Origin of the sequence: Fibrobacter sp. HC4 (assembly GCF_023373925.1) — a bacterium.
Lineage (GTDB): Bacteria > Fibrobacterota > Fibrobacteria > Fibrobacterales > Fibrobacteraceae > Fibrobacter.
The window spans coordinates 1-57,671 of record NZ_JALCZV010000021.1; the positions used below are offsets into that span (position 1 = coordinate 1).

Sequence of the window (57,671 nt, forward strand, 5' to 3'; positions counted from 1 at the left end):
GTCTTACCGTGGTCAACGTGGCCGATGGTGCCGATGTTGCAGTGCGGCTTACTTCTGTCAAAATGTTCTTTTGCCATGATTCTATCTCCATTTAGTGAGAGCCCAGATCGGGAGTCGGACCCGAGACCTCTTCCTTACCAAGGAAGTGCTCTACCACTGAGCTACCTGGGCATACAAGCCGCATGGAACAATCCATGCTCCATGCGGCTATCTTTTTCATAGTGGGCCGTCGTGGTTTCGAACCACGGTAGGCGTAAGCCAACGGATTTACAGTCCGTCCCCTTTAACCACTCGGGCAACGACCCATATGTCGAGCCAAAGATAGGAATCGAACCTACGACCGGCTGATTACAAATCAGCTGCTCTACCAGCTGAGCTACTTTGGCGTTCTTTCATCCGTACTAGGGATGTTAGAGTGAGCCAAATTTAACAAGAATATTGACACTTGTCAACGAAAAACGCGCATTTTTCTAAAAAAAATTAATTTTTTCATGAAAATTTCAAAAAAAGTAGCGAAAAGATTGTTAATAAACTGTGAATACGCTATTTCCCTGTCAATAAAGGAGTTAGACGACACCTTCACTCCGGCATAAAAAAAGAAGTGGCCCTATTTTTCAATAGGACCACCCCCTCCTAACCATTTCGATTTTAATTGAGTACCACCGCAAAAGCGAAATCGATCTTTACTGAAGGACCTCCTTCACCCAATTAATCTTGCTAATGTTGAAGGAGCCCTCCGAATCCTTATCGCTTTCAAACACAAAGTAGATCGACTCTGCCACGCTACCATTCATACGGCTATAAACAGAACACCTTTCCCGCATTTCTTCAGACGCGCGAAGCTTGAGAGCGAACTCATCGTCATCACCGAAATCAATAACAATCTTCAACGCCGCCGAGGATGAATACTCTACACAGAGCTTCGTTTGCACTTCATCTTGCGAAGAAAAATTCAGGCCTTCTATACTAAACCCAATCCCAACGCGCGGTTCTTCCCCTGAGGAGTCCGTTTTCAAGCGGAATTCGCCACAGATTCCCTGGCAATGATCGATAACCGGATTTAGCAGCGTTTCTTCCGTGGAACCAAGAGATACGGGCCACGAAATTTCAGCGATACCGCCCTCGCCAGCTTCTTCAAAATAACGCCAGACCCCCGCGGAACCCGACTGCTCCGCGCCAGAAACCGCCACTCGGTATTGTTTTGCAGAAGCGCTCCACGCCAAAAGAGTGTTTGCATTCAAGGAATCAAATCTACCATCAGCTTCCTCCGTTACACCAGCGGATTTATCAGAAGAGCATGCGGTAAACACGTTCATGGCAGCAAAAGCGACCAACGACAACTTGGTTATTTTTTTCATAGGATCCTCCTAACCTTTTTCAGTGAAATCTTCATTATTCTTTTTCAACTTTTGCGACATGGGAAACAGCTGCATATTCAAGCGGTAAACCCGATCCACGTTCTTACCTGAAGAAACGATAGACATGATGCGACGCCTGCATTCCGCAAGTTCAGCAACAATTCGCCCGTAATCTTCTTCCGAAACTCCCATGGTAAGTCCCGTAAACTTGCGTTCGTCCTGAGGGACATTCTCAATGGATTCCAAGGCAAAGGTGCCCATCTGTTTGTGCATGTTCCGAACGGCCAGAGGAACAAAGTCGGCAGAACCCGAAGAAAGGATCTTTTCAGCAAGCCTGTATCTTCCATTTTTGTCTTTTTTCAAAAGTCTAGCATTCGTCAAAAATTCCAACGCGTCCGATACTTCCGTCAAAGAAATCGGCCTGCAGCAGGCATCCGCAATATCCTGCAAACTGGCGCCAGGCATAGCGACAGCCAATTCACGAATGACGGGGTATTTCCAGGAATTGAAATACGTGAATTCATCAATGCCCATGATTCGCGTCTTGTTCGCATCAGCCACGGCCTCCATGTCAGCAAAGGCGGACTGTTTTTCAGAATCATTCTTAGCCTGATCATAGCGGACCATGGCCCTGAAGTAAACCAGTTCAAACCCAGTCAACGACATGGCGTTAGCCACGCGTTCCACCGCAACGGGGCTTAAGTTCTTTTTCCCTTCGCTCACATACTTTAAAAAAACAGGCGAACTGAACCCCGACTGGGCTGCGAAATCACGCCAAGTAAAACCCAGCGCCTTACGTTTTTCATAATACGCCTGGATATATATGCGATAGTTTTTGTATTCTATAATTGAATTCATGGAATACAATATAACATCTTGTATTCCAAAAGTCAATATGTTAGAATACAAAAAATTTTTTTTCGTCTACAAGGACTTTTATTGGCTCAAATGAACCAAAAAAAGGTGATTTTGCATACATTAACGTTCAGTATATTAAAATTGTCAAATTAATAGATAAGGCGAGCTAAACTGTAAATACGAGTTTGTGAAATGAAAGACCAAGACAATGAAGATTTGAATGAAGCATCCAATTCATCAGAATTAGAATCTGTAGAAGAAAAAAATCAACCTCCATGGGACTGACTTTATTTGAAAAGTCATTTGAATTAGCACTAAAAATTCCTGGCCCATTTGTGAACTGAAACCGTATGATCTGGTTAATGAAAAAATTCTGGATACAATTGCTGATGCGGCCATAAAAAATCATACTCTCGCAGTGACTGCATTGTCCGCCGCGTCTGGAGCACCGTCAAATCCTTATTTAGCATTGGGCTTGGCTGCGACAGATATGAGTCAGTATTTTGCACAAGTTTTGATGCTTTCACAAAAGATCGCCTACATTTACGGTTTCCCTGACTTGATGGACGAATCAGAAAATTCGAGTTACCTTACAGGCTTTGGCTAAGGGTAAACTTGCATCTATTGCGTGCCATGCGATTCCCTTTTTAGGAATTCCCATCAGCGGCGGTTTTACCTTTTTGTCTTTTAGGAAAGCGGCAAAACATTTAAAGACCGAATGCAAGGCTCAAATGCGCCTGTTTAAGGAGTCTCAAAATGACCTTTTAGAATCATGCTAGATGGTCAAAAACAATTTTAGCGAACATACTTACTATGCAATCGTCATTTTTAGTCTGTATTCGGCTTTAGCACCGCAGCCTTCTAGTTGCAGCTAAACAGTCAACATTCAGAAATACAACCTGGCTTGACTTCGCTCGGGCAAAAATCGCAGCGGAAATAGCGACTTTAAACAGCGACTACGCAATTTTGGCCTGGCCGTGTGTTCCGGCTTGACAGAGCCCGGCAATGTAGTTACATTTTGTGCAGTAAATTAGAGGTTTTTATGGAAAGCAGCCAGGAACGCACACGGATCGAAGTCCGTTACGCCGAAACCGACCAGATGGGTATCGTACACCATTCCGTTTATGCGGTATGGTTCGAGCAGGCCCGCACCCAGTTCTTTAGGGACCGCGGCGCCGACTATGCCGAAATGGAAAAGCAGGGTTTCGCCTGCCCCGTGCTGGAACTGGGCGTGCAGTACAAGAGTGCCACCCACTACGGTGAATTCGTAGAGATCGAGACCTCTGCGGTCCAGGTGGACAAGCTGCGTTTTAGACTGGACTACAAGCTGTTCGTGAACAATAAGCTGTGTACCACCGGCTTTACGGTCCACTGCCTTCTGAAAGACGGGCGCCCTACTAGGGATATGCCGGAATCCTTCGTCAAACTTTTTGAATAAACATCCTGGATTATTCCGCAGGAAACATTTTAGATGGACCAGCCCTTAGCCGAACGTTTACGCCCGCAGAACCTGGATGAATTCCTGGGCCAGAACAAGATTCTTGGCGAGCAGAGTTTGCTGCGCAAGAGTCTCGAAAATGACAAGGTTCCCAGTATGATTTTCTGGGGGCCGCCGGGTTGCGGCAAGACTAGCCTCGCCCACGTGATCCAGCAACAGACCCGCAAGCGCTTTATCGCCCTTTCCGCAGTTTCTAGCGGCGTGAAGGAAGTAAAGGATGTGCTGACAGAAGCCAAGAAGTTGAAGGCCATGTTCAGCGACACGATCCTGTTCATCGACGAAATTCACCGCTTTAACAAGGGCCAGCAGGACGCATTGCTGGGCGCCGTGGAAGACGGCACCGTGACGCTCATAGGCGCCACCACGGAAAATCCGGGATTTGAAGTGAACGGAGCCTTGCTTAGCCGCTGCCAGCTGATTCTTTTTGCGCCCCTGAGCAAGGAAGACTTGCGCACCCTGATTTTTAGCGCCCTTCGCGACCATCCTCGAGGACTCCAGCTGAAAAATGTGGAAGTGGACGAGGCGGTGGTCGACAAGTTGATCGCCCAGTCCGAAGGGGACGCCCGATTCCTGCTGAATCAGCTGGAATGGATTGGCGGAAACCTGGGCGACCGCAAGGTGATCGACGAAAAGTTGCTGGAGGAATTCCAGTACAAGAAGCCCTTGCGTTACGACAAGAGCGGCGAGGAACATTACAACCTGATTTCTGCACTGCACAAGTCCATTCGCGGAAGCGACCCGGATGCGGCCATCTACTGGCTGCACCGAATGCTGCAGGGTGGCGAGGATCCGCGGTACCTGTTGCGCAGAATGATCCGCATGAGCATGGAAGACGTGGGCCTTGCAGATCCTAACGCCTTGCTGTTGGCAACCAGTGCGCGGGAAGCGTTTGACTTTCTGGGAAATCCCGAAGGCCTTATCGCATTGGACGAACTGGCAGTCTACCTGGCGCTGGCACCCAAGAGCAACAGTCTCGAAGTGGCGGGCTTTGCGGCGGATGACGTAATTCGCCAGACGGGAACGTTACCTGTTCCGCGGGCATTCCGAAACTCCGTGACCCGCGTGGGAAAACAGCTGGGATATGGCAACGGTTATGAATACGACCACGACTCCCCCGGCGGCTACTCGGCCCAGGAACATCTGCCAAAGCAGCTGGAAGGTCTGGAACTTTACAAGCCCAAGCAGATCGGAAAGGAAAAACTTTTTGCGGAACGCCTGGAACAGCTGAAGGCCATCAAGAAGCAGAAGAACGGAAAGCCCGACGAACCTGCCAGCGGCGAAAAAGACGTTCCTGCCGGCGAAAAATAACGAACCCTTTATATTCAAAATGCCGCGGTTTTAACCGTGGCATTTTTTATAGTTAGCGGGACCTGCCCTATGTCCACCCATAATCAGAACTGTTCCAGGATCTGGATTCGTTCGGGGGTGTCGGGATGGGTCCAGAAAATGGAATCCACCTTCTTGGCGATGCTTCGGAAAACGCCGTTGTCTTCCTCTTCTTCGGGATGGATGATGTAGAGCTGGGCCACGTCGTTTCGCTGGACGTTCACAAGGCCCGGGGTCTCGGAGATTTTGCGGAGGGCGCTTGCCAAGGCCAGTGGGTCGCCGCAGAGTTCCGCCGCACCGGCGTCGGCCACGTATTCGCGCTTGCGGGAAATGGCCAGGCGGTTGATGAAGCTGAAGAAATAGGCGATCGAGGTAATGACCACGCCTACCAGCGCAAAGAAGATGATGATTATGGCTCCGCCATCGCCCTTCCTTCGGCCACGGGAACGCCTGGAGCCGCGGACCATGCCCTTGAGGATTTCGATAAAGACGGTCTGCATCAGCGAAACCATGCCCACAAAGACAATGCACACCACCATCAGTCGGGTGTCACGGTTTTTGATGTGGGTCAGTTCGTGGGCCACTACGGCGGATAGTTCCTCGTCGTTCAGCTTTTCAACGGTGCCGGTGGTCAGGGTGATGGTGAATGTCTTTACGTCGATGCCGCTGGCGAACGCGTTCAGGCCGGGGTCTTCCACAATGTTGATTTGCGGCATTTCGATACCGCCCGCAATGCAGAGGTTTTCGACAATGTTGTAGACGCGGACGTTTTCCTTGCGTTCCAGGGGGCGGGCGCGGGTAATGCGGCGGATGATGGAAACGTTACTGCTGTAGGCCAGGGCAAACCAGGTGGTGACAACGATCGCCACCGCAGGCAGAGCCTTTAAGAAGCAGAACCACACCACAGGCCAGCGGGTGCCATAGGTCATGGGATTTTCGCGGCAGACATCGCCAATGGTGGTTATGGGCGATCCGCTGATGAGGGCGTCAGGCGTAAAACTGCAGAACACCCCGAAATAGTCCATCACAAAGACAAAGGCCCAGAACATGGCAAAAATGATAATAGGGTACATAAACAACAGGATGACGGTGTTCCTGTTGTTCCGCCAGATCTGGGTTTGCATTCCAACGTATTTCATAGAGCCATGAGCCGTGAGTAGCGAGCTGTGAGCAATGAGTAGTAAAACTTTCTCGTAGCTCAAAACTCAAAGCGTGTCGCTAGAATTTGACTTCGGGAGCCTTGTTCAGGGTATCGCGACTTTCGGTAGCTTCGTACATGGCGGCGCGGCGGAAGCCGAACATGCCAGCGAAAATATTGTTGGGGAAAACTTCGCAGGCGTTGTTGAATTCCTTGGTAGCGGAATTGAAGAAGCGACGGGCTGCGGCCAGCTTGTTCTCGATGTCGGAAAGTTCGTTCTGGAGCTGCAGGAAGTTAGTGTTGGCCTTCAGTTCCGGGTAAGCTTCCAATGTGACCTTGAGGCCGGCGAGGGCACCGGACATGGCCTTGTCGGCGGCAACCTTTTCGTCGACGGTGGAGGCGCTCATGGCGGAATTACGGGCGGCAATGACCTTTTCCAGAGTTTCCTTTTCGTGGGAGGCATAACCCTTGACGGAAGATACCAGCTGGGGCACCAGATCGTAGCGCTGCTTCAGCTGGACGTCGATATTTGCAAATGCGTTTTCGCGGTTGTTGCGAAGTTTGACCAGGCCGTTGTAAATGCCAGCCACGATGATGACCAGAACAACGATAACGCCAACGGCGGCGAGTGCGATTGCCATAAAATTCTCCTTGATAGCTTTTTTACAAATGTATATAAAAAAGTTTGAATATGAAAAAAAGCGGGAATAAAATCCGCTAACTTTTTATAGTTCATTAATTGTGATGATGCAGCCTTTGAATAGACTCTGCATGCGATTTTTTTACAGATTCATCAACATTTATACAAGATTGCAGTTCTTTCCACCAAGTTTCAAGTTGCTTTGAATGATAAATAGAAGGCCGTTTCATCATAGACTCCTTAAGAACACCTTTCAACTCACTCAAATGCAGCAAACGCCAGCAATCATCACCCCGTCCAAAAGTTCCACTTACAGGGGCAAGACGTAATGTACAGCGATCACTAAAGACAATAAAAGAATAAATCGGTGTTTTCTCAAGCCTTACATGCAATTTATGCAAAAGAGCTCGCATATGTCCCATATTCTGCAACACAGGATTATAGAAGGAATGGGAAGCACGACTATTGACAATCTGACTCCACTGCTTCTGTTCTATGCTACCAGAAATGGCTCCAGAAATATTTTTCGTTTCAAAAACATAGATTCCAGTCTCATGCAGAAGAACAGTATCAATTTCAGTGAATCCCGAATGAGTCGAAACATAAACATTTTTCCATGTTTGTCATCTGCAAGACTGGCATCAATTTTTTCGGCATTCTTTGGATCGATAAAAGCCTCTTTCTCATTTCGATATTTGACATTTTGGGATTTCCAAAACGCCTTCTCATCAAAAGGTTTTGTCTGCGAAAAATCTTTATGTGGTGGATTGTATCGTATTTTCGTTTTTTGGAATTTTTGTCGTTGAACGAAATCACGTCGTTTAACCCGCTCTCGTTTTTCTTGTTTTGGAGAGACAAGCAACAACAGGACGCCAAAAACAACTATCGCAATTAACACAAAATACATTTCTAATTACACAGGATCGTTAACGGGCTTGCTGTAGTCGCGTTCGCCGAAGAGGGCTGTGCCTACGCGGATCATGGTGGAGCCTTCTTCAATGGCGACTTCCAGGTCGCCGGTCATGCCCATAGACAGCTGATCGAATGCAGCGAATACGCCGCCGCGAGCCAGGTACTTCTGCTGGAGATTGCGGAGGAAGGCGAAGCATTCGCGGGAATCTTCTGCAACACCGGTGTTCTTGCCGATGGTCATGAGACCGCGGAATCTCAGGTGAGGGAATTTTTCGCTCTTGCCGTCAGGGCCACAGGCGCCCGCGACTTTTTCAAGTTCGGCAAGGAAGGCGTCGGCATTGGCAACGTCCAGACCACTCTTTGTTTCTTCTTCGCCGGCATTCACCTGGAAGAGAATTTCCAGAGTTTTGCCTTCGGGGTGGGCGGCATCGGCGAGACCAGCACAAACCTTTTCCAACTTTTCAACGGCTTCCATGTTTGCGATGGAATGGATGCAGTCTGCGACGATGGCCGCCTTCTTCAACTTGTTGCTCTGCACAGGTCCTATGACATGGCACTGCACCGGGGAGCCATCGAGAGCCGCGCGACGTTCGCTGAACTTGGTTTCGGCTTCCTGCACGCGGTTTTCGCCAAAGACCTTTGCGCCCAGGGCAATTGCGTTTTCTACAGCTTCGGCCGGATGGAACTTGCTCACCCAAACCAGAAGCACGGATTCACGGGAACGTCCAGCCTTTTCGCAAGCGGCAGAAATTCTCGTTTCTAATTTGGCCAGCTGGCCACGCATTTCTTCAAGAGTGAATTCCATTTTCCAAATTCCTGTTAAACAGTTTGCGGGACCTTTATGACATCAAGCCCCTTTTTATCAAAAATAAAAAAACGACAACGAAATGACGTGCCCACCGAAATAATCCGCCAGGAGAATCAGTTTTTGACGCAGCGGACGGAGCGGGCCGAATTCTTGTCGAAGGATTTCATTTCGGCGGCAGGGCTGCTGAAATCCAAAAAGAGATAATGGGCGAAGGCGGGTTCAACCGCATCCAGGGTGGAGCTCCAGAAATAGGCGTAGCCACCGATGCCGTCAAACTTGCCCACAGCGGGTTGATTGCTATCGGATTGATTATCGGAGGATTCTGCCGCTGCCATGTAGCCTGCGGGAAGAGCGGCGAAACCTACAGCGTCTGTACCATTGCCATTCTTGAACCAGCCGCTGGTGGATTTCAGCAGTTTACCGACAGTTGTAATGTTGGTTGCCTGAGCCATGGCGGCGCCACGAGTATCCGTTGCGGCAACAGCCAGGAACATGGCATTAAATTCATCGGCGGTGGGCAGGCGCCAACCTGCAGGGCATGCGTTCTGCGCCGCATTCCATGTGTAGAGGCGACCGTACTTTTTGCAGTTGCGATTGTCGCCCTCGGGGCAGAAACTTTCTGCTGCAATAGTTTTGTCGAAGGCATCGCCAGCCGCGTCGCCAGCGAAGTTCAAGTTCTCAGCCATCCAGAGTTGAGAACCGATTTGCACCACGCCGTAGCTCTGCCCGTCACGATCATCGGTAATGGACTGGCCGCAAGAAGTAATGGCGCAAAAAAGCACTCCGTAAAAACAGCACGCCACAAGGACCCCAAGAAATTTCATCCGTTTCATTTTTTCCAGTTTGCGTTAATAAATCTGACAACCAAATAAATAGAAAAACCCGCCAACCCTGCGGGTCAAAATCAAGGGTTTTAGAACACCTCCACCCTCTTGCCATTATTTTTCGCCCGGTTGTAAATGGACTGCACAAGGCCACCCTCTTTCATAGACCAGATGGCAAGACTGCTTGAATACCTGTCGGCAAGCTGGGCACAATAGCGGGCCGTGGCATAGGAATGATGTTCGCGATTAAAACAGGAGACCATCAGCAGGCGGCCTTTTCGAATGGCACCCTTGCAAAAGTTGGGCAGTTCCGCAGGGAGCGCACACCCCATAAGCCACACCGCCGACCCGCCAAATTTCAGCACATGGTAAAGAATCTCACATTCCCCCGGAGAATGAAATGTACCGATGATGCAACAGCGCTTGCGCCCCTTGGACATGGCCCACTGTTCCCGAAGTATCCCCATGGCCGGATCCGTAGAACGCGAGGCGAATACCCCGACGCGTTTCCAGGGCAAAGTCAAGAGCGTGGGGTCTCCAATGTAATTGCCGCCGACCATTTCCAATTTTTCAAAGCGCACCGGATGAGGGAGCAAAGCTTCTTTCATTTTCTTGCGATTCATTTTACCACCTTTTCTGTTTCAGCCACTGCAACCATTTTAGCCGCGAACGATTCAGCAATCCGCGAACGTTTTAAAAACAAAAAAGACCGCCTCTGCGGTCCGCCGGCAAAATCCGGTTTCTGGCAGGATAGCGATCTATTAATTATTTTTTTTGTTACGTCAATATAGTAAAAGCTACCTGTTTTGAGAAAGAAAAGATGGCAGAAATTTTCACCAAGTACATCGCCAACGAAGAACATTACAGCGAGGTCATTGAACGCATCGCAAAAGTTCGCGACACCCTATGGATCGGAACTGCAGACATTAAGGACTTGTATGTAAAGCAGAACGGCGAGGCCATTCCTTTGCTGGGGCAGATTGGAGGCTTGTTGAAACGCGGTGTGGGCGTGCGCCTGGTACACGCAAAAGAACCCGGGCCAAATTTCCGCGAGGACTTCGACCGGTTCCCAATTTTGGCGACGGACCTGGAACGCGTGCTTTGCCCCCGCGTCCATTTCAAGATGGTGATTTTTGATCTGGAAGTGGCCTACATCGGAAGTGCCAACTTGACAGGCGCCGGCATCGGCATGAAAAGCGCATTAAAGCGTAACTTCGAGGCAGGCATTCTCACCAACGACCCGCAAATCGTCGAAGCCGCCATCAACCAATTTGACACCCTGTGGATGGGCGCCCACTGCAAGAACTGCGGCAGAAAAGAATATTGCGGGGACAGGATTAAGTAGGGCTAGAGATTTTTGACACAACGAACCGAGAAGCCGTAATTCTTAAGGTCGTTGCTCACGTAGGCGCCCTCGCCGTTGGAGACCAAACCCAGGCAGTACGCATCGTTACTATCGCCCTCCGTAGAAGACCAGAAGAGCGCGCTGTAGCCCTCGCGGTAGAAGTTGTCGTTGTTGCTGACGTAGCGGCCAGCGGGCAACGCCCCAAAGCCGAGGCCGTCTGTACCGTTTCCACTCTCGCCGCCATATTCATTCCTATTCCAGCCAGTACTAGACTTCAACACGGTTCCTGCCATGTCAATATCACCAGCCTTTTGACCGGCCGTTATTTCCAAATCTTCAAGTTCCTGCTTATTAGGCAGGTGCCAGCCATCCGGGCAAGCGGTAACGGCTTCACTCCAAACATAAAGGCGGCCATACTTGTCGCAGTTTTCGGGTTTGTTGTCGTAACACTTGCTTTCGCCGGTCTGATAGTTCAGGTTTTCCGCCATCCAGACCTTGCCACCGATTTTCACGGTCTTGTAGGTCTTGCCATCGCGAGAGTCAACCATTTTTGCATCGGCATAAGGATTCGTTCCAGAATCTTCGCTGCAGCCACTCAAGGCCATAACCGTTCCAAGAGCCAGCAGAATAGCACCAATCTTTGCAATAAAGTTCTTCATAGGATTTCCTTTCACTTGTACAAGGTAATTATAGAAAATTTATCTAAAATTCCATCGTCGCTTCATAATTTCTACAAAAAACATGCTGACTACTTTCAACATGGTTTGATCCAAAATATTACAGCAAATATTTCCTCGCCAGCGCCTCCACGGTGGCGGGGTTCAGCGGGCGTTCCTGATTTTCCATGGTGAAGATGAGGGTTTCGCCGGGGAAGATTCCGTTGGCGATGTAGGTCTCGAATTTTCCCAGAGTTTCTGCGATGTATTCGGAATCGTCCATTCGCCCGAAATGCTCCCAGATGAATTCGCGACGGGTGCGGAGATTGAGGCAGGTGAAATCCGGATGGAACGCTACAGTGCGGCGAGAGCTATCGTGTTTACGCGAGTTGTCTTGCCTGCAGAAGTTTTCGGATGGACTGCCTTGCAGATTGCGAGATCCGTCACCTTGCCTGCAGAAGTTTTCGGGTTGACGGCTCTGCATGCGGATGTCGTCGGGCGGATTGACCTGCGGGTTGCGTAATGCGGCGCCAGCAGGGTCTATTGCCGCAGCGACACCTCGCCCGCGGCTGTTTCTGCGGACTTTCAGCTGGTGCGGAAATTCATAGCGGTAAGGAATTTTCAGGCGGTCGAGGGTATCCGCGATGATGACCTCCGACTTGGAGCGGACCCGCTCCCCGCGGGAGGTTTCCAGCAGGGGCGCGTCAGCAGCCATCCCCTTCCCGCTGTACTTTACCGCAAGCCACTGCTCCGCATATTCCTCGTCGGGGAGATGCACTGGCTGTACAAAATGCTGACGTTCTGGAGCAAGATTGCTGTAAACCGCATTGAGACGCTCCGGCTGATATTCCTTAAGAAACTTGTCCACTATGAAAAGTTCCCGCTGCAGTTCCTTGAGAGCGCATTTATCATAATCCTTCTGCGCCAAAGCTTTGATGGTCGCCACATCTGATTGAGGAATATAATCGCCAACAATATCGGCAGAACTTTTTACATGAAAGTAATGTACTAATTTTTTGCGACGGGCCATACGGAGACGCCCCTCTATTGATTTCCTCAAACGCTTATCAATTGTGGTAATTGCAGCAAGTAGCTCTTCTGCTTTTGCCTGAACAACAGACACCAGCTTATCCGGCGAAATCAATTCTTTAAATTGCATCTGCACTCCTTTTTTAGGGCATAAAAAAAGACCGCCTCTGCGGTCCGCCGGCAAATTCCGGTTTTATGCAGGATGGCGATCTATGAACTATGCCTCAAATATACAAATAATTGATGGTTCGGCCAATTTTGTTGCCATGCAAAAGGACTTTTTTGTCAAAATGGGTTACTAAATGGGTAATATAAAGGCATCTAGTAACCCGATTATTACTTTGTACGCAAACAAAAGTCTCAAAAAAGGAACGTCTTCTTAATTACCCATATCCCAAAGGTTACTAAAACATGATTTTTCGGTTAGTTAGTAACCTGATTTCTAACTAAAACATAGTTTTATAATTAATTTATTTGTAAAACAGGTTACTAAAAAGCTGTTTTTTACCCGTTTAGTAACCTAATTTCGTGTTTCAGCCCCATCCAGCGACCAAATTTTCCCATCCAGCCCCTCCCCATGCGCCGCAGCGACCACACCTAGGTACAAAAAAGCCCGCAGCGTTGAACTGCGGGCTGTTTTTCACGCTACTAAGAGTTACTTTGTGAAGGCGTCGTAGATGGCCTTGATGGCCTTGTTCATGTCGTCTTCATCCACACCGGTGATGATGTTGATCTGGGAAGAACCCTGGTCGATGATTCGGACGTTCACCTGGTTTTCTGCAAGGGCGGTAAAGAGCTTTGCAGCGACACCGATCTTGTTGGTCATGCCATGACCCACGGTAGCGATGAGGCTGATGCCCTTGAAGATCTTGATGCGGTCCGGATGCATCTGCTGAGTGATGTCTTCCATGACGACATGTTCAACAGCTTCCAGCTTCTTGGTATCCACAACGATGCTCATGGAGTCGATGGCGCTGGGGCACAGTTCGTAGGAAAGGCCTTCGCTTTCCAGAACGGCAAGCACGCGGCGACCGAAACCAACTTCCTTGTTCATCATGGACTTTTCGATGTAGATCATAGAGAAGCCCTTACGGCCTGCAACGCCGGTAATGGGAAGCTTGGTGGATTCCGGAGTGGGGCCGATGATGGTGCCGGCGTCTTCCGGGCGGTTGGTGTTGCGGATATTGATAGGAATCTTCTTGGCGCGGCAAGGAGCGATGGATTCATCGTGAAGGACGCTTGCGCCGGAGTAGGCCAGTTCGCGGATTTCGCGGTAGGACACGTATTCGATGGGCAGCGGGTTTTCAACGATGCGGGGGTCAGCCATCAGCATGCCGGAAACGTCGGTCCAGTTTTCGTAGGTTTCTGCGTCGATGGCGTTGGCGAGAATTGCGCCGGTAATGTCGGAGCCGCCGCGGCTGAAGGTCTTCAATTCGCCACGAGTGTTGGAACCGTAGAAGCCCGGAAGAACGTAAAGCTTGTTCTCGTCGGAAAGGGCCTTGGCGATGGTTTCGTAGCTGGAGGGAAGAATGCGGTACTTTTCATCGAAAGTGATGATGGGGAAAGTATCCACGAATTCAGCGCCCAGATAGACGGACATGACGCGGGCGCTCAGGTATTCACCGCGGCTCACCAGGTAATCGGTGGTGATGGATTCAACGTCGTCGCGGAGCTGCTTTTCCAGGATGTCCAGGTCTTCGGCAACCTTGGGTTCGATACCCAGGTCGGAACAAATTTCGAGATAGCGGTTGCGGATCAAGTTCCAGGGCTGAGAGAAATCCAGGTGCTTGGAAGCCAGATCATAGGTGCTGTAGAGAAGGTCGGTCAGCTTGGTTTCCTTGGGATTGCGCTTGCCCGGAGCAGAAACCACAACCACTTTGCGCTTTGCGTCGGAGGAAACGATGTTCTTGATTTTCTTGAACTGACCAGCGTCGGCAACGGAGCTGCCGCCGAACTTACATACGATTCTAGACATTTTTATCCTTTGGACCACCAGACCTCTCGCCTTCGAACAGAACCGCTCAATCACGATTCACACCCCACCCGGGATGCCGCTCAAGACTACCCACCTGGCCAGCCCTATTTGTTTGTCTTTATGTGATGCGCCTCTACAAAATCAGCCGTATTTTCTGCGACTTTTGTAAAAAAATCAGCGCGGGCGTAAAAATAGTAATAAAGAGGGGTGCGTAAAAGGGAAAAACACGTGTATATCAATTATGAAGTACAAAAATTTGATGCTCATCGCCGCAAAATCCAACATGTCCGTACTCCTGCAAGGTGAATCCGGAGCCGGAAAGGAAGTTGCCGCCCGTTACATACACGACAACAGCCACCGAAAATCAGGCCCCTTTGTGGCCCTGAACTGTGGCGCCATCGCCAGGAATCTGGCCGAAAGCATTCTTGAAGGAGCTCGAAAGGGAGCCTTCACCGGAGCCACCGACCAACAGGGCGTCGTCCGCGCCGCCGAAGGGGGAACCCTGTTCCTAGATGAAATTGGGGAGATGCCGCTGGACACACAATGCAAACTGTTAAGAGTCCTGCAAGAAAGATCCGTTCTGCCCCTGGGGCAAACCCAGAGCATACCGGTAAACTTCAGGCTAATCTGCGCCACCAACCGCGACCTGAAAACTGAAGTGGCCGCCGGGCGTTTCCGTGAAGACCTTTATTTTAGGCTGAACGTTTTCCCGGTAAAAATTCCAGCCCTTAGAGAAAGGGATGACATCAGGGAGTTATCGCAAACCTTATGGGCTGACGCCCTAAAAGAAATATACCCCATCGAGAACGCCTATCACACCCATAATTCAAACGCCGAAGATGAACTGCTCTGCTCCCTGAACGAACAGGAACTACGGATTATTTCTCAAAAGCGTTGGCCCGGGAACGTCCGTCAGCTGAAAAACGTACTGCAACGCTACGCCCTGCTGAAGCCCCACGGAATAACCTTATACGAAATCATCACCGATGAATACGACAACCAGGGATCCCTGCAAGATTCCGGGAAGAGTTTCACAACTCCAGTTCCCATTGCAAGCACAAGGCCATACGCCACAGCCCCCAATTGGGGCACCATCTTCACGGAACTGCAAAACACCGGATGGAACAAATCCGTTGCCGCCAAGAACCTAGGAATCAGCCGCGGCTGCCTGGCCTATCAAATCAAGAAAAACGGAGGCCTAGAACTTTAGACCCACGGTAATGTAATGCTGGCCGCCTTCAAATGCCGGGCGGGGGCTGTAGCCGTAATCAAACACGATCATCCCGAAATTCAGGCCCAGACCGCAACTGATACCATCTTCGGTATCGGGACGGATGGCATAACCCATACGAAAACCCAGAATGTCGGCGTAATTAATTTCGCCGCCAAAAAGCCAATAAGGGTCCGTATCCGCACGACGGTATGCATCGGCAGAAGCATGGATATTCCAGTTTTCGGTAATGGGCAAAATACCGGTAATGCCAGCCTGCAACGCCATAGGAGCAGCCTCATCTTCGCCGTCATAATCGCCCATGTAGCCAAAGTTGGTCAAGGTCGCTGCAAAAGCCAGATACTTATTCACGCGGTAGGATCCGCCAATATCTCCAAGGAAGGCCACAGCGGATTCATCGTCAATGGTCTGGGTCGCAAAGCGGGCGGACGCAGCCCAGTTGAAAACCTTACCGCGGCTACCGAGACCTGCCTGAATGCTCCAGGCGTAGGCTCCATAGCTAGATGTTTCGTTGCCAAACTCATCACGCCCTTCGATATCCTCGTAACCCAGAAAATCCACCGTCATGGAGTAGGTCAAGGGCATCGTACCAAAACTAAAAGGCAGACCATAATAAGCCGATACAAAGTTGTCGGCGGAATTATCGTCAAACACCAGCTGGTTCACGCCGAACTCCGCATTTTCTACAGAGCTCATAGCCAGGGGATTGCGGCTCACTTCGGCCGCACGGGAAGCGTCGGCAACACCGGCACCAGACATAGCCGCACTGCGGGCAGACACCTGCATCGAAAGATACTTCATAGAAACACCGCCCAAATCCACATTCCAATGTTCGCCGGCAAAGGCGGTGACAACTGTAGATAGGGTAAGCGTAGCAAGAAGTTTCTTCATCATGAGATTTAAGATACAAAAAAATGAGGAGGGCCGCAGGACAGAACCGCCAAACGATCAAAAGAATAAAGGTCAACTTAAACCTTTATCCTTTTATCTTTACCCTTTAACCTTTATGTTATTTACGCCAGCCTTCCATGACCTTGAGGCAGTCAGCCAGAAGTTCAGCGGAACGTTCCTTGCCTTCGGTTTCAACGTAGCAGCGGAATTCCGGGGCGTTGCCACTGGGACGCAGGTGAATGATGTCACCGGAATCAAATTCCATACGGTAGCCGTCCACTTCGTTAAGGGAGACCATCTTTCCGTGGAAAGGTGCGCCCTTGTTGAACTTGCTGGGCTTGGCGGCGAACTTGCCGAACAACTTTTCACCCAGCTTCTGTTCGCGGATTTCTGCAAGCTTGGTCTTGGAAATTTCGGTGGGGAATTCCTTGAGGCGGTCGCTGACAGTAAAGCGCTTGGGAAGCTTGCGGAGAAGATCTACCACGCACATCTTCTGTTCGCGAACCATGACCATGACAGCAATCATGGGGAGCAATGCATCGCGAGTGGGCAGAGCCTTCAGAGTGCGGGTAACGCCATCATAGGCGGTGCGCTTCAGATCGGTCTGCAGCAGGAAACCGCCGTTGGCTTCGTAACCGGCGACGGACACGCCGGCGGCAGCACTTGCGGCGAGGCGGTCTTCTACGGAACTGGAAGCGTCGCCTTCCATAAGGCTTTCCATGCCGGCAATGACATAGGGGGAACCGATGCGGGTACGGCAAATCTTTTCGAAGCTTTCGGACTTTTCGAGGGAGGTGTTGCAGCTGACGGGAGTAGCGATGCGCTTGATGCCCAGAGCCTGGGATGCCAAAATACCCAGCACGTCACCGCGGAGCCACATGCCCACATCATCAGCCAGAAGCGGGCGGTCGCTATCGCCATCGGTACTGAACACGGCGTCCACATAATCCTTGTGGGTAAATTCGCGGGCCAGTTCTTCATCTTCGGGGCGGATCGCTTCGGTATCCACCGGAACAAAAACGTCACTGCGGCCGAAGGGCTTTACGCAGGCGCCCAGGCTTTCGAGAACGCGGACCACAATGTCGCGGCCAACAGCGGAATGCTGGTAGACGCCGATGGTCAAGCCCTGCAAAGCCTTTTCACCAAAGAATTCGGGATAACGCTTGCAGTAATTTTCTTCGGCTTCGGTTTCAACAGCGGGAAGTTCCGGAGCATTCTTCAACATGCCGGCAGCATCGAACAAAGCTTCGTCAAAATCAACAGACTGAGAAACAATGCCCTGTTCGTCGGCCTTTGTAATTTCGCCGTTGGGGTGGTTAAACTTGATACCGTTACGGTCGGCAGGAATGTGGGATCCTGTCACCATGATGGTGGGCAAGCTCTTATCAAGACCATAAAGTGCAATGGCAGGAGAAGGAATGCGACCGCAATAAGTCACCTTCCAGCCAGCATCCTGGCCGGCCTTCACCAGAGCCTGCAAAATGCGACCAGTACTTGGGCGAAGGTCTCCAGCAATAGCGATATTCTTTTCGCACTTGTAGCTAGCTTCGCAGTACTTGATAAAGGAGCGTGCATAAACATAGCACACACGGTCGGTCATTGCAGAAACCAGGCCGCGAGCACCACTGGTACCAAAGGCCACACCGGACTGTTTCATTACATCTTGCATTGCAACGGACATAAAAACCTCAATGGAAATTACACTTCCTAAAAATACCTTTTAACCAAAAATAGAAAAAATGATTAAGTTTATCTCCATGAACATCAGTAAGAAAATTTTTCTAGCCGCAATCAGCTTGTCATCAGCAACAATCTGGGCTCAAAATGCACCCGTTTTAACGCAGCAACCCTCTCAGGATAATTCAGCAGAAACCATCTTGCAATCGATGGACGGAGAATCTATCCAGCCCGCGGCACCGCAGGACTCCGAAATTCCTGCCCCCATCGTCTCCAGCGATACGTCAAATACATTTGCACCCATTGAAAGTTCCGAAATGGAGAATAATGCCGTTGCGGAACCTGCCCCTGAATATGTGGATCCCAACGCCCCCGTTCCTGTTAGCGAAAGTGCGGAACTTCTCCAGCCTATGCCCAAACCCGAGCCTATGCCCATGGAAGAGCCCAGCTATGTGGAGCCGGCAGGCATTTCCTTTATACCTACCGATTCGGCAGCAACCCAGACAGCACTTCAGCCCGTCGAAGAAATCCCTGCAGCCGAAAATCCAGAGTTAGACCAAACTGCAGAAAGTATCTGGGATACGACACCAGCCATGCCCCTGACACAACAGGAAGCAGAAAGTATCGCCGAGCAACCAGTCCAGGCAACTGCCGAAAAACACGTTCTGGATATTTTCCACGGCAGGGCCTACAACGCCGTCGGCAATGAAGCCGCAGCCGCCAACGTCGCCGGTGAAATTTCGATGCCCCACAAAATGCACAACCGCAAGTTCGTCTACATCGAACCTGTAGACGGATACGGTGTTGTAAGTTTCGGAGAAGGCAGCACATTCTTCCTGGCCTTTGACAACAACAAGACCAATGCCGCCAACTACAGCGAACTGGGCCTTGTTACCTTGGGCTACGCCGGGCAAAACTTCGGTTTCAGCCTAGAGGCCGCAACAGGGAAATCCTGGAGCTACATCGATAACGACATCGATTCCTCCAGCACGACATACAAGATTACCAATCCCGGCACTCAGTTCGGTGGAACAGCATCTGCAAATCTGGCCAACATCGACCTTGCATTAGGAGTGACCTACGCCAACCCCAACGGTTCCTATTTCATCAGCGAATTTGGCGAAGAACACGAAAAGGACGAATGGGCCCTGGGAGGAAAGCTAACCGTAGCTCATACCACAAGCAATGCCTTGTCCTGGTCCGTTAACCTGAACTTCCTTAGGTACAAAGCCAGCACTAGCAGCAAAACCGAATCCATATTCACAGAAAACGGCGAAACCTATAAGGCGACCTACAAGTCGACCGTTACCGACACCACGACCCGTGTAGAAGTCATTCCCGAATTTAATGTGGGCGCCCCCATTCTGCAGAACCAGAAAGCCCGCGTATTCCTTGGTCTGAATACAGCCGTTCCCCTGATTGCGTACGACCGAATCGATGGCGTTGTCAGCAGACATAACGAATATGGTTTGACCTTGACACCCAACGTCCTGGCAGAAGTGGCCCTGGGCCAGTACGTCATGGCATTCGGCAGCGTCAGCTATTGCTGGGACGTAGCAGACTATCGTGATTCCTACATCAACAACGTTTCTGTAAAGGCACTGGAAATGGAATCCGGAGAAACCACAGCCATTCTCGGCATGCGTCTCCAGTATGAATTTGCCGCCCTCGAAATGGCATTTACCAAACAGTTCCTGCAGAACCCCTTCGGCAGCTTCTCGGATCATGATGAAATTGCCATGTCCATTGGCGCATTCGTGAACTTCTAATCTTTTATGGAACCGATCCAGGATTCAGAAAACGGAATGTTTAAAGTATTCTTGAAAGACACCGCCTTGGTACTGGAAGGTGGCGGTATGCGTGGAGCTTACTCCGCCGGCGTTCTTGACGCGTTGCTAGATGAAGGTTTAAAGTTTGGCGGCTACGCCGGAACCTCGGCAGGGGCAACCCACCTTTGCAATTACCTTTCGGAACAGCGGGATAGAAACTTCCGACTGGATACAGTCCATTCCAAGGACAAGCGCTACATGAGCTTCGGAAACTGGATTCGTACCGGCAACTACTTTGACCTGGAATTCTGCTACCATACAGTACCCGAAGTCATCGATCCTTTCGACTTTGACACCTTCAAGAAGAATGCCGCCGAATCAAAATTCTATGTGGCCGCAAGCAACGTGGAAACTGGTGGCGCCGAATACTTCCAGGTTCACGACTTGCGCCAGGATATGGATGCCATCCGTTCTTCCTCTTCGCTGCCGCTCATGAGCAGCCTGGTTCATTACCAGGGCAAGAAAATGTTTGACGGAAATATCGCCGACAGCATCCCCTTTGAATTCATGGACCGCACCGGCTATAAAAAGCAGGTTGTCATCACCACACGACACAAGGGTTACCAAAAAGAGGCGAACAGTTTTCTTCCCGTATACAAGATCGTCTACCGCAAGTATCCTAACTTCGTAAAGGCCGTTGGCGATCGACATATCCGTTACAACAAGAGCCTCGAAACTCTGGCCCAATGGGAAGCCAATGGAAAGGCTTTCGTTTTCCGCCCCGAAACAGACTTGAAAATCAGCCGCGTCGAAAAGGACACTTCAAAACTTGTAGCCCTTTATGAATTGGGTCTGAAAGACGGCCGCGAAAGAATGGCCGACCTGAAGGAATTTCTATCTTTATAGACATGGATAGAGCTCGTCGTCGTAAATTTGGCCAGAACTTTCTGGATGTTCCCACCGCCATCGCCATCGCAGGTGACCTGCCTGCCGAAAAGGGTGAAGCCGTTCTCGAGATCGGCCCCGGCCATGGCGCCCTGACAGAACACCTGCTGAACCGCGGCGTGGAACTGACAGCCGTCGAAATCGACGAACAGTGCGTGGCTGTGTTGAACGAAAAGTTCGGCGACCGCGAAAACTTCCATATCACCAACATCGACTTCTTGAAATTCGACTTGCAGGCCTTTCTGGATGCACACGAAAAGCCCTGGGTCACCGGCAACCTGCCCTACAATGTTTCTACGGCAATTATCGCAGGGCTCATGCCCCGACTGCATCTGACCAAGGGCTTTATGGGAATGGTGCAGCTGGAAGTTGCCGAACGCATTTGCGCTTCGCCCTGCAGCAGCAATTACGGCAGCCTTTCTGTTCTGGTATCCGCTTTCGCCAACACCCAGATTTTACGCAAGATCGGTCCCGAGCATTTTACACCGAAGCCCAACGTAGACAGCGCCACCATGCTGCTCACCCCCCGCGCAGACGCATTGCAGGCTCCCGAGGGATTCTTCGATTTCGTTCGTGCCGCCTTTACCCAGAAGCGTAAGACCTTGGCCAATTCCTTCGGTCGCGCCTACGACAAGAAGAAAATCCAGGAAGCCATCGAACTCCTGGATTATCCTACCACTGTCCGTGCCGAGGAACTTTCCCCCGAACAGTTCATGGAATTTTATAAAGTGATTGTCGGATAGCTTTTCCTAAAGCTTACTTTGCCTTGCAGGCCTTGTAAGAATCGGGATTTGCAGATAGATATCCCTTCACCAATTCACCGGATACCGTATACACAAGAGAGTCTACTCGGCTCTCCTGCGCAAATGCTGCAGTACCTTCGTTAATCATGGAAGCGGACCAGTTGGCGGATGAAAGCTTGCGTTCATCCATCCATTCCTGCCATTGATCATTGCGGTCTACATCAGGCACGCCCTTTCCACTTGCATTTGCAGTACCCCATTCGCTAACAAACAGGGACAATCCCGCATTCATCGCTTCTTCGGCATTCCGTCCTTCGAGCTTGATGCTGTGGCTATTAGCGTAGTAATGGAATGTGTAGGCAATATTATGAAGTGAATCGGCGATCTCTTTTCCTATAGCCCAATTGGGCGACTGGTCCCACATGGGGTTACCCACAAGAATCAAATTGTCAGAATGCTTTCGAATGGTCGCGACGACGGTATCGCCATAAGCCTTCACCTGCTCCCAGACAATTCTGGTAGGCTCATTAAAAATTTCAAAAATCACATTGTTATACTGGCCGTATTTTTGAGCCATTTCGTCGAAGAAGGCGATAGCATCACTCAACTGCTTATGCGCACTATGGGAATGCCAGTCGATAATTACATAGATGTCATTCTTTATGGCCGCCTTAACAGCCTGATCGATCAATTCGCGCTGAGCATCCGGATCCAGCAAAAATCCCAATGTCCCGCCCCAATTTTCTTCGGTACCAATGGCGGCACGAATCACTTCGATTTTCATGTCGTTCACCATGGTCGTAATGCCGGTATCGGAATAAAACTTTGTAGCGGGTTTCAAAAGGCTCCAGTAAAGGCTCATGCCTCGTACCTGAACTTCGTTACCATCAGATACGCCCTTGCAACTGCCGTATATTCGGCCCTTGCCCTCGGAATTCACTCCGGCAATCAGCCTTCCATACTGACTGACAGGGCCGATTCTTTCGCCAATAGGTTCATCCAGCTTTTCATAGGAGACTTCAGTAACGTTCTCTCCGTTACAGCCCCATAAAGTCAGAATTCCAGCTAAAAACAGCCCTGATAAGCGCAGTAGTGACATTAATTTACTCCGTCGTTTTTTCCAAAGTTAAACTTCTCCTCTCGATTATGCACCAAAATTCTTGAAGTTTTTGTATACGCCTGTTCCCAAAAAAATGATTTATTCTTAATAAGGTTCGTCATGATTTGTTTATGTTGAAGACATGAATATGAAAATGTCTCTTCTTATCGCCACTTTAGGCACCGTTGTAAATCTTTACGCCCAGGAAGCCACTCCTAGCGCAACCGTATCTGACACAACAGCAGCACCTGCCGCTGAACAAAATGCAGCCGCCATCGCGGAAGCTCCCGCCTCTAGCGAAGCCCCCGCTGCAGCAGAAGCAGCCCCCGCAGAAGAGGTCAAGGCAGAAGAAACCGCTGCCGTAAACCCTGAAAAGAGTGCCGAAGAAACGGCCACGGCAGAAGCCTCCACTCCCGCAACAAACGAGACTGCCCCTGCCGCAAATGAGACAACCCCCGCAGAAGCCGCTGACGAAACTGCTCGCGAAACTGCTCGCGAAACTGCAGAAAATGTACCCGCAGCCGAAACCACCCCAGAGCAGGTCGCTGTAGCCGACACCGCAACCACCAGCGATTCCGTGGCAGTCCCCCAGGATTCCACCGCTCCCATTCAGGAACCTGCACAAACCGCAGAAAAGCCCACCAAGGGCCCCCTGGATGTCTTGCATGCCAACATTTATAATGCTGTAGGTAACGAAGCCGCAGCCGCAACCATCGGCGGAAATATAGCCGCACCCCGCAAGATGTACGGAATCAAGGGACTGTACCTTGAACCCACCAACGAAAGGGCTGCACTGGCCTTCGGAAATACCACCACATACTTCCTCGCCTTCGACAATTCCCAGAGCATGGGATTACTCACCGCCGGTGTGGCATTCCAGAAGTTCGGCGTTTCCGTTGACGGATCCTTCGGCAAACAGTGGAACGATGCAGAATATCCCATTACCGAACAAAATGAAAAAATCACCTATGGCGGCTCCAGCATCGGCGCAACAGCCTCATTGCAGGTCGGTTCCTTCGACATCGTCGCAAGCGGCCACTACGTAAAACCCGAATCCGAAGGATACAGCGCAGACCCCTTCAATAAATGGGAACAGAACATCTGGGACGCTACCGGAAAGCTAGCCCTTTCTTACTCCGGTGAAGAAGTCTTCTGGACTTTCGGAGTGGAAGGTTTGCGCCATAGCTTTACCACCGACACCAAGGTCACCGTGGAAGAAGTCATCAAGGGCGAAAAGAATCACGTCATTACCAAGAGCTCCGTCTCCGATACCTCTTCACGAATCGAGTTCAAGCCTACATTCAACATTGGCGCAGCTGTCCTCAAGGCTGAAGATGCCCGCATCTATCTTGGCGTCAACACCCGATTCCCCTTCGCCATCTACGATGAAATCGAAAACATCATGGATAGCCATACAAGATTCAGCGCATTCGTCACACCTAACATTTTTGGCGAAGTCGCATTGAATCAGCATATGATGATTTTCGGCGGCGCAAATCTTGACTGGAACGTATTCTCCTACGAAAAGTACGAACTGGCTGATTTTGTCGCAACCAGCAGAACCACATTCGCCAACACGACCACAGTCAACCTGGGCTCCCGTTTTGAATATGGCCGTGTTGCCGCAGAACTTGCATTCACAAAGCAGTTCCTGCAGAACCCCTTCGGCAGCTTCTCTACCACCGACGGGTTCGCTGTTGACCTAGGCCTATTCGTTAACTTCTAGTGAAATTTTCTCCCATCATGAAAGTCTGCAGAAATGCAGGCTTTTTTTGTTGTAATTGAAAATCTTTTTATTATTTTCAATGGAAAGAGGAAATTTCTATGCGTAAAAATCTTGGTGCCAAACCCTATCTTTATCCCCAGCCCGTATTGGTTATCGGAACCTACAACGAAGACGGTACGCCCAACGCCATGGTGGCCGCATGGGGTTCCGTCAGCGACATGAACCAGGTCGCCATCTACGTAGCCAACAGCCATAAGACCATGGACAACATCAAGGCACGCAAGTGCTTTACCGTTAGCATGGCCACCGCCGAAAACATCAAGGAAATTGATTTCCTTGGACTTAACTCCGGCCACAAAGTGGCAGACAAGTTTGAAAAATCCGGACTTACCGCCGTCAAGAGCAAGAACGTCGACGCGCCCCTCATTGCAGAACTGCCCCTCACCCTGGAATGCAAGATGGTAAGCTACGCCGAAGAACCGGAACTGCTTTTAGGCGAAGTGGTGAACGTTACCGCCGACGAATCCATCCTCGACGCCGAAGAAAAAATTGACATCAAAAAACTGAACCCAATCTGCTACGATACGGCAGGACATGGTTACTATGCCATCGGCGAAAAGGTTGGCAACGCCTTCTCCGACGGAAAAAACATCAAATAATCATTTCGCAGGCGAATAAAATTCCGGCCAGCGGCACGATAAAAATCCACACGCCCCGGAAATAATTTTTTAGGTCCGCGTCACTCATGGTAGAATGATCTACCAGCGAAACAAACAGATACCAAAGCCCTATATAGCCCCACCAAGTGTGGGGCGTTTTTATGATATACTGCAAAAGGAAATAGCCAACGGTAAATCCTACCACAGTAGGAGCCACCGCAATCAAGGCATGCTGAACCATCTGCATGGGGAACGGCCCCCGGGCACAATAACTCACATGCCCTAGGCAACCATCCTTGTTTTCGAACATGCATACATCCGTCACCTTGGCCCCGGTAACGACCGCCAAAATCAAGTGCGACGTCTCATGAATAAAAGTCCCCGGGAAGGTCACGAAATTCACAAAGGCATACGCAAAATTCACGCTGATCATTCCGAGCAATTTTATCTGGAGACGCTCCAAGGCATATAGGGCAAAACCCGCAACAACCGGCACAAAGATAATGGCAACCGCCACCATAAAGCTGACTGCGGCGACGGCACCCGCCTCGTGGCCCCAGCCAAACCAGGAAATAATTTGATGCATCGAGGGTACGTTAAACATAAAAAACCGGATGCCTAAATATCCAACAGGAAATCTTCCCTATGCAAATTGTTTTCGCGATACGGTTCTTCATCAGGGTAGCCAACAGGATTGCAAAGCAGCAAATGATTTTTTCCGAGGCTGTCCCGAACTACCTTCTTGATGGCGGAATGGGTGTGTCCCGCCTGCCAGATGGAACCATCATCCAGATTACTCAAGAATTTTTCACCTTGAAAATAGAAGTAGGTCGACAGCGGATCCTTCAGATACATTTCGGCCATGCCGAATTCCATGGGCAAAAAATGACTCATCATCACCTTCGGGCGGGCAGCCGTCAAACTGTCCATAATTCCCGCATAATGATTCCAGAGGGCCTCCGTATCATTGCCTTTGTAATTCCAATGGCGACCGTCAAACCAGCGGGTAGACCAGATCATCTTATACTCTTCTACAGAAGCGTCGGGAACATGCTTGTAGGTAAAATCGCACATGCCCATGCACCCGGCAAAAACATCTACCGTCAAATTTTCCAGCAGGTGAAGGTTTGGAATTTTCGCAGCCTCTTCCAGGTAAAAGGTAATCTTACTTTCGGACGTAGGGAAATCTCGATCCGAACCGAAAACGCCCTCACGTTCACAAATGACATCGTGATTTCCCAGGCATACAAAAACCCGGCTGTACTTCGTCGCGATAAACTTCAGAAATTCGACGTAGGTAAAATAATTGTTGGCAATGTCCCCTGCGATACAGCAAACATCCGCCGGCAAAAAATTCCTGTCGAAAAATTCCTGAAAATAGCGATGCAGTAAAGATACGGTCCGTGTCAGGGGCGCGTAAAAATCAATATGCAAATCGCTAACGAAGAAACATTTCATAGGTGCAAATTTACATTTAAAAATTTTTCCTGTTAAGTTGCTTTTTGTTAGATTTCCTGGTCACCATGATCAAGATCCGTTCCGCAAGAATCGAAGACGCCGCCGCGCTACAGGCCATCTACAAACCCTACGTAGAAGACACCGCCATTACCTTTGAGTATGACGCCCCCACCGTAGAAGAATTTGCAGCAAGGATTGGGGGAACGCTGGAAAAGTACCCCTACCTGGTAATAGAACGAGCAGGAGCCGCCACGGGTTCCGACGAGAACAGCACAGAAATTCTAGGCTATTGCTACGCGGGAGTTTTCAAGGGACGAGCCGCCTACAATCGCAGCGTAGAAACATCCATCTACGTCAAAATGGGCGAACATGGCAAAGGCTACGGCCGCGCGCTATACAGCGAACTGGAACGAGAATTGAAATCCCGTGGATTCCTGAACACATGCGCCTGCATCGCAAGCCCCAAACCAGGCAGCACCCACCTGGACAACAGCAGCCAGAAATTTCACGAAAAGCTAGGCTACACCCTAGTAGGAACCTTCCACGATTGCGCCTACAAATTCGGGCAATGGTACAACATGATCTGGATGGAAAAGATGCTGGGGGAACATTTGTAGATTATGTTCAAGTTGGGAGGACCGATGAGGATTTTATATGCAATATTGTTATTGTGCGTCAGCGGGATTGCACGCAACCTACTTGAAAATGACTTATCAACCATCGGTTTCTGCTGTTTTGGAGATTGCAAACCTGAACCAAATCAAGAAGACGTCATTGATTCCCTGGTTCCAAGCATATTCAAAAGCTTGCCCACCGTTCAAGAAAAACTGGATCACCCCAAAAACAAATTCACTCCGGTCATCGGGGTTGTCAATCACATAGAAGTGGTAGCACACTCCAGCAAGTGGAACGCCTATTCTTCCCGTTGGGACGACAACCCAGTCCTATGCATTTTTGACGACCCAGATTGGCGATCAAACCGGTCGATTGTCGTAAGCAATGTGGACAACGAAATAGCGGAGCAATTCACCGCATGGGACAACTGGCTAGATTCCACTCAAAGTGTTCTAGAACGGAGGGCTACCTTAGACCAACTGCATTCATTTTCTGATTTAAGATTTATCCGTGACTCACGCGAGGTATTAACCCAACTAATCAAAGTTGGTATAAAAGCCACCTATTCCTACGACACCAATTCTCGTTCATGGAAGGAAGCCGATACAACGGTTTACCTTTACCTGCCCGTCATCACCACCCCCTACTACGTCCCTGCAAAAAACGGGATAGAAAATTCCGTCGATTTACTTAAAAGCCTGATTCATATACCACGAAATTCAAAGAGAGTATTTTTTGGAGACGGATTTTCTCAGCAGGTTTCAACTAATCAGCCCGAGGAATTAGACCCCAACCAACTCAAGGTTCTTCCATACAAATATTCCTTCCGCATCCCGAGAAATCCCATTCCAAAATTGCATCAAGAAATCGGACACCTTATCCGGGAAAAACGCTTCAGCGAAATTTCCAAAGCTATGGATAAAATCATCAATGCAGCAGATTCCACCTACCCCATCTTTGGCTCAGCCCTTACCGATGAAGATTACAAGTGGTTGAATCTTCTTTCTGGAAACGGAATCCGATTGACTCCCTACGATACCTTAAAGTACAGGGAATCTCATAGAAGCCTCCAAGGAGTAGCGAGTAGAGCAATCTCAATACCAGAAATTTATTCCTGGTTAGATAGCGATGGTGCCTACAATGACATTCTAAAAATTGAAGATGACTTTAGCCGTATAATCGCGTTGAATGAATACGCTTTCAAAAAGCGTTCATCAGAAAATCAAAAAGAAAAAATGGCAGCTCTTATAGAAGAGAATTTGGACAAAATCCCCAATCAAGATTTAAGACATTACCTGGTGAAGCGTTACTGGAATCGAGAAGAATATGGCGGTTATTTTTCCTTTGGCATAGGGCCTGCACTTGATTTCCCCCTTGGAGGTCTATCTTCATATATCGACCCCGGAATAGGCGTATCTATGTTCATAGGCGGTGGGTATAAGCAATTTGGTGCCGAGTTCCTTATGCAAATTTTCCCCGATAAGGAGTTAAAAAAACGTCCTGAGCAAATTTCCGAAAATACAAACGACTATATCTACGACAGCTTCGTCATCGGTCTAGATCTTCACTACCGCTATCTCAATACAAAGTATTGGGAAGCCGACGCATACATCGGTCCCACCGTAAATATCAGCAGAATCATAAATATTGATTCCAACGAAAAAGATTGGCCTGTCGATCAAACATCTGTAGGTCTAGATTTTGGCGGAACTCTAAGCTATTTTGAACCAGGTCATGTATTTGGATTGAGACTTCGCCTAGGCGCATCTACCGAAAACGCAACAAAGGCCTTTGATACATTTTCTCTGAAGCCCTATACCGCCCTGGAAATCATCGTCAAATACAACGCAAAAAATAAGGTTGATTTTGACTGGAGCAAGTACGGGGAATAAAATTTATCCACCTAACTGATCTTCCAGTTCCTTGATAGAGGGCAGGCAACTCTTGAAATCCTTCGGGTAAATTTTCAACAATTCAAATTCCGAAATGGCAATGGGATTGACCGAGCCCTCCAAGGAATATTGCGCAAGAACCTCGTCCTTGTCCTTGCACACCAAAATGCCAAGCGTAGGCTTGTCTTCTGCGCTTTTCAACAAGTGATTCACGGCCACCACGTAAGTGCTAAGTTGTCCAATATACGCAGGTTCAAACTTCCCTGTTTTCACTTCAACTACCACATAGCAATGCAACTTGGTGTTGTAAAAAAGCATATCCAGAAATTGTTCAGTTTCACCGACCTGCAAACGATATTCTCGCCCCATGTAGGCAAAACCGCGTCCAAGTTCCATCAGGAACATTTCAATATTCTTGAGCAGAGCGTCTTTCAATTCACGTTCCTCAAAATCGCTACGAACTTCCACAAAGTCAAAGCAATACGGGTCCCGAGTCAATTCACGAGCCAAGTCCCCCTGCTCCTTGGGCAAAGTCGTTGTGAAGTTAGTAACGGCTCTACCTTCACGCTCATACAGGTCTGTATCAAGAAACGTGAGCAACATGGAACGGGACCAGTTGTTTTCAATGGTCTTTTTTACGAAGAAAAGAGCCTTTTTAGGGGAATTTTTGCACTTATCAATAATGACCATATGGTGAGCCCAAGGAATTTTCTTCAAATCGTCAGCAAGTTGCTGACGATTTTGTCCTTCTACATAATCCTTATACAAATCGTAGAAATACACGGCGTATTTCAGAGTCGTCGGCGAAAAACCCTTGGCATTCGGGATTTCACGGCGTAAATCATCGCTGAGCTTTTTATAGAACCCGCTGCCATAAGTATTTTGGAATTTTTTCTGCTGAATGTCGCGACCCAAGCTGTAGTAAAAGCCAATCAATTCGCCGTTAACAGCAATGGAGGCCTTGATTTGCGACTGGGCATAACGCTTCTTGAGTTCAGAAATCCAAGTAGCGTAAGTCTGTGGCAGATTATTTGGATTTTTTCTGGGCATAGTATCTCCTTTTTTTGAAAAAAATTTTTTCTACAAAACAGAAAAACACCTGATTTTTTATCAGGTGTTCAGGAGACTTTTCGTAACGCTCGGGAGGAATTATAGAATTTATCTAAAATCTGGCAAGGGTTACTTTGTCAAAGATTTGTAAATTCTAGAAAAGTTTTTCCAAAACTCCCGGCAGTTCGTTAAAGTTATGGAGAACGGCGGCAGGGTTGTTGGCAGTGCCGAAACCGTAAGCTGCGTGGATAAAGGGAATGCCCGCAAAGTTTGCAGCAGTTTCATCGCCCAGGGTGTCGCCAACATAAACCACACTTGGCGCGAGATTCGCATCGGCGGCACCCGCGCACAATCCATTTCGTTCACAGATAGCCTTGATGTTTTCGCCCTTGCTTTTGCCAGTGCGTCCGGACATTTCAAAATCCTTGAAGTACTTCTGCAAATTGCAGGATTCCAAGAACGCCTCGATGTATCCGCAGGGGCAATTACTGACGATGTACAACTCGTATTTCGCGTAAAGCTGAGAAAGCGTTCCGCGGTCCAAATACAACGGTGCGCCATGTTCCTCCAGGTAGGCGCAATGGGCCACGGCACACTGATTCATAACGTCTTCGCGGCGAGACCTTTCCATGTCCGGGAAATAAATTGCGCTGATTTCCTGAAGGTTCTTCCCCATCACATTTCGCAGGTCATCTTCAGAAATCACCTTGCCCGTACCGTTCTTCTGGAACACCTGATTCCATATGAGAGTCAAGGGAGCGACAGTGTCCCAAAGGGTTCCATCCAAGTCAAAAATTAGGGCATTAGGCATGGCCGCAAATTTAGAAATTTATAATTGCTGCCCGATGGCATTAAAGTCTTTGTCGTTCTTGAAATATTTTGGGGTTTCGCCGGGGCGCTTGGCACTGCGTTTGCCGACGTAATCACCAACACGATTGTCGCTGCGATTTCCGTCACGATTATTGGGAAGCGCAGGTTTAATAGCCGATGCCTCGGAACCATTTTCTGCAGCGTCTGTGTCGTCCCCGCCAGATGCGCCAGGCTTCGCGTTCGTCACAGGAATGGAATCCGTTGAAACTACAAAGTTATCGTAACGCACGAACACATCTGTGGAGGGCGCCCAGGTGTCATCGTCTCCGCCATGGAATGTAGAGAGATAGAACTCGTCTATTTTCTGGTCCTGGAAATCACGCAAACGCAAGGTATCCAAATCTAAAGCAAGTTCTCCGTCGAACCAGCTTTGCACAATACCGTTCTTGTCGCCCGTGCCTTCGGTGGAAACAGAATTCATAACCACGCGGGTCACCACACGGTGCCATTTACCCGGCACAAAATGTTTTTGTTCCGCAGTTTCGCCCAGGTTCCATTTGGCGTCATCGCCGTAGGTACTCGCCTGATCCACAAAGTACAGATACTGCACCACAGCACCTTCCGCGCGCCACATGATGCGGGCGCTCCAGCCGTCACCTACAGAGGGGCGATTTCCGCCAGTATAACATTCACCGCCACAAAGTCCCGGCAGTTTGCCGCCTTTCACAAATTCAAAACCAGGCTCGAACTGAATATCGTATGCCACCCACATTTCTTCTGCAGAAACATTAAGCGGCTGCTTCACCTGCCCGGCGCAGGCGGGGCGCCCGCCCTCGTCATTGGGCCCTACGCAACCCTTTGGGTACTTCAGCTGCAGAACCATCCCGTGCTCTTCATCGTCCTGCACAATCTTTGCATTCTGGCCCCCATTCTGCTCCATGGCATACCAACTGGAAACGCCCGCCTTTTTAGGGAAGTCCTCCTGGGCCATCTTATTGGTGTACAGGCCGACAGCACGATTTTCAAAATCCACGGAGAACACCACGTCGGCAAGAACTGACGTAGCGAAAGACAAGATAAATAGACTGATTCCACTGACAAATCTCATAACGCAGCTCTATTGCGAAGACTCACTCCCCTGAAAATACAATCTTTTCGAGGAAAGTGATCCCGCAGATTCAATGAAGCGCAATGCTACTTCGTCAAATATTCTGCAAAATTGAAGCTGTTCAACGAATCAAGCATTATTCCTTCGGGATAATCCTCCATGTTGAACCTCTTCAGCTCCTCCCGGCAAACTCCTGCAAATTCCTGGGCCAGATTATTAAGAATCTTTTCCGCCTTTGCTACAGGCACCACACCCGCACACTCATAATTCATGAAGAAGTCTTCGGATTTGGCGAAAGTTTCAGTTGCCCTGGCTACAGAGCAATCCCCTTCAGACACCATCTCGCCACCAATCCCTTCGCATTTTTCCTGGAAGAAAAGACTATCCCGCTGGCAATGATCCTCGAACAACTCCATGGTCTCGTATACACTGACACCGAGGTAGACCAATTCCGGATTTTTCACATCATTCACAAATTCTTCATTCTCTGTATACAGAAAGTTTACGGATACGGAAAACTGCAACTCGCCTCGACCTATACCGGCGTTATGGTAGTCCAGCCAATAGTTGTTGAGACCAGGAACTTCAATAAACTCCAGTCGCTTATGGGGAAACACGTCAGCCGGACTTCCAACAAAGCACACCTTCAAATCGCCCAAACTAAAACCATACACACCCACCAGGGTATCCATACCCGCTTCGTAACTCTCCTGGAACGAACGACATCCATCCACATACTGCTTGCGATAGGCGTTCCATACAGCGGCCGTATCTATCATGTCCAGCTTCAAAATGCAGGCATGTTCCTGTTCATGGAATTGACCATGCCTGGTTTCGCAATCCTTGCCGAATTCCTCATGATATCCCGAGGTCGTGTCCAAAGAGCCTCCAGATTCCAATTCGTAGATTCGCTCCACAACAAACCAGTTCTTATCCTTTTTCACAAGTTGCATAGACTTGTCACTATAACCCTGCCCGTGAATTTCAATCTGGAGAACTTCCTTATACTCCCCATCGCTAAAATTGCGGACCTCACAAGAACCCACGCGACTTACAAAATTATAAAGGACTTCGTATTCCGGACCATCATGCCTAATGCAGGGGAACGAATCCGCGTCTCCTTCAAAATACTCCTTTTCAGCATCATCCATCTCCACAAAGGAATACTTATCGGCATTTGGAAGTTCGGCGGATCCACCCGCCACTTTTTCGCTGGAACAGGCACAGAGCATAGACAACAGAGCGCCATAGATATACTTCTTCATTTTTCACCTCCTATTGTATTGCGGGTCAGCGGAAAAAACTGCAGGTTCAAATGATAGACCTGTTCAGCAGAATTCTTCTCGGTGGCAATGGCCACCACCTTTCTCCGCAATTCCTCTATTTCACCAACAATTTTTTCGTAGTCCTCTCGGTCGATACCCACGGTGACACCCGAAATATTGCGTTCTTCAACAGAGACCTTGTCCATGGACTCCTTGGCAAAGTCACTCATTTGCTTATGCATGGAGCGCACCAGCATAGGTAGGGCCGCAGCCGATGCTGCCACAGACTTGTTGGTCTGGCGATAACCTTCCCCATCCTTCTCCAAGAACCCCGCTTTAACCAGGAAACTCAAAGTCTCGCTAACCTCGGCGGCTGTGATGGACGGTATGCACATTTTGGCCATTTCCAAAGGCTTCGCCCCTGGCATCATGGGAGCCAGTTCCCGGATCACGGTATTTTTCCAGGATTCATAAAATGCGTAAGCCTCCCCTTCCAGCAGGCGCACCCTATGGGCTCCAGCGATATCGCACATTTCCTTGTAGGCATTCTTTTTATCGGAATCCTTCTTGGCTTGGCTGAACATCACCAGGGAACGGAAGTACACACGTTCAATCCCTACGAAACCCATGACGGATGCCACACGCTCCACACTGAGGGGAGAAAGACCGCTCTTACCTTCGCACACCAGCTTGATGAAATTCGGCGAACTGAAACCAGCCCGCTTGGCAAATTCCCGCCAGGTGAAAGCGCCGGTCCTTTTGCGGTCTTCGTAGAAGTCCTGCATGTACTGACGGTAGTCCTCGTATTCAATTATGGATTTCAGCATGACGACAAATTAACTTCGTTATTTTACCTCGTCAATAAAAAAATTATACAAAATTATTTTTTTTACACAAAATTCACGCTTTTTATAGCTTCTATACAAAAAATTAAAGTTTTACTATACAACAGTATTCACCATATAGGTGTTCAAGGCAAGCTCAATGCCCTTTTGAGTTTGACAAGCCGTTTTAAATTTGAGTACCTTTGAGAAATGCCCAAACGTACTGGTGTAGCAGACCTGCCTCTGCGCCAAGGTGGACAACACTGCCGTACAGGATGGGTTCCAGCTTTACCAGCATAATTTCATTGTGACCGATGAAGGCGACTGGGCGGTGGTTCAGCAGGGCTATTGCGAAAATTCCACGAGCAAGGTTCATAAGGTTCTTCAACAAGAAATGTGGACTCTATTGAAAATATATTTTTGGACCATGGCGTGATTTAATAAGAGGATAAATCATGCTTTCATATTCATTGTTAAATGATTTCCAAACCGAGTGTCGCAAAAACATGTTTACATGTTTTTATGACCGAGATGCAGAATCAAAATGACGAAGTCATTTCATTCCAGAATCGAGGAAAAAACAATGTCTAGAGTCCATTACAATGAAGAAATGAAGCTGCAAACGGTCAAACTCGTCCTGAAAGGCGAAAAGTCTACAAGCCGAGAGTCGCGACCGTTGCAAGCTTGCTTGCAAAAGGTCATGACCGAGGCGTAGGACTTTCTGGAAAAATCCGCGACCAAGATTGCCAAGGATATTGGTGTCACAGCAAATACCGTGTGCAGGTGGGTCCAGGATTACCGAAGGCAGAACAATTTGCCATCTTACGAGGAAGAACGCCGCCTCAAGAGGGTCTCCATTGAAGAACTCGCGACAAAGAATCGTGAATTGGAACGGAAACTTAAACAACGTGAAAAGGAACTTGCCGAAGAAAAGTCCGCAAGTCGAATATCATAAAATAAACTTTTTTCATTAATTCACCTCCTAATGGTCATTGAATACAAACTATTTTTTCTTATTCAACAACAAAAAACATCGTTTGGCGCGCAAATATAAAAACATTTTTAATTGCATACAACTTAAAAAAAGATCGTTTTATTCATGATGCTTCAAAAGCGTTAGACAATTTGTTATCTTTTCACGAAAATCAAACATGTCATCTATTATGAAAAATCTTCTTTCAGTTGTCCTTATTCTTCTCACACATACTATTGCGCAGGCCGAATCTATCAGGAATGCCGATATTACAATCTGCGAAGTCATTAGTCATGCAGGTTTCGCAATAGTTGACGAAAAAACATTCAATGAAGCATTCAGTTATCTAAAAGATTCGTCCTTTACACAACTGAGTTTCACAGTAAATGTAAGTGGAATGATAGACTCTGTATACGAAAAGTATGATCGTGTACATGATATGAACAACACAACTACATCTGTTCCTATAATAGGAATCGTTGATCACAAAGTCACAACCGTAAAGGCTGTAAAACTGAAGAATAGCAAGCTAACCTTGCCCAAAGGCAACGATTCAACAATGGTAAGGCGATTTAAGTCGGACCTTGTCTTTATTCCCAGTAAAATATCCGTTACGCCAGGTGACATCATTGATATTAAAAATTACGGCGCTCTACTGAACGACACCTGTTACGTAGGAGAAACAACACAGCAAAAGGCGCTCGTTTACGGAGAATACTCTCTATCGTCCACACCATCTTCCCTACCAGCCAACAGTCATAAAAAAACAGCTAAGGTTATTTTGCATCACAATCGTGACGCCCAAGGCAAATTTTCAAAAAACGACTCCAAGTATTCAGTAAAGTTTTAACACCATTTTTTAGGAGGATAAATGATCAATGTAAGTAAAATAATTGCCACCTTTTTTTTTCGCAATTGGCGTAACTGTCGCATCCGAAAGTTTTGGCGGCATCGGCATTTCGTTTCAAAAAGAGAATGGCGGCATCAAAATAGTTGACATTATTCCCAATACACCTGCAGCAGAAAGCAATCTCCAGGTCAGCGACCGGATTATAGCCATTGATGGAATTTCCTTAAAGGGAAAATCCAGCGAAGAAGCAAAACTTATGCTTCGCGGTCCCAAGAACAAGCCCATTGAAGTGACCTATGTCAATAACGGTGAAACCTACTCTACAGTTCTCTCTCGCATTCAAATTACCGTCAAGCCACTGAAAAACATTGAAGACTGGTACGACGGAAAAGAACAATTCAGCACCCACGAAGTCAAGGCCTTTGCTTCCTCTACGGAAAATGACAAGGAACTCCTGGCAGTCCTAAAGAAAGGATCGGTACTCCAGACGGAGGAATCAACTTCTGCAGACAATTTAGATGGCGTATACATCGAAAAGGCCCCAAGAGACGCACCTAAAAACAACAGAAGCGATATAACTAGGCCAGCAGCAAATAGAACTCAAACGCAACACTATCGCAACATCAACGGCGAAATTGTGAAAAAAGAGACTAAGCACTCCGTAAAGTTTTAATTCCCCGAGAGATTATTTCCAGCGGGAATAGCGTTCTCAACACAAAAAGAGCTAGGCTTCTTGGCTTAGCTCTTTTCATACAGTTTCGTCGGGTTAGTTGCGGACGCAACGGACGGAATAACCGTAGTCCTGTGGAGAGGTGGCATCAAGGGTCAGTTCAAGTGCAAATTCTCCCAAAACCGTCTAAACGTAAACTTGGGGCAACATTTGGGTTGGATTTAAACATTGAGGGTATACAGTGTCTGAAAGAAGTCCGTCCTGAAGACAATTCCATATTGCTGTACAAAGATGAAAACGGCAAGACAAACGTCTCTGTCCGTTTTGCCGATGAAGATGTCTGGGTGACCCAGGTCCAGCTTGCGGAGCTCTACGAGACGACGCAACAAAACGTTAGTTTCCATATCGACAATATTTATAAGGACGGCGAATTGCCTCGCGAGTCAACTCACAAGGATTTCTTGTTAGTTCGGCAAGAAGGCAAGCGGAATGTTCAACGTAAAAAGATTGCCTCTTATAAAGCTTAGAACCAGTAAGCCAACAAAGCCGCGATTTTTCTAATTAGTCCTAGATTTTACGCAAATGGTTCCTTCCACATGGAATCCTATGGGGCAATTTTCATCGGCAGCAATAACCCCATCGACAGGGCGATCAAGCAAAAGCAAATCATCCGTAAGAACAATCTCGTAAAAACCCAAGGGATATACCACTCCATACAGCGAAGAATCATCCCTATCTCCGTTCAAGTATAGGGCATAGTTATAGTACTTAGTCGACAAATCCACTGCAACAACCTTTGTACTTTCACCAGAGCCATTATTAAAATAGGTGGTAAGCTCCTTGTGATTCTTGCGATCCAAACGCGTCCAGCCATAATCAATTCCACCAACGGGATCATCTACACACATCCAATAACCTTCATCGTTAACAGGAACCACCTGTATATGACTGCTGTTTCTATTGCAATTACCTCCATTAGGATGGGTAAATAATGTAAACTCACGAGAATTGGCATCACGCCATTTTTTCGCTTTATCTTCGCAATAGTAAACATGGTTTCCGTACGAAGCGAGAGTACCACAAGGGATCGTTGAGCAACACTTCCCAATGGTCCTTTCAATCCAAGCTTGAGCATCAAGGAGGTTCCAAACGCCAGGAACACCCCGATTGTCAGCCCAAGCTTTCGTGCAAGAATAATAACCATCCTCATACTCCGCAATGGAGTCGTATTTTGCCGTAATACCACAAATTCCAATTTGTCGTTCGAGCTCACTATAGACAATCCACTTTTCGCCTGTTGAATTACAATAATAGGCAGTGTCCCCTAACACCTTGGTGGTTCCAAATTCCACGTTAACACCACAAATTCCAATTTGTCTTTCCAGTTCGCTTTTATAGATATACCACTTGCCGTCTGCTGCACAAAGAGCGCTATGCCCCAAGGTATCTATGGAGGTTTCGCTGCTATCACATTTTCCCAAGAAACGAGTAAGATAAGGTTCCTTAAACGCAGCATCACGCCAAGAGCCATTTCCATCACAAACCACAAAAGCGGAATCTTTTGTCAGGCGCAATTCATCCTTATTGTAAGTCATACACAACAAGGGCAAACCGTCCCTTGGAATTATTCGCCACTTGCTGGAATCGCAATACAAAACGGTCCCATACCATTTGCTATAAGGATTCATAATGGAATCAACATAATTCGAACGAGAACACTGGTTGAAGTCATAGGCCAACGCCAAGTAATCCATATTACAATCAGGAATGACAGAATCAGCAGTCAGCATGGAATCCAAGGTAGTCAATATGGGAGAATCTTTCGAAAGCGTATCCAAGGCAAATTCGCGCTGAAATTTTTCTAAATGACGTTGAACGTTTTCTGTTTCGGGGTATTTTAGAGCGTTACAAAAAATGTATGAAGCACTGAGATTTTTCGATTTCAAAAAATCTTTAAAATCCTTTTTCGCCATTCCCTCGGCTACATAAAAAGGCAAACCCTCTTCCAAATATCGACGCAGCCTGTCCCTGATCAAGACATCCGTAGATTCGTTAAATCTTACTGTATCCATATTTACAGCATTTCTCAAGTTTCGCATTTCAACAGAAACGCTATACATTTGAACGCCATACTTCCACATAAGGTGTCCATATTGGACAATTTCCACAAAAGGACTTTGCAGTTTCAAATCCTTGAATACAGCAGTTTGGTTCCTATAACCAGCTGTATCATAATCCGTAATTCTAGATACCACATTAAAGGAACTATCCAGACATTCAAGGGCTATGGAATCCCGCTCATAAGTCATGGATGAGCACATTTCCCAACGATAATAATTAATATCAACGCCAAAGTAATCAACATTGAGGGTCTGGGACACAGGATCTTTTGCTCGTGCGTCAACAACATCAAAATCTGAACTGTACTCAGAGCAGCCAGCCAAAGCGCACAACAGGATTGCAAACAAGAACCAGATCATTTCGCACCTAGTAGTAAATCGTCACGTCACAAGATTCTTCAGACTCTTGCAAAGACCAGTCTATTTGTACGTCGGGTAAATCGACTTTTAAGTCAAAGAAATTAAAGACTTTCAACTTGCAATTTTCGCCAAAGATTTCACCCTTGTGAAGTTCCGATTTCGGCTTTGTCAGGGAGAATTCACCTTCCTTTAAAGTTCTTATTTTGTCATACCTGGCATCATGGAAAACAATCATATTTGCGTTGGAGCAATACATATCGGTACAGCCATAAATATTCATATACATATCAAGGGCATACCGCTCATTCTTGCCGATTTGACCGAACCGAAAAATCACGTAACCGTTCGCTTGCGAAAGGGAATCCTGATAGAATAGATATAGACTATCGTACCGGACTTTTTCGCCATCAAAAGTAATGACGGTTTTTTGCAGATCCTGATAATTAGAAAGTCGGGTCACAGCACTTTCATCCGAGTTGGGATCCCACTGGGAACAGGCGCAAAGGCAAAGCACTACAGCAACAATCGTTAAGCAAATTTTCTGCATTTCATCCTCCTAGAACAAGTACGATATGGAAGTTGAAGCAAAAATCAAACGTTCGTCTAACTGAGTGCCATTTATAACCGTTAGACCCAGACTATACTGCAGTCCACCATGAGCATTGTAGGTGAAGCCGAAATAATTGGAAAAATAAAAGGGGAACTTAAAGGTGACATCAAAGTCGCTTTCTCTTGAAACATGTTCAAGAAGAATTCCGTCCGGTTCTCTTGTCTTCAAATCCGTGGTCCAAAGCCATGGAATGTTAAACATGGGCACATAAGTCAAGGCCACCGAACCAAGGAATAAGCTGGCATGGGCACCAGTACCACCGCGGAAATTGAACTGGTATTCATCGTATTTACCCTCAAAAGAACCCACATACGTATCACCTCCAAAACCGATTGTTTGGTAAGTGTATATCGCTCTAAAAGAGTAATCAGTTTTACTGTAATCCAGTCCTAGGTAAGTATTAATTCCAACCTCACCGTAACGGCTATTGAGACCTATTGCAGCAGTAACATAAGGCATCGGGTCCAAGCCAAAGCCATACACCAGCAAACGTCTTTCGCTTTTCATTAGAGTTTCTACACTCAGCGACACAGGAAAAGACTTGAAATTGTAATAAATGTCAGCCTTTGACGGATGTAGAAATCTTTCGCCTCCATAAGAATTGTAGGCATCCTTTTTACCGGGGCAATGCTGTTCACCTTCACAAACTACGGCAGCGCCATTAAAAACCCTGGACAAGTGAGAGGATTTTTCGGATGGTTCATGCACAGAGGCGGTTACTCGCATGGCAGAGGAATTCTCTTGCATATTAAATTCCGCGCCACGAACCGTAGGAGGAAGGGAAACATCAAAGGAACCCACATCCACAGCCATCTTATAGGAATCGCCACAACCAGCAAGTCCAAGAAATAGACCGCTGATTACGCAGAGGAGAAACATCTGTATCAAAGTGACCTGTTTCATCGCAAAAAAGATATAAAATTATCTAATTTATTCTCCATGAAGCATCATTCATCCCATACAAATCGACATTTAATCCGTTTGATTTGCATACTATGCGGACTCCTGCTCTACGGCTGCGCCGCACCGGGAAATTCACCGATGCGAACTTTGAAGGTCGAATCCCCGGGAGCAGTTATCGCTACGGTATACCTGGATTCAACCTACGTTGGAACCACACCCTTGACCATGAGCGTCAACCAAGATTCTATAGACGGTTCTCAGTTGTTGGTCATCCATCAAGGCGAAGTTCTCCTCAATAGGAGACTGAAAAAAGATCCCCAAGAAGTAGCGGAATCCCAAAAAACAGCCATGGGCATTGGACTCGTGGCTTCCGGGGCACTAATGCTAACCATGCCCTTTCCATGGGCGTTTATAGCACCAATCACAGCCCTTTCAACATCGAGCGTTATCGCTTATTCAGTTACCCCGGATTCGTTAAAAAACAATTGGACTTACTTTCCCTTAAACCCAACAAATAAACAAGTTCTAACAGCAAAGCCTTCCGCAACTAAATCAAAAGTCGAAACTAAATCCACCATCAAGACAATCGCCAAATCTGACTCCAGTACAAAATTCCGTGAAACCAACCTGACATCTGGCGGAATGCACCACATTCAAAAAACGCTTTTCTGGCTTGACAAAAATTTTGACAAAAAGACGATACATCTCAAAGCATCAATTTATCCGATTGCGGGCAATGACCTAGTCTTATCTTCTGGAATTTGCTACGACAAAAGCAACAGAACCATTTGGCTTCAAAGCGACCTCCATCCAGAAATCACATATCCCATAAATTTGAACGAATTAATCAACAAATGTATTTCACTGGATTCAACACAAAAAGTAAAAAAGAAAAGTATTTGGAAGCCAGTCCTTATCACAACTGGAATTGGAGCCGGTCTGGGTGCATTACTGGGAGGTGACGAACCTAGTGTAGCAGCAGCAGCTTTAGGCGCATTGGGTTTTCTTTACAGCGCCATGTTTTCACTCATCTACTGTGATAGCTATACTGTAGATGGAGAAGAAGATGGAATTTGCCCTCTAGCCCCTCCCGAAAAGGAAGAGTTGGAGAAGTGGTTATCGCAATATCCCTGTGATTCCGATTCACAGTAAAAATGCAGAAGAAAATCAGGTAAAAAAATCATGCCTAAGCGTACTGGTGTTGCAGACTTGCCTTTGCATACGGGGACTGTTCCCCGTTGGCTTGCGGACCGTATGCGAGACTTGGGCAGGCTCATTGCCGAATCCATTGTGGAAAATTACGGCAAGAGGGAATTCCTGGTTCGTTTAAGTGACCCGCTGTGGTTTCAGTCCTTCGGGGCGGTCATGGGAATGGACTGGCATTCCTCGGGAATTACCACCAGCGTGATGTACGCCCTGAAGCGCGGGCTGAACCCAATTGCCAGGGACCTTGGGATTTATGTGTGCGGCGGCCGCGGAAAGTTTTCGCGGGAGACTCCTACGGAACTGCTGCAGATTGCAGACCAGACCGGCGTGGACGGGAATTACCTGAAGCGCACCAGCTGTCTTTGCGCCAAGGTGGACAACACCGCGGTGCAAGACGGATTCCAGCTTTATCAGCATAATTTTATCGTGACGGATGAGGGCGACTGGGCGGTGGTTCAGCAGGGCATGAATACGGACGCCCGGGCTGCAAGACGTTACCACTGGTGTTCTTCTAACTTGCGTTCTTTTGTAGAAGAACCCCACGCAGGCGTGGTAGGCGAAAACCGCGGGCAGATTCTGAACTTGACTCATCAGGAAGCAGGCATTACCCGCAACTCCATTCTGGAACTGACTCACGAAAATCCCGACAGGATGATGCGTGAAATCCGACAGATGGTAACTCCAAGTTCCTCTATGGTGGTATCGCCACAGATGGACTTATTTGCGCCCATTGTCGCGCCGGATGGTACGCCGGTCCGCCTCGGTTCCCGAGATCCCATTATCGCAAATTCATCCCGCGACTGCATTATGCCTAGCCGCCATGAAGTCCGCGCAGAAGATGTGGACCTGAAGCGCCTTGGGGGCGTACTTGCAACCGCCTACGAATCCGACCCCAAGGATTTTGAAAGTCTGCTGTTAACACCGGGACTTGGCCCCCGCACTTTGCAATCCCTCACTCTCGTCAGCGAAGTGATTAACGGAACTCCTTCCCGCTTTAGGGACCCTGCCCGCTATTCCTTTGCCCACGGTGGCAAGGATGGGCACCCCTTCCCTGTTCCCACCAGAGTTTACGACGAATCCATTCGCGTTCTGAAAGGCGCTATTGAAAAGGCGAAAATCGGCGACCGAGATAAAATGGATTGCCTCAACCGCCTTCACGCCACCCAGCTGGCCATCGAAAAAGACTGCGAACCTCTCGCCGACTTCGACAAAACTATTGATCACGAAAAAAAACACTCCCAAGAGTGGGGCGGAAGAACGGTTTAAGGAGCGTTCTAGATTTTTTCGTCTGGGGCTTGTCCGTCGTGGGCAAGCCATTTGCATTCCGTCAATTCCATGTCGGTAAATACAGCCCTAAAGGAGGAATCTTCGGGACTGCAGGCGTAAATGCCAAACTGAATTTCGTCGGTAGCTTTCCACATGTGGCAAATTCGCATTTGTGAAAAGTTGGAACCGTCTTCGGAACATTCAATGCAGAAATCATTTTCGCGACGGCTGAAGCGATACCACATGGATTTAATATCGGCACTGATTGCGGTGGTAGCCCAGTCCGAATATCCCATGTTGGTAGCAACACTTCCAAGATGCTGGAACTTTTCATTCTCGTATTCGATGGAAGCCTTCAACCAGTTTTCGCTATCCAGATACATGGCCACGCCGCACTGGTCAAAACGATGCTTGCTTTCGAAAGAAGTCTTCACGACGAAAGAGAAAAACTTCTCTGCAGTCTTGATCTGAAGAACCGGTGCGTTATCATTTCGGAAATGATAATAGGTTCTTTGCCAAAGGTCCGTATGAGGTTCCGTAATGATTTCAATAACATCATCCGTAATGGAAAACTTTTTCGGAGCCCTAGTCCAGAACCAATCTTTTGCATTAATCTTCATTACTTGTCCTTCACACATCTTACAGAAAGTCCAAAGTCCTTTCCGTAGGGATAAACGGAAACATCCTTGCGGCCAGCCATCATGTGGACGCCGATTGCTTTTTTGCTGGGCGCGGCATCACCATCCTGCAAGTTTGTGCCATCCTGCGACACACCCTCTTCCGTGGCGCTCCACAGATAAGCGTACATTGTTTGGCGATCGAAGCGACCGCGGTAATCACGGAAACCAGACGGCGTTCCGTTAAATCCATATTCATCGGAGCCGTTGCCGTAATGGCTCCAGCCATCGGCGGATTTCAACTTGACGCCTGCGGAGTCCCGACCGCCTACGTCTGCGAAAAGCTGTTCAAATTCTGCGGCCGTGGGCAGGTGCCAACCGGCGGGGCACACGTTCTTCGCTACATCCCAGTTATAAAATCTGCCGTACTTTCTACAATCATAACCAAAGCGGGTATAGCACCAACTTTCTTCCGCGGCAAAGCTCAGGTTCTCCGCCATCCAAACCTGGGAACCAATTTTTACCGTCCTGTATTCCTGATTATCTCGGGAATCTTTTAAGATGTCCTGCGCAAATACTTGCAAACTCATCAGAAGGAATACAAATATGCCAAAGCGAAATTTCATCATCAGATATTAAAATAAAAAAAGCCGATGCCGATTTTCATCGGCATGACTTCAATCATCAGGAACATGAGCTTTTATCAACGATTCAATCGGACCGTTCGCCTAATTCCATCAGCAGATTGCAACAGGTAAACGCCCTTGTTATACCCAGCAGTCTTTAGGATCGTTTCAAAAGCGGCGCCATCCACGCGGACACTTCCCAAGACCTTGCCCATCAAATCAAAGACTCGGTAATTCTTGGAAGCAGCATTCATTGCATAGCTACGGATAATTCCAACACTGGAATCAGGAGGAGTGATGGGGTCACCGGATACAGCGAACGTAATATAATCAATATCCATCCAGCTTCCCGTTACCGTGAATCGCAAGACATGTTCACCTTCGCTGAGATTCACGCCACTGGCCGCGTTAACATTGTTGAAATCATCGTAGTTGTCTTTGCCCTCATTCTTGGGGACCGCAATGGATTCCGTAATGTCCTTGCCATCCATGGAAAGCTTGAAACTGGAAGTATTGTTGGCGGAAGCTACGGAAGCAAATACATCGTACTTGCCGGTTTCTGCAACCTTCACCGTGTATTCCAGCCATTCCCCTTCCTGGTTGTAGCCCACCACAACCTTGTCGCCTTTCTTATAAAGGTCAACGCCAGTATCCTTGCGGTAACCGCTGTCGCCGTGATTTTCAGAATCGTTATCCTTGTAGGAATCGTTACCGGAACCTACGCCTGGAATGTCAAAATCTTCAGCTTCAATCTTTCCGGGAATAGTCGCCGCCACACCTTTAAACGGCTGCTGAGGCATTGGCTCGACAGGAGCACGGTTCATATGTTCCAGCATCACCTTAGCGTAACGCTTGCCAAATTCAATGTAACCGTCGCGGTTAAAATGATAGCTATCGCCAGCGCTTCCAAGACCAGATGAAGAAACCGGCCAGGCATTATCCATCACCTTGGTAATGCGCTGCACCTGACTTGTGCTAAAGCCCCTGCAGCAGCCATCTTCACGCATTTCGCCAGCCAGCAGCGGCACCGTATCGGAACTGAGTCCAAGATCGGTCAGCATGTCGTCACGAATTTTCTTGAGGTCTTCGGCCCAATGGTTATTGTTCCAGTCCGATTCACCCTGGTGAACAATGATACCCTTGATGACACCATCCTTCTGGGCAATCTTTGCAAGGTCTATAATTCGCTTGTACAAATTGCTATCGTAAGCCTTGGCCCAGTTAATAATCCAGTTTTCCTTTTGACGATCAGGATCTTCGAGATAAGCCTGCCAGTTGTCCTTATCGAACAACTTGAGTGCAGTACCACCCACAGCAACTGAAATAATGCCAACGGTTACATCGGGCAAGGAATCCACCAAGGTGCGGCCAAAATAATCTGCAACAGAAATACTGGGAGGATTATCGCAGTTTGCCAACTGGGAAGTTGCATCGGTCCAGACACCCATGGTGCGACCCTTTGCGGGGCAATCCATAGAAGGCAAAAGTTTAAATCGCGGATAAGGCTTTGTTTCTGGTTCTGCAGCGCCTGCGGCACCCGCCATATTGGACTGGCCAAAGGCAATGTAGATGTGGAAATTCGGATCGGGCGCAGCACTCGCCAAAGTGGCCGCCGCAGCCAAGGACAAAATCAATTTTTTCATATTGGTACCCATACAATCTTAAGATACCCTTTTGCGCGACCAAAATGCCCATATATATGGAACTTCTCCTTGACAAATTATCCACGAGGTACGGCACTTTTCAAGGGACATATTTTTTATCATTGTGCAGGATGAAAATTCAAGTTCTTATAGACAATCGTAAATTTTCGGGAAATCCAGGTGCCAAAACCGAAGTCTGTTCCTGCGACGCATTGACGCCGGAATGGGGACTCTCCGCATTCATTGAATTCAATGGTCATCGAATTCTTTTGGATACCGGAGCGTCAGCAAACTTTGCAGAAAACGCAACTGCACTGGGAGTAGATTTAAGCACCGTTGACGCAGGCGTTCTAAGCCACGCCCATTATGACCACGCCGGTGGCATGGAAGCATTTTTCAAGGCAAATGACCACGCCTGTTTTTACCTGCGGGAAGGTGCCGGCGAAAACTGCTACAGCAGGCATAAATTCCTCAAGCTGTTTTCCTATCAGAAATACATCGGCATACACCGCGGCTGGCTCAAGCGCTACAGCGAACGCATCAAGTTTGTAGGCAGTTCCTCTCGCGAAGCCGCGAGTAGTCCCACGGAAATCCTGCCGGGCGTATTTCTGGTAGGTCACAACGACACAATATTCAGCGCAGAAAGCCGCGCCGCAATCGCCGCCCGCAACGGCCTTTCCATCAAGCTGAACGGCAAATACATTCCCGACAGTTTCAATCACGAACAGAGCCTTGTCTTCGACACACTTCAGGGCTTGTTCATCATGAACAGTTGCAGCCACGGCGGAGCCGACAACATCGTGAAGGAAATTCAGATTGCCTTCCCCGGCAAAAAGATTTACGCAATCTTGGGCGGTTTCCATTTATACAAGACGCCGGATTCTAAAGTCCGTGAATTTGCAGAACGCCTCCGCGCCCTCGATGTCCAGAAAATTTATACAGGCCACTGCACTGGCGATCGCGCCTACGAAATTTTAAAGGGCGTTCTCGGAGACCGCGCAGAGCAAATGTACACGGGTTTGGAAATAGAAATTTAGCCTTTCGGCTACACTCAAGGATATGGATCCTTCACTACGTTCAGGATGACGATTTTAAACAAATAATCAAAAACAATACTATCTTATTGAACATGAAAAACGAAAGTATTTCCCTCGAAAATCTTGAAAACATCAAGGGCAATCCCAAGGCCCTTTTGCCTATCGCCATCTTCCTAGTGCTTTATCTTGGACTTGGCATCACCTTTGAATACGTCCTGAAGGTCCCCATGGGCTTCTACAACATCCCCATTGTAGCGGCTTTCCTGATTGCCATTTTTGTGGCTTGCATTCAGAACCGCAAGTTGAATTTTGACAAGAAGATGAACGTGATGGCAGGCGCTTTAGGTGACCGCAACATTTTCCTCATGATTCTGGTGTTCTTGTGCGCCGGTATCTTCGCTGGAATTCTGGGGCGTTCCAGCGCCAGTGCGGCAGCCTACTTGCTATTGGATTTTATTCCGTCCCAGTTTGCGGTGGTGGTCTTGTTCGTAGTGGCGGCCTTCGTCTCTACCGCCATGGGAACTTCCGTAGGCACCATCGCGGTGGTTTCGCCAATCGCCATTGAAGTGGCAGGTGCCGCAGGATTCAGCATCCCCTTCTGCGTGGCATCTGTCATTGGCGGCGCCATGTTCGGCGATAACTTGAGCTTTATTTCTGACACCACCATCGCAGCCACCTCCACACAGGGCTGCAAGATGAAGGATAAGTTCAAGGTGAATTTCTGGATCGCCTTGCCTGCCGCCTTGGCAGCCATCGTGATTATTACAGCCATCTCCTTCGCCACCGACGCCCACGAAGTAGTAAGCGCCGACTACAAGCTGATCCAGCTGATGCCCTACGTTTTGGTACTGGCTTTGGCTCTGGTCGGCATCAACGTCTTCATGGTCTTGCTGGTGGGTATCGTAGCGGCCGCCGTCGTTATGGTAGGTAGCGGCGAGCTCAACTTTGTCGGACTTCTCTCCCACATCGGCAATGGAATTTCCGGCATGTACGAAACCATCATGGTAGCCGTTTTGGTCAGCGCCCTCTGCGGACTTATTCGCATTCACGGCGGATTCGCCGCTCTGCTGGATTTCATCCACAAGGTTTTCAAGGGCCATAGAAGCGGTCAGCTGGGCGTCGGCCTTCTGGTAAGCGCCATGGACGTAGCCACTGCCAACAACACCGTAGCCATCGTCATGGCGGCTCCCATCGCCAAGCAGATGAGCGACGAATACAGAATCTCCCCGCAAAAGACCGCCTCCCTCCTGGATATTTTCGGATGCATTTTGCAAGGTCTGCTCCCCTACGGTGCCCAGATGCTGGTAGCCCTTTCCGCCATCGCATCGGCAGCAACCGCAAATACCGCAGCCGGCGCAGTGGTCAACGGTGTCGAAGCAGTGGTCAACGGTGTCGAAGCGGTGAACGTCAGCGCCTTCGACATCATCCCCTACATGTTCTATCCCTTCCTGCTCTTGATCAGTGTGCTGGCCTTTATCGCCATCTCCCCCAAGAGAAAGAAGAATGTCTAAGGCCGCTTTTCGCGCGATCCTGGCAATTCCACATTGGAATAGCGATTTGCAGCACTCCCCCTTGCGTCCACGAACATTCTGCCGTATATTATAGACATAGACCGGATGTTAACCGGAACGCGGGGCCTGCGGGACCTGCTGAGATAGAAACGAGTCGGCCCTTCGGCGCCGACCGTTTTTTTTGGGACTTTTTTTCAAAAATAGGTTACTAAACAAGCGTTTTAATACGATTTAGTAACCCCAATTTTAGTTTATTCAAAATGAAAGCCACATTCACGAGCTATTTTACAAGGTGCACAGGTTACTACTATCTATTTTTTATCCTTTTTAGTAACCCCAAAAACGTATTTTTCCTCATCAAAGTAGATAAAATAATTAATTTATACAAAATAAAGGTTACTAAATGAACTTTTCTTGCCCATTTAGTAACCTCAAAATGAAAATCTGACTTTTTAAAATCGCTTTTCGAATTTAGCGAATGGCACGAAGCCTTGTTCCCTCGCGGGGCTATTTCTTCTTGGACTTTTTCTTGGCGGCCTTCACATTGGCGAGAGCGGCTTTCAAGGCTTCCTTTTCGGCCTGCTGTTCTTCGGGAGTGGGCTTGGTATCTTCAACCAGACGGTCGGCCCATTCATCCCAGAAGCGGCAACGTTCGCCGTCCAATTTCATCTTGGCGAATTTGACGGGTTCCGTTTCTACAGCCAGAGTTACAACAGATTCCTTGTAAGCCTGCGGGAGGCCAGAAACGTGAGCCATGCGCTGCTTCAGTTCCGCCACAGTAGCGTCAAGAATTTCTACGCCAAAGCGACGTTCAATGTAACGGCGGGTAATGAAGCCCATAGACATAAAGTAGTCGCCCTGGTTTCCTTCGGCAAGGTAATTGCGAACGCGAAGTTCCTTGAGAGCCAAGACCGCTTCTTCGTAAGGCGGCAGACGGGGAGCCGCACCCTGCTTGCGTAATTTCTTGTGCAGGAGCCAGCCAGCCACCACCAGCAAGATGGCACCAAGTACACCCAGCAAAATATACAGCCACTGAGGCAGGCGGGGGTCAGCCATGGGGTCTTCCACTTCCAGGATGTCCTCTTCTTCGCCGGTGGTGCGGGGAGCAACCTTCACGGCCACGGGGTCTGTATTGGTGCGCACGGTATCGCTACCCACAACAGCCAACACCTGCTGGGGAGCGATCATGAAATCGCCGCCGACAAAAGTGTTCAACGTTGCAAGCCAGGTAAATTTTGCAGTGCCCTTGGGCATACCCTCGGTAATACGTTCATTCTTCATTTCCTTCACTTCGAAGCTACCGAGATTTCCTACGAAGCTGGGCAAATCCACAATGGCGTTTTCGGGAGCGGTCACGGAGATTTCGTAATTGAACATATCACCGATAAACACCTGGGCGTTATCCACGTTGGCCTTGACACTTACATCGAAGGCGAAACTCCAGGAAGCCACAAGACATACCAGCAGGGCAATCAGCGAAAAACGACGTACCAAAATAATGTTCTTCATAAAAATTAGCGTTCCAAAACCGCGATTTCAATATTCTTCAAGGAATATACAAAATTTCGACTATGGCAAGCCAACCCAAAAATGTGGACTCGGGAAAGAAAAAGCTAGATTGAAAGAACTACGTTATGAATGGATCCGTTTTCAAGAAGCTGGCAATTGCGCTATTGGGCTGCACCCTTTTTTGGGGAGTGCCCGCCTGCGCGCAGACAGATTCTACGCAAACGGATTCCGCCCAAACAGCCACGGTCCAGACCGAGGCGGCCATTGACTCTAGCTTTCGAACCAGCGTAAACCACAACTTTACCTGGGCAGCCTTTGTACTGACTCACAAGGCGCTCCGCAATTCGGAATCCCTGCACAATTGGCCGTTCTTCCCGCTGGCAACCCCCATTGCCTGGAACAGCGATTTCCGTGCCGAAAAGGATCTGGGCAAACTGCTGACTTTGAAAGGAATGGTGGGTTCAAACCTGAGCATCATGGACCTGGGATTCAACAGCGACATTACCCTGGAAGCAATCCACTTGTTGGAGCTGGGCATATCCGCAAACATCCATTCCTCCTTCAACTACGGAAGTTACGCCACCTTCATGGGCGTATACAATGCTGAGGAAGGTGCGTTTGACAGGGATATGTTCATGACGGCTTTTTCCTACGGAATCAAATACCGAGTAGGCGCCACCATTCCCTTGATCGCCTTTTTGCCCAGGAGCAAATGGACCAGGATTGTATTGAGGCCAAACGCCAACTGGACCTTTACCAAGTACACCAATGCCGAAGAGGGTGAAATCTGGAAATGCGGTTCGGAGTATTCTGCAAACGGATACCGCTACCGGTATGGAGGAACATTAATTTATATGTTGCCATTCCAGCGATTCCCCATGCTCATGGTCAACGCCGGTGTAGGCGGATTTTTAAGGTCCACCAAATTTGACGAAGTTTACGATGGTTATGATCCCTACTTCAAGACCTTTAGCATCATGCCCATGCTGAGCATAAAGGTTAACGAAAAATGGAATGGCATGATCATGGCAAACTTCTCCAGGGATCGCAAATACAGGAATTACCATTACGAAGTCACTGAGGAACTTCTACAGGAAAGAATCGGAAGCGAGTGGGGCACAAAAGTCATCATGGCGACTTTTTCCCGAAAGTTCTAGGGGATCGACTAAACGCAAGCGGCCAAGCGATTTGGAATCTCACCTAGGCGAGACTTTGGCAGCCCGACGTTTAACGGCCCAGCAGTCTTTTCTTCCGCAACGCTGCAGACGGATGTTCACGATAAATTAACGAAAAAAGAACCGTATGCGGAATCTCGCAAGAGGCAAGTTCGCGCAGCGCCTTTTTAGCCACCTGCTTGTCAGTCGCTTCCAGAGCATACTTGTCGCATTCGTATTCCTGATTCCAGCAATAGAAATGGAACAGCACGCGGCCAGGAACCGCCACCACATGGAGCCAGAGGATAGCCGCCCACAGAGGCAAACCGTAGCGTCCCATCAGCATGGCCAACAGACCCACCGCAAGCATAAGCACCGCCACCTTGAAAAGGTTCCGCAAAACACTATGGTGATAAACACCGTGAGCTTCTTCATGGAACTTCACGAAGTTCCCGACCAGAGGTTCCTTGCGGCTTTCGGGCAATGGTACAATATCGTTCACCAGAGGAATCAGGCGAAGCACCCCAAAGGCGCCAGCCTTCACCTGCGTCAGGCGGGCTTCACGCACTTCGAGAACAGCACGGGCCACCACCTCCACAGCAAGCAAAATCCAGAGGGCCACCATCATGGGCTAGACCTCAAGCTTTGAAACTTTAGCCACAGAGGTAAGCTTACGCAGCTTCTCTTCGACGCGGGCCTTTTCCCATTCCGTAAAGCCCTTGTCCACAGGATGGGCATCGTCGTAGTCGTCAAAGATTTCGCGACCGCGTTCGTTATCCTTGTCAAGACCGTGAGACACGCGTTCGAACCAGTCCTTTTCTAGCTGGCGGTAACGCTTCAGAAGATCTTCCAGAGTTTCGGGCAGGGGCACCACACGGACAACATCCTTGTTGGTTTCAGTTTCCGTCATAATCAGGCGGCGCAGTTCCTTGACCGGCTGCATCTGCAAATTGGCATCGCCCGCCACAAAGTTGATGATGGCATCCAGGACGTAACGTTCCAGATATTCCGCATAAGTATGCAGAGCCTGCTGACGTACTCGTTCACGCAAAAAGTTTTCGCCAAGGCCATCGATATGTTCCTTGGTGTAGACATCGCGAATAGTGGACACCTGCAAACGGCAATAGGCATCGTAAACATAGCGCACCGTTTCGGGGCTAAAGATGCTATAGAATCCGACAGGAATAATACCCTTGCCGCGAACGGAATACTTATAGGCATTACGGTCCAGGGCGTAGGCATTGCGGGCATAGTTCCAGCCCGGTACGATTTCGTTCAGGCGTGCAGGCACACCCATAAGCTGCGGATCGCCGGGGCGCACCAGGGAGAAGGGGAACTTCAAACGCTGGGGCATGGTGGTCACGCCGGTGGCAATCAACGAAAACGGTGACTCGCGATAGTTGGCGGGGAACTTGATGTTCACGCCCAGGCCAAAGAACATCCCCTGACCAGGCATCACTTCCTGATCGGGCATGCGGCCGGTATGGTTGCTACCCACGTTGGCGCCATAACCCAGGTTGCCGCAACCATCGGGCCAGAGAGCAGCAATCAACAGGGAATGGTGATGCATCTGGGTCATGGGACCCATATAGGAACTGTTGACCTCACCCTCTTCGATATGGCAGCAGGGGGCGATAATAGAAGACTTGACGATGGCCTTGCAAGCCACCTTCACGCGGTTCATCAGAACGGATCCCTGAACTTCGGCACCGGTGTGGATGGTAACGCCCATCTGCACATTGGAGTTCTCAAGAATCACGGAGTCATAAACGTGGCTGGGATCTTCCAGAGAACTGAGCACCACAGAATTTCTGATCTTGGAAGCGCCTTCGATACGGGCGTGGGAACCAATCCAGCTGTTACGAATGATATTGGTATTGCTTACGACAGCGCCCTTACCCACCAGACCAAAGGGAAGATCCATCTCTTCGCGGTAGGCGGCCAGCTGTTCGGCAAAGGCCTTATTCACTTCGGCATCGGCCTTGTGGAAAAGCTGGGCATCCACAAGGTCCATGGTAATTTCCGGGAACACCAGAACAGAGCGGCCACCCATCTCGTTACCCACAGACATGGACGAACCGATTTTATAGCTGATCTTTCCACTGCTAACAATGGAACCTACGTTGTGTATGACAGCGCTACTGCGAACAAGAACGTTACTAAGCATGGCCACCTTATAGATCAGCGCATTCTCGATAATGCAACCATGGACCATGCTGTCATAGACACCTGTCGGGAACGAAACGTCACCCGGGAGCAACAAAGTTCCAAAAAAGCGGGGCAGGTACACCTCACCTACAAAAATGGACCGATGAATACGACCGGCATCGAAATCCGGTTCCACCATCACCTTATCCCAAGATTCAGAACGGTTGCCGTTACCTTCCAGAATCTGAATTTCTTCGGGAGTCAACGGGCGATATTTGGAAGTGGCGGCCTTAATTGCCTTGAAGTTTTCAACGGCAGCAGCCAAAACACTATTCTTCAGCACTTTTTTCAATTTCAACAGTCGTTGCATGGCACAAAAATAGCCTAAATTTGTGCCGATGATGAAAGACCTGCTATTCAATTTGATTGGAAAACACAAATACGATATTTCTATCTACACAGAAGAAATTTTTGAAAGACGTTGCCAAGAAGAAATTATCCGTAGCGATGAGGATAACAGTTCTTTCGTGTATATCGAATTTGACTTCGAAACCGTTCGCAAGGAACTGGGCAGCGACGAAGCCAACGATAAATTCTGGGAAGTCTTCCTAGCCTCCCTGCACAAGAGCAATCGCGGAAGCGACATTATCGGTTTCCTGGAAATGGGATCCGGACTAGGCATGCTCTTGCTGGATTCTAAAATCGAAGGCTGGAACAGAGTGAGGGGCCGTATCGAACAGATGGGATCCACCATGGGTTTCAATCAGGTCAACAAGCTGCTGAACAGCGTCGTAAAGCCCATCGTTTACCCAACCTGCATCCAGGTTTCTGGCGACACGACCACCATGAATGTCGTCAACGCAGATATCACAGGTTAAGATGGTCCAGAAAGTTCTTGTCATCGGCTCAGTCTATCCCCGCTTTCATGAAGACGCCGAAGTCCCCTGGCTCCGAGCCTCTATCGCCCACTTGAAAGAAGCGGGCATCGACGTACAAGTACTTGCTCCTACATACAAAGGTCTGAAGAGCCACGAAATTGACGGTGTGCCGGTCAACCGATTCCGCTACGCCCCCAAGGACTGGGAAATGCTGACCCACGAAGAAGGCGCCCCCAGCAAGATGGCCTCCAAGCCCTGGCTGCAGCTTCTGGCAATTCCCTATATCATCAGCGGTTTCTTCCGCTGCATCAGCCTATGCCGCAAGTGGAAACCGGACGTGATTCACGCCCACTGGCCCTTTCCCCACGCCTACATCGCCCTAGGCGCCGCCAAGCTTTTTAGGATTCCCCTGGTGCTGAACTTTCATGGTGCGGAGCTCCTTCTGATCCGAAAGAAGAAATGGGTGAAGCCCCTATTGAAATTTGCAATCGGTCAAGCGCAAGCTGTTTTTGCCAACAGCAGTTTTACCGCAGGCAAGATCAAGGCCATCCGCAACGTGAACGTGGAATGGAGCCCCTACGGAACAACGCTTGGTTCAGACGAGAGGGACGGCAAGCCCGAGAATCAGATGCACCCAGTCAACGGAAAGTTCAAGATTCTTTTCGTGGGTAGACATATTGAACGTAAAGGGATCTGCTACCTGATCGAGGCCGCCAAACACTTGCCTGCAGACAAGTTCGAAATCCGTATCGTCGGAGTAGGCGACCTGACCGAAGAACTGAAAAAGCAGGCGGCTCTGTTAGACGAGAGCGCAGGTCAACACTGCGACATCATTTTTACAGGTAAGCTTTCTCCTGCAGACCTGGAAGCGGAATACCGTAACGCCAATGTCTTTACCCTACCCGCCATCGTAGACCACAAGGGTGACACCGAAGGTTTGGGTGTGGTATTGATCGAAGCCATGGAACTGGGACTCCCTATCGTGGCAAGCAACGTAGGCGGAATTCCCGACGTAGTTGTAGACAACGTAAGTGGCCTGCTAGTTCCGGAAAAAGATCCGGTCGCCCTGGCCGACGCCTTCAAGCGACTGGCTGCCGAACCCGAACTGGTCCAGAAACTCCTTGCAGGTTCCCGCAAGCGAATCCAGGATTGCTTTACCTGGGACGGCATCATCCAGAGACAGATTGCCGTTTACAACAAAGTCATTAAATAATCAATAAAAGTTAGACGTAACAGGCCGGCTTTCCAAACCCTTCTGTCAAGTTCTTGACCAGGAGCTTCACGTCGATGGGCTTAGCCAGGTGACCATCCATACCAACCTCAAGAGCCTTCTTCTTGTCTTCTTCAAAGGCATTTGCAGTCATGGCATAAATGGGGATGTTGGCCTTCAGGCGGTTTTCCATATTCCTGATAACGCGGGTTGCCTTGTAGCCATCCATGTTGGGCATCTGGATATCCATGAGGATCAGGTCGTAGTAGCCCATTTCAGACTTACCCAGAGCATTGACACACTCGACACCGTCTTCCACATGATCCACCAGCAGGCCAAGGTCTTCGAGAATGGTCCTGGCGATTTCGGCGTTGAGTTCGTTATCTTCCGCCAGAAGGATTCGCTTACCCTTGAAGTCCATGTTATCTTCGTTCTGGCCAAGGCGCTTTTCCAGGAACTTTTCCGGAGAATCGATAATCTTGTGGGTGTTGATGACACGGAATGTGGTACCCTTTCCAAGTTCACTTTCCATCTCGATCTGGCCACCCATCAGGTCCACCAGCTTCTTCACGATAGACATGCCGAGACCCGTACCGGAAATACCGCAGTCCGTAGTGTTGCGTTCGCGGGTAAAGGAATCGTAAATCTTTTCCTGGAATTCCTTGGACATGCCGATACCGTTATCGCGGACGGTAGTCACATAGGTGCCGTAACCTTCGCGATCGCAGGGCAATTCTGTAAATTCAAGATGGATCTCGCCACCTTCACCGGTATACTTCACGGCGTTGCTGACCAGGTTCACCATGATCTGGCGAAGCTTGGCGGAATCCGCATACACATACCGGTGCTTGATATCCGATGTGGGATAAATCTTGATGTTCTTTCTCTTCAGCTCACCTTCGATAATGGCGTCGAAACTGTTGGAGGCATCCAGCACATCCATGAAGCCTTCGTCCAGCTGAACCTTTCCGCTATCGATACTGGCAAGATCCAAAACGTTGTTGATAATGGCCAGCAGGTATTCGCCAGAGAAGCGGATCTTCTTCAGGTAGTCCGCCACCACCACCGGATTGTTCACCACACCTTCCATCAGCCTTGCGAAACCAAGGACTGCATTCATGGGCGTACGGATGTCGTGGGACATGTTGCTCAGGAAGTTGGTCTTTGCGATGTTGGCCGCTTCAGCCCTTTCCAAGGCGTCCTTCAACTGCTTCTGTCTTGCGTTCTCGGCTGCCACTTCGGCATCGGTATTCACGTAGCCCACAGAAATTCTAGTGGGAGCTTCGTTGATGGCGTCAAACTTGATGACAATGAAGTTCACCCAGATGTAGTTGTGTTCCAGATCCAGGCAGCGGAACTTGGTAGAGAATCTCTTCTTGTCCTTCAGGCATTCCGTAATGTAATCCCTGCTGCTAAACTTGAGCATCTGTTCAAGATCTTCGGGATGGCAGAGGAACTGCATGGCGGTAACAAAACCATCGTAGAAGAGCGGGGTCCCCTGGCCGGTGAAATCCATAAATTCCTTGGAAGCTTTCTTACCGCCAATGTAAGCGTCAAACTGACCGGATTCCAGATCCACTACCATAAGCTGGTTGTATTCGCTGGCCAGACCGCCAATTGCAGAAATATCGTCTTCCAGCTGCTTTTCCAGAGCCTTCTCCTGCTTCTGGGCACGGGAGTACTGGATACCACGGAATATGGCGCTAGCAATAACGGAAAGAAGTATCAGGTGCTGGCTGTTCCTATGGGGGTTCTCCACAGACAATACGCCCACCACGCTATTCTTATATAGGAGGGGAGATACAACCAGGCGCTGAACGTTAGACTTGGAGAGAATGTCATAGGCTTCAGGACTTTCAGCACGGAAAGCCTCGTTGACTTCTACATAAAGACCGGTCTCATCCTTAAAATACTCATCCCACTTCCTGAAAGTGCTCTTTGTCGCGTTTCTAGGATTTTCCCTTACAGAAACGAGTCCTTCCTTACACCATTCATAGGTACTGATGGACACATCACTATTGCCGTCCACCTCGAAAATGCAGGTACGATCGGCATCGTAATGTTCATTCAAACGCTTCAAAAGGTCGTTAATGGTCACATTAACACCGTCAAAGCCGCTGAGCAGATACATAAACTCTTTTATTGCTGCAGCCTGTTCATCTAAAACGTTTGAAGATTTGTCCATAATCAATCACCTCGGTTTATGAAAATACAACTTTAAATTGTATTTATCAATATGCCATGTTGGAGT

General features: G+C 48.6%; 52 protein-coding genes, 3 tRNA genes and 2 pseudogenes. 22 read left to right on the forward strand and 35 right to left on the reverse strand.

Annotation, left to right across the window (positions count from 1 at the left end):
• Positions 1-99: 99 nt before the first annotated feature.
• From MMG03_RS12715 to MMG03_RS12735, 5 genes are all read right to left on the reverse strand, one after another.
• A tRNA-Thr gene (locus tag MMG03_RS12715) sits at positions 100-171 on the reverse strand.
• Positions 172-222: 51 nt separating this feature from the next.
• Positions 223-305: transfer RNA gene (locus MMG03_RS12720), tRNA-Tyr, on the reverse strand.
• A gap of 8 nt (positions 306-313) precedes the next feature.
• Positions 314-386: transfer RNA gene (locus tag MMG03_RS12725), tRNA-Thr, on the reverse strand.
• A 297-nt stretch (positions 387-683) separates the two neighbouring features.
• A complete protein-coding gene (locus tag MMG03_RS12730; RefSeq protein ID WP_088666753.1) occupies positions 684-1,358 on the reverse strand; it encodes a hypothetical protein in 675 nt (224 codons plus the stop codon).
• 9 nt (positions 1,359-1,367) lie between these two features.
• Complete coding sequence (locus MMG03_RS12735) at positions 1,368-2,216, reverse strand: TIGR02147 family protein (RefSeq protein WP_073287262.1); 849 nt, start codon at positions 2,214-2,216, stop codon at positions 1,368-1,370.
• A 1,042-nt stretch (positions 2,217-3,258) separates the two neighbouring features.
• On the opposite strand from MMG03_RS12735, the gene MMG03_RS12740 reads away from it, so the two are divergent.
• Entirely contained in the window at positions 3,259-3,654 is a 396-nt protein-coding gene (locus MMG03_RS12740; RefSeq protein ID WP_073161207.1) for a thioesterase family protein, read from the forward strand.
• 33 nt (positions 3,655-3,687) lie between these two features.
• On the forward strand, positions 3,688-5,022 hold the full coding sequence (locus tag MMG03_RS12745) for a replication-associated recombination protein A (protein ID WP_073161208.1): 1,335 nt from the start codon (positions 3,688-3,690) through the stop codon (positions 5,020-5,022).
• An 83-nt stretch (positions 5,023-5,105) separates the two neighbouring features.
• Here the strand turns inward: MMG03_RS12745 and MMG03_RS12750 are convergent, their stop codons facing one another.
• The 7 genes from MMG03_RS12750 to MMG03_RS12780 form a co-directional block, all read right to left on the reverse strand.
• The gene (locus tag MMG03_RS12750; protein WP_249506435.1) at positions 5,106-6,179 is read right to left on the reverse strand and encodes a M48 family metallopeptidase; all 1,074 of its coding nucleotides are present in this window, start codon (positions 6,177-6,179) and stop codon (positions 5,106-5,108) included.
• 79 nt (positions 6,180-6,258) lie between these two features.
• The gene (locus MMG03_RS12755) at positions 6,259-6,819 is read right to left on the reverse strand and encodes a LemA family protein (RefSeq protein WP_073237788.1); all 561 of its coding nucleotides are present in this window, start codon (positions 6,817-6,819) and stop codon (positions 6,259-6,261) included.
• 94 nt (positions 6,820-6,913) lie between these two features.
• The gene (locus tag MMG03_RS12760) at positions 6,914-7,393 is read right to left on the reverse strand and encodes a nuclease-related domain-containing protein (protein ID WP_346348722.1); all 480 of its coding nucleotides are present in this window, start codon (positions 7,391-7,393) and stop codon (positions 6,914-6,916) included.
• A complete protein-coding gene (locus MMG03_RS12765) occupies positions 7,312-7,716 on the reverse strand; it encodes a hypothetical protein (RefSeq protein WP_139259245.1) in 405 nt (134 codons plus the stop codon). The genes MMG03_RS12760 and MMG03_RS12765 overlap by 82 nt, the downstream gene beginning before the upstream one ends.
• Positions 7,717-7,731: 15 nt before the next feature.
• Positions 7,732-8,535 (reverse strand): YggS family pyridoxal phosphate-dependent enzyme, encoded by an 804-nt coding sequence (locus MMG03_RS12770; protein WP_249506436.1) that lies wholly within the window; start codon positions 8,533-8,535, stop codon positions 7,732-7,734.
• 116 nt (positions 8,536-8,651) lie between these two features.
• On the reverse strand, positions 8,652-9,362 hold the full coding sequence (locus MMG03_RS12775) for a fibrobacter succinogenes major paralogous domain-containing protein (protein ID WP_249506437.1): 711 nt from the start codon (positions 9,360-9,362) through the stop codon (positions 8,652-8,654).
• A gap of 89 nt (positions 9,363-9,451) precedes the next feature.
• Positions 9,452-9,985 (reverse strand): hypothetical protein, encoded by a 534-nt coding sequence (locus MMG03_RS12780; RefSeq protein WP_073161215.1) that lies wholly within the window; start codon positions 9,983-9,985, stop codon positions 9,452-9,454.
• A 197-nt stretch (positions 9,986-10,182) separates the two neighbouring features.
• Between MMG03_RS12780 and MMG03_RS12785 the strand changes: the two genes are divergently transcribed.
• Positions 10,183-10,707 carry a phospholipase D-like domain-containing protein gene (locus MMG03_RS12785; RefSeq protein WP_249506438.1) on the forward strand — a complete coding sequence of 175 codons (525 nt, stop codon included), beginning with the start codon at positions 10,183-10,185 and terminating at the stop codon, positions 10,705-10,707.
• Positions 10,708-10,709: 2 nt separating this feature from the next.
• Here MMG03_RS12785 and MMG03_RS12790 read toward each other — a convergent pair whose 3' ends face one another.
• The 3 genes from MMG03_RS12790 to MMG03_RS12800 form a co-directional block, all read right to left on the reverse strand.
• On the reverse strand, positions 10,710-11,366 hold the full coding sequence (locus tag MMG03_RS12790) for a fibrobacter succinogenes major paralogous domain-containing protein (protein ID WP_249506439.1): 657 nt from the start codon (positions 11,364-11,366) through the stop codon (positions 10,710-10,712).
• Positions 11,367-11,484: 118 nt separating this feature from the next.
• Positions 11,485-12,522 (reverse strand): hypothetical protein, encoded by a 1,038-nt coding sequence (locus MMG03_RS12795; RefSeq protein ID WP_249506440.1) that lies wholly within the window; start codon positions 12,520-12,522, stop codon positions 11,485-11,487.
• A gap of 525 nt (positions 12,523-13,047) precedes the next feature.
• On the reverse strand, positions 13,048-14,367 hold the full coding sequence (locus MMG03_RS12800) for an aspartate kinase (protein WP_249506441.1): 1,320 nt from the start codon (positions 14,365-14,367) through the stop codon (positions 13,048-13,050).
• A gap of 241 nt (positions 14,368-14,608) precedes the next feature.
• Between MMG03_RS12800 and MMG03_RS12805 the strand changes: the two genes are divergently transcribed.
• On the forward strand, positions 14,609-15,577 hold the full coding sequence (locus MMG03_RS12805) for a sigma 54-interacting transcriptional regulator (RefSeq protein ID WP_249269393.1): 969 nt from the start codon (positions 14,609-14,611) through the stop codon (positions 15,575-15,577).
• On the opposite strand, the gene MMG03_RS12810 is transcribed toward MMG03_RS12805, so the two are convergent.
• On the reverse strand, positions 15,566-16,492 hold the full coding sequence (locus tag MMG03_RS12810) for a hypothetical protein (protein WP_073287247.1): 927 nt from the start codon (positions 16,490-16,492) through the stop codon (positions 15,566-15,568). The genes MMG03_RS12805 and MMG03_RS12810 overlap by 12 nt on opposite strands.
• 115 nt (positions 16,493-16,607) lie before the next feature.
• Positions 16,608-18,170, reverse strand: coding sequence for a phosphomannomutase (locus tag MMG03_RS12815; protein ID WP_249506442.1), 1,563 nt, complete (start codon positions 18,168-18,170; stop codon positions 16,608-16,610).
• Positions 18,171-18,228: 58 nt separating this feature from the next.
• On the opposite strand from MMG03_RS12815, the gene MMG03_RS12820 reads away from it, so the two are divergent.
• Genes MMG03_RS12820 through rsmA form a run of 3 tightly spaced genes read left to right on the forward strand, consistent with a single transcriptional unit; the run spans position 18,229 to position 21,623 of the window.
• The gene (locus tag MMG03_RS12820) at positions 18,229-19,935 is read left to right on the forward strand and encodes a hypothetical protein (protein WP_146741871.1); all 1,707 of its coding nucleotides are present in this window, start codon (positions 18,229-18,231) and stop codon (positions 19,933-19,935) included.
• A gap of 6 nt (positions 19,936-19,941) precedes the next feature.
• Positions 19,942-20,841, forward strand: coding sequence for a patatin family protein (locus MMG03_RS12825; protein WP_249506443.1), 900 nt, complete (start codon positions 19,942-19,944; stop codon positions 20,839-20,841).
• Positions 20,842-20,843: 2 nt separating this feature from the next.
• Positions 20,844-21,623 (forward strand): 16S rRNA (adenine(1518)-N(6)/adenine(1519)-N(6))-dimethyltransferase RsmA, encoded by a 780-nt coding sequence (gene rsmA, locus MMG03_RS12830; RefSeq protein ID WP_073161224.1) that lies wholly within the window; start codon positions 20,844-20,846, stop codon positions 21,621-21,623.
• Between the two features lie 13 nt (positions 21,624-21,636).
• Here rsmA and MMG03_RS12835 read toward each other — a convergent pair whose 3' ends face one another.
• A complete protein-coding gene (locus MMG03_RS12835) occupies positions 21,637-22,722 on the reverse strand; it encodes a glycoside hydrolase family 5 protein (protein ID WP_073237765.1) in 1,086 nt (361 codons plus the stop codon).
• Between the two features lie 148 nt (positions 22,723-22,870).
• Here MMG03_RS12835 and MMG03_RS12840 point away from each other — a divergent pair, with 148 nt between their 5' ends.
• Positions 22,871-24,448 carry a hypothetical protein gene (locus MMG03_RS12840; protein ID WP_073287236.1) on the forward strand — a complete coding sequence of 526 codons (1,578 nt, stop codon included), beginning with the start codon at positions 22,871-22,873 and terminating at the stop codon, positions 24,446-24,448.
• A gap of 98 nt (positions 24,449-24,546) precedes the next feature.
• Positions 24,547-25,107 (forward strand): flavin reductase family protein, encoded by a 561-nt coding sequence (locus MMG03_RS12845; protein WP_073161227.1) that lies wholly within the window; start codon positions 24,547-24,549, stop codon positions 25,105-25,107.
• Here MMG03_RS12845 and MMG03_RS12850 read toward each other — a convergent pair.
• The gene (locus tag MMG03_RS12850) at positions 25,100-25,693 is read right to left on the reverse strand and encodes a hypothetical protein (RefSeq protein ID WP_249506444.1); all 594 of its coding nucleotides are present in this window, start codon (positions 25,691-25,693) and stop codon (positions 25,100-25,102) included. The genes MMG03_RS12845 and MMG03_RS12850 overlap by 8 nt on opposite strands.
• A gap of 32 nt (positions 25,694-25,725) precedes the next feature.
• Positions 25,726-26,565, reverse strand: a complete 840-nt coding sequence (locus MMG03_RS12855; RefSeq protein ID WP_073161229.1) for a metallophosphoesterase — start codon at positions 26,563-26,565, stop codon at positions 25,726-25,728.
• Between the two features lie 65 nt (positions 26,566-26,630).
• On the opposite strand from MMG03_RS12855, the gene MMG03_RS12860 reads away from it, so the two are divergent.
• Together MMG03_RS12860 and MMG03_RS12865 are read left to right on the forward strand one after the other, a co-directional pair.
• Positions 26,631-27,182, forward strand: a complete 552-nt coding sequence (locus MMG03_RS12860; protein ID WP_249506445.1) for a GNAT family N-acetyltransferase — start codon at positions 26,631-26,633, stop codon at positions 27,180-27,182.
• Between the two features lie 3 nt (positions 27,183-27,185).
• Positions 27,186-29,072 (forward strand): hypothetical protein, encoded by a 1,887-nt coding sequence (locus MMG03_RS12865; RefSeq protein ID WP_101478416.1) that lies wholly within the window; start codon positions 27,186-27,188, stop codon positions 29,070-29,072.
• A 3-nt stretch (positions 29,073-29,075) separates the two neighbouring features.
• Here MMG03_RS12865 and MMG03_RS12870 read toward each other — a convergent pair whose 3' ends face one another.
• The 5 genes from MMG03_RS12870 to MMG03_RS12890 form a co-directional block, all read right to left on the reverse strand.
• Positions 29,076-30,122 (reverse strand): YhcG family protein, encoded by a 1,047-nt coding sequence (locus MMG03_RS12870; RefSeq protein ID WP_249506446.1) that lies wholly within the window; start codon positions 30,120-30,122, stop codon positions 29,076-29,078.
• 154 nt (positions 30,123-30,276) lie between these two features.
• Positions 30,277-30,933: an HAD family hydrolase gene (locus MMG03_RS12875; RefSeq protein WP_249506447.1), complete on the reverse strand. Its 657-nt coding sequence runs from the start codon at positions 30,931-30,933 to the stop codon at positions 30,277-30,279.
• A gap of 18 nt (positions 30,934-30,951) precedes the next feature.
• Positions 30,952-32,040: a polysaccharide lyase gene (locus MMG03_RS12880; RefSeq protein WP_249506448.1), complete on the reverse strand. Its 1,089-nt coding sequence runs from the start codon at positions 32,038-32,040 to the stop codon at positions 30,952-30,954.
• 86 nt (positions 32,041-32,126) lie between these two features.
• On the reverse strand, positions 32,127-33,305 hold the full coding sequence (locus MMG03_RS12885; RefSeq protein WP_073161234.1) for a hypothetical protein: 1,179 nt from the start codon (positions 33,303-33,305) through the stop codon (positions 32,127-32,129).
• A complete protein-coding gene (locus tag MMG03_RS12890) occupies positions 33,302-34,132 on the reverse strand; it encodes a TIGR02147 family protein (RefSeq protein ID WP_346348721.1) in 831 nt (276 codons plus the stop codon). The genes MMG03_RS12885 and MMG03_RS12890 overlap by 4 nt, the downstream gene beginning before the upstream one ends.
• A gap of 238 nt (positions 34,133-34,370) precedes the next feature.
• Between MMG03_RS12890 and MMG03_RS16170 the strand changes: the two are divergent.
• From MMG03_RS16170 to MMG03_RS12910, 4 genes and pseudogenes are all read left to right on the forward strand, one after another.
• Positions 34,371-34,475 (forward strand): annotated as a pseudogene (locus MMG03_RS16170) (DUF763 domain-containing protein); the annotation flags it as partial.
• An 817-nt stretch (positions 34,476-35,292) separates the two neighbouring features.
• Positions 35,293-35,952, forward strand: coding sequence for a hypothetical protein (locus MMG03_RS12900; RefSeq protein WP_088658915.1), 660 nt, complete (start codon positions 35,293-35,295; stop codon positions 35,950-35,952).
• A gap of 43 nt (positions 35,953-35,995) precedes the next feature.
• A complete protein-coding gene (locus tag MMG03_RS12905) occupies positions 35,996-36,625 on the forward strand; it encodes a S41 family peptidase (protein ID WP_249506449.1) in 630 nt (209 codons plus the stop codon).
• Positions 36,626-36,867: 242 nt separating this feature from the next.
• Positions 36,868-37,122, forward strand: a pseudogene (locus MMG03_RS12910) (cell filamentation protein Fic); the annotation flags it as partial.
• A 57-nt stretch (positions 37,123-37,179) separates the two neighbouring features.
• On the opposite strand, the gene MMG03_RS12915 reads toward MMG03_RS12910, so the two are convergent.
• From MMG03_RS12915 to MMG03_RS12925, 3 genes are read right to left on the reverse strand one after another with little or no spacing between them, the layout of a single operon-like run.
• Entirely contained in the window at positions 37,180-39,102 is a 1,923-nt protein-coding gene (locus tag MMG03_RS12915; protein WP_249506451.1) for a hypothetical protein, read from the reverse strand.
• Between the two features lie 7 nt (positions 39,103-39,109).
• A complete protein-coding gene (locus tag MMG03_RS12920; RefSeq protein ID WP_249506452.1) occupies positions 39,110-39,649 on the reverse strand; it encodes a hypothetical protein in 540 nt (179 codons plus the stop codon).
• Positions 39,650-39,658: 9 nt separating this feature from the next.
• Positions 39,659-40,591 carry a hypothetical protein gene (locus MMG03_RS12925; RefSeq protein ID WP_249506453.1) on the reverse strand — a complete coding sequence of 311 codons (933 nt, stop codon included), beginning with the start codon at positions 40,589-40,591 and terminating at the stop codon, positions 39,659-39,661.
• A gap of 162 nt (positions 40,592-40,753) precedes the next feature.
• Here MMG03_RS12925 and MMG03_RS12930 point away from each other — a divergent pair, with 162 nt between their 5' ends.
• Together MMG03_RS12930 and MMG03_RS12935 are read left to right on the forward strand one after the other, a co-directional pair.
• Positions 40,754-41,767 (forward strand): hypothetical protein, encoded by a 1,014-nt coding sequence (locus MMG03_RS12930; RefSeq protein WP_249506454.1) that lies wholly within the window; start codon positions 40,754-40,756, stop codon positions 41,765-41,767.
• A gap of 30 nt (positions 41,768-41,797) precedes the next feature.
• Entirely contained in the window at positions 41,798-43,087 is a 1,290-nt protein-coding gene (locus MMG03_RS12935; RefSeq protein ID WP_249506455.1) for a DUF763 domain-containing protein, read from the forward strand.
• An 8-nt stretch (positions 43,088-43,095) separates the two neighbouring features.
• Here the strand turns inward: MMG03_RS12935 and MMG03_RS12940 are convergent, their stop codons facing one another.
• The 3 genes from MMG03_RS12940 to MMG03_RS12950 form a co-directional block, all read right to left on the reverse strand.
• Positions 43,096-43,707 (reverse strand): DUF1349 domain-containing protein, encoded by a 612-nt coding sequence (locus tag MMG03_RS12940; protein ID WP_249506456.1) that lies wholly within the window; start codon positions 43,705-43,707, stop codon positions 43,096-43,098.
• Positions 43,707-44,294 (reverse strand): fibrobacter succinogenes major paralogous domain-containing protein, encoded by a 588-nt coding sequence (locus tag MMG03_RS12945; protein WP_249506457.1) that lies wholly within the window; start codon positions 44,292-44,294, stop codon positions 43,707-43,709. The genes MMG03_RS12940 and MMG03_RS12945 overlap by 1 nt, the downstream gene beginning before the upstream one ends.
• 113 nt (positions 44,295-44,407) lie before the next feature.
• Complete coding sequence (locus MMG03_RS12950; protein WP_249506458.1) at positions 44,408-45,973, reverse strand: sialate O-acetylesterase; 1,566 nt, start codon at positions 45,971-45,973, stop codon at positions 44,408-44,410.
• Between the two features lie 131 nt (positions 45,974-46,104).
• Here MMG03_RS12950 and MMG03_RS12955 point away from each other — a divergent pair, with 131 nt between their 5' ends.
• Together MMG03_RS12955 and MMG03_RS12960 are read left to right on the forward strand one after the other, a co-directional pair.
• Positions 46,105-47,010 carry an MBL fold metallo-hydrolase gene (locus tag MMG03_RS12955; RefSeq protein ID WP_249506459.1) on the forward strand — a complete coding sequence of 302 codons (906 nt, stop codon included), beginning with the start codon at positions 46,105-46,107 and terminating at the stop codon, positions 47,008-47,010.
• Between the two features lie 92 nt (positions 47,011-47,102).
• Positions 47,103-48,521 carry a Na+/H+ antiporter NhaC family protein gene (locus MMG03_RS12960; RefSeq protein WP_249506460.1) on the forward strand — a complete coding sequence of 473 codons (1,419 nt, stop codon included), beginning with the start codon at positions 47,103-47,105 and terminating at the stop codon, positions 48,519-48,521.
• Positions 48,522-49,028: 507 nt separating this feature from the next.
• Here the strand turns inward: MMG03_RS12960 and MMG03_RS12965 are convergent.
• Positions 49,029-50,030, reverse strand: a complete 1,002-nt coding sequence (locus MMG03_RS12965; protein ID WP_249506461.1) for a hypothetical protein — start codon at positions 50,028-50,030, stop codon at positions 49,029-49,031.
• A 125-nt stretch (positions 50,031-50,155) separates the two neighbouring features.
• Between MMG03_RS12965 and MMG03_RS12970 the strand changes: the two genes are divergently transcribed.
• Entirely contained in the window at positions 50,156-51,187 is a 1,032-nt protein-coding gene (locus MMG03_RS12970) for a hypothetical protein (protein WP_073161248.1), read from the forward strand.
• Positions 51,188-51,257: 70 nt separating this feature from the next.
• Here MMG03_RS12970 and MMG03_RS12975 read toward each other — a convergent pair whose 3' ends face one another.
• Together MMG03_RS12975 and MMG03_RS12980 are read right to left on the reverse strand one after the other, a co-directional pair.
• Positions 51,258-51,812 (reverse strand): M48 family metalloprotease, encoded by a 555-nt coding sequence (locus tag MMG03_RS12975; protein ID WP_073161249.1) that lies wholly within the window; start codon positions 51,810-51,812, stop codon positions 51,258-51,260.
• A gap of 3 nt (positions 51,813-51,815) precedes the next feature.
• Positions 51,816-53,702, reverse strand: coding sequence for a DUF4954 family protein (locus MMG03_RS12980; RefSeq protein WP_073161250.1), 1,887 nt, complete (start codon positions 53,700-53,702; stop codon positions 51,816-51,818).
• Between the two features lie 28 nt (positions 53,703-53,730).
• Here MMG03_RS12980 and MMG03_RS12985 point away from each other — a divergent pair, with 28 nt between their 5' ends.
• Positions 53,731-54,210 carry a hypothetical protein gene (locus MMG03_RS12985; RefSeq protein WP_073161251.1) on the forward strand — a complete coding sequence of 160 codons (480 nt, stop codon included), beginning with the start codon at positions 53,731-53,733 and terminating at the stop codon, positions 54,208-54,210.
• Between the two features lies 1 nt (position 54,211).
• On the forward strand, positions 54,212-55,423 hold the full coding sequence (locus tag MMG03_RS12990) for a glycosyltransferase (protein ID WP_073237716.1): 1,212 nt from the start codon (positions 54,212-54,214) through the stop codon (positions 55,421-55,423).
• Positions 55,424-55,433: 10 nt separating this feature from the next.
• On the opposite strand, the gene MMG03_RS12995 is transcribed toward MMG03_RS12990, so the two are convergent.
• A complete protein-coding gene (locus MMG03_RS12995) occupies positions 55,434-57,605 on the reverse strand; it encodes an ATP-binding protein (protein WP_249506462.1) in 2,172 nt (723 codons plus the stop codon).
• Positions 57,606-57,671 lie beyond the last annotated feature (66 nt).

Excerpts from the sequence above, each read along its gene's own strand:
- MMG03_RS12865 (WP_101478416.1), top strand. The coding sequence starts at position 27,186 with ATGTTCAAGTTGGGAGGACCGATGAGGATTTTATATGCAATATTGTTA.
- MMG03_RS12925 (WP_249506453.1), bottom strand. The coding sequence starts at position 40,591 with ATGTTTCTCCTCTGCGTAATCAGCGGTCTATTTCTTGGACTTGCTGGT.
- MMG03_RS12935 (WP_249506455.1), top strand. The coding sequence starts at position 41,798 with ATGCCTAAGCGTACTGGTGTTGCAGACTTGCCTTTGCATACGGGGACT.
- MMG03_RS12840 (WP_073287236.1), top strand. The coding sequence starts at position 22,871 with ATGAAAATGTCTCTTCTTATCGCCACTTTAGGCACCGTTGTAAATCTT.
- MMG03_RS12965 (WP_249506461.1), bottom strand. The coding sequence starts at position 50,030 with ATGAAGAACATTATTTTGGTACGTCGTTTTTCGCTGATTGCCCTGCTG.
- MMG03_RS12805 (WP_249269393.1), top strand. The coding sequence starts at position 14,609 with ATGAAGTACAAAAATTTGATGCTCATCGCCGCAAAATCCAACATGTCC.
- rsmA (WP_073161224.1), top strand. The coding sequence starts at position 20,844 with ATGGATAGAGCTCGTCGTCGTAAATTTGGCCAGAACTTTCTGGATGTT.
- MMG03_RS12955 (WP_249506459.1), top strand. The coding sequence starts at position 46,105 with ATGAAAATTCAAGTTCTTATAGACAATCGTAAATTTTCGGGAAATCCA.
- MMG03_RS12775 (WP_249506437.1), bottom strand. The coding sequence starts at position 9,362 with ATGAAATTTCTTGGGGTCCTTGTGGCGTGCTGTTTTTACGGAGTGCTT.
- MMG03_RS12785 (WP_249506438.1), top strand. The coding sequence starts at position 10,183 with ATGGCAGAAATTTTCACCAAGTACATCGCCAACGAAGAACATTACAGC.
- MMG03_RS12845 (WP_073161227.1), top strand. The coding sequence starts at position 24,547 with ATGCGTAAAAATCTTGGTGCCAAACCCTATCTTTATCCCCAGCCCGTA.
- MMG03_RS12855 (WP_073161229.1), bottom strand. The coding sequence starts at position 26,565 with ATGAAATGTTTCTTCGTTAGCGATTTGCATATTGATTTTTACGCGCCC.
- MMG03_RS12875 (WP_249506447.1), bottom strand. The coding sequence starts at position 30,933 with ATGCCTAATGCCCTAATTTTTGACTTGGATGGAACCCTTTGGGACACT.
- MMG03_RS12730 (WP_088666753.1), bottom strand. The coding sequence starts at position 1,358 with ATGAAAAAAATAACCAAGTTGTCGTTGGTCGCTTTTGCTGCCATGAAC.
- MMG03_RS12825 (WP_249506443.1), top strand. The coding sequence starts at position 19,942 with ATGGAACCGATCCAGGATTCAGAAAACGGAATGTTTAAAGTATTCTTG.
- MMG03_RS12995 (WP_249506462.1), bottom strand. The coding sequence starts at position 57,605 with ATGGACAAATCTTCAAACGTTTTAGATGAACAGGCTGCAGCAATAAAA.
- MMG03_RS12920 (WP_249506452.1), bottom strand. The coding sequence starts at position 39,649 with ATGCAGAAAATTTGCTTAACGATTGTTGCTGTAGTGCTTTGCCTTTGC.
- MMG03_RS12940 (WP_249506456.1), bottom strand. The coding sequence starts at position 43,707 with ATGAAGATTAATGCAAAAGATTGGTTCTGGACTAGGGCTCCGAAAAAG.
- MMG03_RS12945 (WP_249506457.1), bottom strand. The coding sequence starts at position 44,294 with ATGAGTTTGCAAGTATTTGCGCAGGACATCTTAAAAGATTCCCGAGAT.
- MMG03_RS12960 (WP_249506460.1), top strand. The coding sequence starts at position 47,103 with ATGAAAAACGAAAGTATTTCCCTCGAAAATCTTGAAAACATCAAGGGC.
- MMG03_RS12970 (WP_073161248.1), top strand. The coding sequence starts at position 50,156 with ATGAATGGATCCGTTTTCAAGAAGCTGGCAATTGCGCTATTGGGCTGC.
- MMG03_RS12980 (WP_073161250.1), bottom strand. The coding sequence starts at position 53,702 with ATGCAACGACTGTTGAAATTGAAAAAAGTGCTGAAGAATAGTGTTTTG.
- MMG03_RS12930 (WP_249506454.1), top strand. The coding sequence starts at position 40,754 with ATGCGAACTTTGAAGGTCGAATCCCCGGGAGCAGTTATCGCTACGGTA.
- MMG03_RS12815 (WP_249506442.1), bottom strand. The coding sequence starts at position 18,170 with ATGTCCGTTGCAATGCAAGATGTAATGAAACAGTCCGGTGTGGCCTTT.
- MMG03_RS12975 (WP_073161249.1), bottom strand. The coding sequence starts at position 51,812 with ATGATGGTGGCCCTCTGGATTTTGCTTGCTGTGGAGGTGGTGGCCCGT.
- MMG03_RS12890 (WP_346348721.1), bottom strand. The coding sequence starts at position 34,132 with ATGCTGAAATCCATAATTGAATACGAGGACTACCGTCAGTACATGCAG.
- MMG03_RS12745 (WP_073161208.1), top strand. The coding sequence starts at position 3,688 with ATGGACCAGCCCTTAGCCGAACGTTTACGCCCGCAGAACCTGGATGAA.
- MMG03_RS12750 (WP_249506435.1), bottom strand. The coding sequence starts at position 6,179 with ATGAAATACGTTGGAATGCAAACCCAGATCTGGCGGAACAACAGGAAC.
- MMG03_RS12770 (WP_249506436.1), bottom strand. The coding sequence starts at position 8,535 with ATGGAATTCACTCTTGAAGAAATGCGTGGCCAGCTGGCCAAATTAGAA.
- MMG03_RS12990 (WP_073237716.1), top strand. The coding sequence starts at position 54,212 with ATGGTCCAGAAAGTTCTTGTCATCGGCTCAGTCTATCCCCGCTTTCAT.
- MMG03_RS12735 (WP_073287262.1), bottom strand. The coding sequence starts at position 2,216 with ATGAATTCAATTATAGAATACAAAAACTATCGCATATATATCCAGGCG.
- MMG03_RS12950 (WP_249506458.1), bottom strand. The coding sequence starts at position 45,973 with ATGAAAAAATTGATTTTGTCCTTGGCTGCGGCGGCCACTTTGGCGAGT.
- MMG03_RS12800 (WP_249506441.1), bottom strand. The coding sequence starts at position 14,367 with ATGTCTAGAATCGTATGTAAGTTCGGCGGCAGCTCCGTTGCCGACGCT.
- MMG03_RS12835 (WP_073237765.1), bottom strand. The coding sequence starts at position 22,722 with ATGTCACTACTGCGCTTATCAGGGCTGTTTTTAGCTGGAATTCTGACT.
- MMG03_RS12870 (WP_249506446.1), bottom strand. The coding sequence starts at position 30,122 with ATGCCCAGAAAAAATCCAAATAATCTGCCACAGACTTACGCTACTTGG.
- MMG03_RS12795 (WP_249506440.1), bottom strand. The coding sequence starts at position 12,522 with ATGCAATTTAAAGAATTGATTTCGCCGGATAAGCTGGTGTCTGTTGTT.
- MMG03_RS12885 (WP_073161234.1), bottom strand. The coding sequence starts at position 33,305 with ATGAAGAAGTATATCTATGGCGCTCTGTTGTCTATGCTCTGTGCCTGT.
- MMG03_RS12915 (WP_249506451.1), bottom strand. The coding sequence starts at position 39,102 with ATGATCTGGTTCTTGTTTGCAATCCTGTTGTGCGCTTTGGCTGGCTGC.
- MMG03_RS12790 (WP_249506439.1), bottom strand. The coding sequence starts at position 11,366 with ATGAAGAACTTTATTGCAAAGATTGGTGCTATTCTGCTGGCTCTTGGA.
- MMG03_RS12820 (WP_146741871.1), top strand. The coding sequence starts at position 18,229 with ATGATTAAGTTTATCTCCATGAACATCAGTAAGAAAATTTTTCTAGCC.
- MMG03_RS12900 (WP_088658915.1), top strand. The coding sequence starts at position 35,293 with ATGAAAAATCTTCTTTCAGTTGTCCTTATTCTTCTCACACATACTATT.
- MMG03_RS12985 (WP_073161251.1), top strand. The coding sequence starts at position 53,731 with ATGATGAAAGACCTGCTATTCAATTTGATTGGAAAACACAAATACGAT.
- MMG03_RS12860 (WP_249506445.1), top strand. The coding sequence starts at position 26,631 with ATGATCAAGATCCGTTCCGCAAGAATCGAAGACGCCGCCGCGCTACAG.
- MMG03_RS12880 (WP_249506448.1), bottom strand. The coding sequence starts at position 32,040 with ATGAGATTTGTCAGTGGAATCAGTCTATTTATCTTGTCTTTCGCTACG.
- MMG03_RS12780 (WP_073161215.1), bottom strand. The coding sequence starts at position 9,985 with ATGAATCGCAAGAAAATGAAAGAAGCTTTGCTCCCTCATCCGGTGCGC.
- MMG03_RS12850 (WP_249506444.1), bottom strand. The coding sequence starts at position 25,693 with ATGCATCAAATTATTTCCTGGTTTGGCTGGGGCCACGAGGCGGGTGCC.
- MMG03_RS12755 (WP_073237788.1), bottom strand. The coding sequence starts at position 6,819 with ATGGCAATCGCACTCGCCGCCGTTGGCGTTATCGTTGTTCTGGTCATC.
- MMG03_RS12740 (WP_073161207.1), top strand. The coding sequence starts at position 3,259 with ATGGAAAGCAGCCAGGAACGCACACGGATCGAAGTCCGTTACGCCGAA.
- MMG03_RS12810 (WP_073287247.1), bottom strand. The coding sequence starts at position 16,492 with ATGATGAAGAAACTTCTTGCTACGCTTACCCTATCTACAGTTGTCACC.